Source organism: Streptomyces sp. NPDC031274 (assembly GCF_055570235.1).
This window is the reverse complement of the sequence record NZ_JBVIHP010000020.1, coordinates 111,950-168,559: the sequence shown is the minus strand read 5'-3', so window position 1 is coordinate 168,559 and position 56,610 is coordinate 111,950. Positions and strand designations below refer to the sequence as shown.

The following is a 56,610-nucleotide window of genomic DNA, read 5'->3' as shown; positions in this document are numbered from 1 at the left end:
GGAAGATCAGCTGTCCGGAGGCGGAGGCCGCCGTCAGGACGCCGGTGACGAGCCCGCGCCGCGTGGTGAACCACCGGTTGGTGACGGTGGCGGCGAAGGCCAGCGCCATGGAGCCCGAGCCGAGGCCGACGAGCAGCCCCCAGCACAGCAGCAGCTGCCAGGCGGACTGCATCCAGACGGTAAGCCCCGAACCGAGCGCGATCACGACGAGGGCGACCGCCACCACTTTCCGGATGCCGAAGCGGTCCATCAGGGCGGCGGCGAACGGCGCGGTGAGCCCGTACAGCGCGAGGTTGATGGAGACCGCGAGGCCGATCGTGCCGCGCGACCAGTGGAACTCGTCGTGCAGCGGGTCGATGAGCAGGCCCGGCAGGGACCGGAAGGCCGCGGCGCCGATGATCGTCACGAAGGTCACGGCGGCGACGAACCACGCCCGGTGGATACGACGACGCCGCCTCGGTGCCTCCATGGGCGGCCCGGGCACCTCCGTGGGCGGGCCCGGCACCTCCGTGGGCGGCCCCGGCATCTCCGTGGGCGGCTCGACCGGCTGATTCACGTCTGTCTGGGTCACGACAACCAGCATCCGGGTACCCCCATCCCCGAACGAGTGGCCCAAAGGACAGCATTAGCTAGAATCGGGCCATGGCCTCATCGACCGGCACTACGACTGGCACTACGACCAGCACCACGACCACCGCCGCCCCCCGTCACCGCGTGGTGGTCCTTGCCATGGACGGCGTCATCCCCTTCGAGTTCGGCATCCCGCAGCGGATCTTCGGCCGCGCGAGGACCGCCGACGGCGAGCACCTGTACGAGGTCGTGACCGCCTCCGTCCGCCCTCCGGGCCCGGTGCGCACGGACGCCGACTTCGCGATCCTCGTGGAGAACGGCCCGGAGTGCCTGGCGACGGCCGACACGGTCGTGATCCCGGCGTCGTACGAACTCGGTCCGGTCTACGAGGAAGGCCGCCTGACCGACGAACTGGCCTCGGCACTCGCCCACATCACACCGGGCACGCGCCTGATCTCCATCTGCACGGGCGGTTACGTCCTGGCTGCCGCGGGCTGTCTCAACGGGCGCACCGCGACGACACACTGGGCGTCGGCGGAGCACTTCCAGCGACTCTTCCCCCGGATCACGGTGGACGCGGAGGTGCTGTTCATCGACGACGGGGACGTCCTCACATCGGCGGGTGTGGCGGCGGGCCTCGACCTCTGCCTCCATGTCGTGCGCAGCGACCACGGGGCGGCGGTCGCGAACGACGTCGCCCGCCGTACGGTGGTGCCTCCGCACCGGGACGGCGGCCAGGCCCAGTACATCCAACGCCCCGTCCCTGAGCCGTCGTTCGCCACCACGACCTCCGCGCGGGCCTGGGCCCTCGCCCGCCTCCACGAGCCGATCCAGCTGCGCGACATGGCGGACCAGGAGTCCATGTCCGTACGCACCTTTACGCGCAGGTTCCGCGAGGAGGTGGGGATCAGTCCCGGCCAGTGGCTGTCGCAGCAGCGGGTCGAACGCGCGCGGCATCTCCTGGAGTCCAGCGACCTGTCCGTCGACCAGGTCGCCCGGGACGCGGGCTTCGGTACGCCCCAGTCCATGCGGCAGCACTTGCAGGCGGCCCTGGGGGTGACCCCCACGGCATACCGCCGCACATTCGCCCAACGGTCCTCGCGCTGACCCCGCGGCCCCCGCCCCGGCCCCCCGCACCCGCACCCGGCAAGACCCCTCAGAACGTCAGCACCCCCCGCGCCACCCGCCCCGCCTCCGCATCCCCCACCGCCTTCGCGAAGTCCTCCACCGGGTACGTCTCCGTCACCAGTTCGTCAAGGAGCAGCCGCCCCTCCCGGTACAGCTCCGCGTACAGCGCGAAGTCCCTCTGCGGGCGCGCCGAGCCGTACCGGCAGCCCAGGATCGACTTGTCCAGGAACATCGAGGACACCAGGAACGACGCCTCCGCCGTCGCCGCCGGAACTCCAAGGAGCACCGCCTGCCCATGCCGGTCCAGAAGGTCGATCGCCTGCCGGATCAGCTCGACCCGGCCCACGCACTCAAACGCGTGGTCGGCCCCCGTCGGCAGGATCTCCCTGACCGCGTCCCCTTCCGCCGACGACAAGAAGTGCGTCGCCCCGAACTGCCGCGCCACGCCCTCCTTCTCGGGGTTCGAGTCGACGGCCACGATCCGCGTCGCCCCGGCGATCCTCGCCCCCTGCAACACATTCAGACCGATGCCCCCGGTCCCGATCACCACCACACTGTCCCCGCGATCCACCTTCGCGCGGTTGAGGACAGCGCCGACCCCCGTCACCACCCCGCACCCGATCAGCGCCGCCGACGTCAGCGGAATGTCCTCCGGGATCTTCACGGCCTGCACGGCCTTCACCACCGTGCGCTCCGCGAACGCGGAGTTCGCCGCGAACTGATAGATCGGCTCACCGCCCCGCGAGAACGGCCGGTCCGGCATCCCGATCGCGCGCCGGCACATCGTCGGCCGCCCCCGATTGCACTCCCCGCAGGCCCCGCAGCTGGCAATGGTCGAGAGCGCCACGTGATCGCCGATCCCCACATGCGTCACCCCTGCACCGACCGCCTCCACCACCCCCGCCCCTTCGTGCCCGAGCACCACCGGCGAAGGGAAGGGAATGGTCCCGTCGATCACGGACAGATCGCTGTGGCAGAGCCCCGCGGCCTTGACGCCGACCAGCACCTCCCCCGGCCCCGGATCCCGTACCTCAAGGTCGTCGACAACCTCGACCCCGCTCCCTGAGCTCCCCCCGCTCCCTGCGCCCCTGCTCCTGTCGAAAACGACACCCCTCATCGCGCCTCCCTCGGCAGGCCGAGCACGCGCTCGGCGATGATGTTCCGCTGAATCTCGTCCGAGCCGCCGTAGACGGTGTCGGCCCGCGTGAAGAGGAAAAGTCGCTGGAGGGCGTCGAGTTCGTACGGAGCGCTCTCGCTCCAGTCCGCGGGCCCGACGGCAGCCGCGGCCCCCCGCACCCCCATGGCCAGCTCCCCCAGCCGCTGATGCCACCCGCCCCACAGCAGCTTGGCCACACTGGGCGCCCCCGCGTCACCACCCGAGCCACCGCCCAAACCCCCACCCGAGCCCCCACCCCCGGAGCCCGAACTGCCCAACGTACGCAGCGCGTTCCACCGCATGACCCGCAACTCCGCCCACTGCCGCACAAGCCGATCCCGCAGTACGGGATCCTCGACGGCCCCGCTCTCGACGGCCTCCCGCACCACGCCCCCCAGCTCCTCCGCGAACCCGATCTGCTGGACGAGCGTGGAGACCCCCCGCTCGAATCCCAGCAGCCCCATGGCCACCCGCCACCCGTTCCCGGCACCGCCCACCACATGCGAGGCACGCGCGATCGCCCCGTCGAAGAAGACCTCGTTGAACTCGCTCGTCCCCGTCAACTGCCGTATGGGCCGCACCTCGATACGCCCGGGCTGATCCATCGGCACCAACAGGAACGAAATCCCCCGGTGCCCACGGGACCCCTCCTCCGTCCGCGCGAGCACGAAGCACCAGTCCGCCTCATGGGCGAGCGAAGTCCAGATCTTCTGCCCGGTGACGCGGTACACGTCACCGTCCCGCACCGCCACCGTCCGCAGCCCCGCCAGGTCCGACCCGGCGCCCGGCTCGCTGTACCCCTGGCACCACAGCGTCTCCCCGCGCGCGATGGGCGGCAGGAACTCGTCCTGCTGCTCCCGCGTCCCGTGGGCGATGAGCGTCGGCGCAAGCAGGTTCTCGCCGATATGGCCATGGCGCCCCGGAGCCCGCGCCCGCGCATACTCCTCGGCCCAGACAACCTGCTGGGTCAACGACGCCCGACGATTCCCGTACGCCCCCGAGCCCGAGCCCACACCCGCACCTGGGCCCGCACCCGAGCCCGCCTCCGCCTCATCCTCCGCCTCCCACCCGAGCCCGATCCACCCGCCCCGCCCCAACTCCCGCTCCCAGGCCCGCCGTTCCGCCACCCCCTCGTGCTCGCTCCCCGGCCCGCCCCGCCCGACCGCGCCCGCGAACACCCCCGTCAGATGCTCACCGAGCCAGGCCCGTGCCTCCGCGCGGAACTCCTCGTCCTCGGGCCCGAATCCGAACTCCACCGCCCGGCCCCCGGCCTACGCGTTCGGCCGGTCTTTGGCGGCGGCGGCCTTCGCCATCGCCTCCAGCTGGGCCAGCATCGGCATCGGATCGACCCCCACCGTCCCCGGCAGGAAGTCGGCGATCTTCTCCGGGGTCCAGCCACCCTCGACATACCCGGCCCGCAGCTCACGCGGCTGCGCCCACACGGCGATCTTCGGTCCGGCGACCGTATAGACCTGCCCGGTGATCTCCTCCTCCCGGGCCCGGTCGCTCAGCAGATACGTGACCAGCGCGGCCACGTCCTCAGGCTCCCCGATCTCCTTCAGCTCCATGGGAACGTTGGCGGACATCCGGGTCCTGGCGACCGGCGCGACCGCGTTGGCGGTCACCCCGTACTTGTTCAGGCCGAGCGCCGCGCTGCGCACAAGCGAGATGATCCCGCCCTTGGCCGCGCTGTAGTTGGCCTGTGCGACCGACCCCTGGTGGTTGCCGCTGGTGAAGCCGATCAGCGTGCCCGTGCCCTGCTTGCGCATGACCGCCGAGGCGGCCCGGAAGACGGTGAACGTGCCCTTCAGGTGCGTGGCGACCACCGGGTCCCACTCCTGCTCGGACATGTTGAAGAGCATCCGCTCGCGCAGGATCCCGGCGACGCACACCACGCCGTCGATGCGCCCGTACTCGGCGAGCGCGGTGTCCACGATCCGCTGACCGCCCGCCATGGTCGAGATGTCGTCGGCGACGGCGACGGCCTCGCCGCCCGCCGCCTGGATCTCCTTGACCACGCCGTCGGCTATCTCACTGGCCGGTTCGGCGCCCTCCATGGAGACGCCGTAGTCGTTCACGACGACCTTCGCGCCCTCGGCTGCGGCGGCGAGCGCGACCGCCCTGCCGATGCCCCGCCCGGCACCGGTCACGGCCACCACCTTGCCTGCCAAGAAGTTCCCCACGTCCGGCCCCTTCCCGCGGTTTCTGACGGACCGTTAGATTCTATGACCCGTCAGACACCAGAAGACAAGCCCCGGGGAGGACCCATGTCAGACTCGGCACCCTCAGACTCGGCATCCACAGGCGCCACGAACTCATCCCTGCCACCCGAGTTCCACGACATCGCCAAACGCGTCAACAACTGGGGCCGTTGGGGATCCGACGACGAGATCGGCACCCTCAACCTCATCACCGACGCGGTCGTACGCGAGGCCGCCGCCACCATTCGCGCCGGTAGGCGCATTCCGCTCGCGCTCGCCCTCAAGGAGGACGGAGTCCAGACCGGCCTGATACCCGGCCGGATCAACCCCCTCCACACGATGGTGCAGATCAACCAGGAGCTCTTCGGCCCCGGCACGGTCGCCACCAGCGACGACGCGGTCACGATGGGACTACAGACGGCCACCCACTGGGACGCCCTCACCCACGCGTCACACTCGGGAAAGATCTACAACGGCCGCCCCGCGGACACCATCACCGCCCACACCGGCGCCCGGTTCAGCGGCATCGACAAGGTGCCGCACCTCGTCTCACGCGGTGTCCTGCTCGACGTCGCCCGCGCCAAAGGCGTCGACCGGCTGCCCGGCGACCACGCGGTCACCCCCGAAGACCTCGCCGAGGCCGAGGAGTTCGCGGGGCTCACCGTCCGCGCCGGCGACATCGTCCTCGTACGCACGGGTCAGATCCAGACCTATCTGGCGGGCGACAAGCACGCGTACGGATATCCGTCCCCCGGCCTCTCGGTCCACACCCCGGAGTGGTTCCACGCACGGGATGTCGCGGCGGTCGCCAACGACACCCTCACCTTCGAGATCTTCCCGCCCGAGATCGAGAACCTCTGGCTGCCCGTGCACGCGCTCGACCTGGTCGAGATGGGGATGTTGCAGGGCCAGAACTGGAATCTCGAAAAGTTGTCCACAGCCTGTGCAGAAGTTTCCCGCTACAGCTTCCTGCTCTCCGCGATGCCCGAGCCGTTCATCGGCGGGACGGGAACGCCCGTGGCGCCGGTCGCGGTGCTGTGAGCCCTGCCGCACAAGGCCGCGATCGCGTCGCCCGCGATCCCGCCGCCCGCAGTCCCGCCACCCGTGAGCCCGCCGCTCGCGAGCCAGCCCTGTGAGCCTTCGGATGGCGGCGCCCCGGCTCCCGCCCGAGCGCGTTGCCGCACGCGCCGCCATCCGGCTCCGGCGCACAGGTCCTGCCTTCTCCGGCCACGAAGGGACCGGCGCCGACGGCGACCCACATCTCGTCAAGGGCCGGGCCACAGACCACCGTCCCTCGACGTCCCCTCGCGGCGAATCGCTGCACACAAGCGTGACCAAGCGGACACGGTACGTCAACGCCCGCCCGGCGATTAGTGAATTATGCCGTTTTTGTACCGGCCGCGCACGGCCGCGCATCGTGGCACCCGGAGGCGCATGCGGGCGCCCGGCCCCGGCATGCGAGCGCCCGGCACCGACATGCAGACGTCCGGCACCGACATACGGACATGCGGGGCTCAGACCGCCTCGTACGCGACGTCCTCGTAGTCCTCATAGGTCGTCCCGTCGAACGCGGCCGCCTCGACGCCCGGCTCGCACCGGTCCACCTCGCACCAGATGCTCTTGCCCGCGCCTTCGGCCTGCCAGCCCCAGCGGTCGGCGAGGCCTTCGACGAGTTCGAGGCCGCGGCCGTTGGTCGCGTCGCCGTCCGCGTGCCGCGGTGTCGGCGGGCGCGCGCTGGCGTCGGCGACCTCGACCCGGACCGTCCCGGGGCCCGCCGGTGCGGACCCCGGGGCCCCCACGGCTCCCGTGCTCCCTGCGGCCCCCGCGGCTTCCTCGGCGGCATCAGGGGCGTCCGGGAGCCGCATGCGCAGTACGGCAGGACAGCCCGTATGCACGACCGCGTTGGTGACCAACTCCGAGATCAGCAGGATCAGCGTCTCGGCAAGTGGCTCGTCGAGCCCTATTCCGGAACAGGCGAGCCGCGAACGCGCCCACCTGCGGGCTCGCCCCACCTCCGCGGGGTCGGGCCTGACCTCCAGCTGAACATGAAGCACCTGCACCGCTCACACCATCCGAACCGGCGGACACATCGCCTCGCGACTCCAAAGGGTCACGGAACGTGATTCCCTTGAGAGACAGCATGGTTGACGTTCAGTCACCCCAACAAGCGCTTCAGGCATATACCAGCGCGAAGGAGTACGCGTGCGGCATACTGTGCGACGCGCGCTGCGGGGGGTCGAACAGGCGGGCATATATCCCTTTCCTGCACTGCGAGCGGTGCGCATTGCCAGGTCCGGCGCCGCCTCGGGGGCAGCACCGGCATGGCTCGACCTCAGAACCACTCGCATCTCACACAAGGTACCGGAGCGGAAGCCCGACTCCATGCCGTGACGAGTCACGCGTAGGACACAACCCGATATCGACGCTCAGTAGCGTCCCCCCACTTGGCGGACTCCACAAGTCGATCACTCTGCGCACAGAGGCCCCACGGGCCTCACAGCGCCGCCGCCAGCTCCTCCTCCGCCCGGGCCGCCGCCTGCCCGAGGCCGGCCCGCACCCAGGCCCGCTTGAGGTGCAGATGCACATCGGCTTCCCAGGTGAACCCCATCCCGCCGTGCACCTGAAGACAGTCCCGCGCGCCCCGCACCGCCGCCTCGTCGGCGAGCAGCTTGGCCGCCGCGATCTCCAGTACGTCTCCGGTGACGGCAGCGGCGTACACGGCGGCACGGGCGACCTCGACGCGGACCAGCATCTGCGCGCAGAGGTGCTTGACGGCCTGGAATGCCCCGATGGCCTGCCCGAATTGCGTACGTTCTCGGGCATACCGGACGGCCATCTCACAGGTCTTCCCCGCACTGCCCAACTGCTCGGCGGCGATCAGCAGATCCGCCTCGGCCTCCGGGTTCCCCGCCCCTCCGCCACCAGGCACCCGGTGCAGCGGCGTCAGCGGGTCGACGGACCGCAGCGGAACGGCGCCGGAGACATCCCCGCGCACCACGTCCGCCTCATCCAGCCACGGCACGAGCCCGCCGCCAAGCCCACCGCCGAGCCCCCCGCCGAGCCCCCCGGACACGGCCGTCACCACGGTCGCCCCCTGCGCCGCCCCCGCGACATCCCGCGCCGCGAGGAACGTGGCCACCAGCGGCCCGGGAAGCAGCGCCCGCCCCGCCTCCTCGAAGGCCAACACGGCCTCCGGAAGCCCGAGTCCGACCCCGCCCTCCCCCTCCGGCACCCGCAGCGAGAAGAACCCGGCGTCCCCGAGCTCCCGCCAGAGGGCCCGGTCGAGCGAGGGAGCCCCGGAGGGGTCCGCGGCGGCCCGCAGGGCACCCGCGTCGAACCGCCCCTCCAGGATCTGCCGCATCCCGCCCCGCAACGCCACCTGATCTTCCGAGAGTTGGAAGTCCATACGGCTCCTCACCGCCCCTTGGGGAGGCCGAGTATCCGCTCGGCCACGATGTTCTGCTGGATCTGCGAGGTGCCGGCGGCGATCGTGTACGAGAGGGAGGAGAGCCGGTCCAGGGTCCACTCGTGGCCCAGGTCGAGCGCGCCGGGGCCCAGGACCTCGCCCGCGGCCTCGTACAGCTCCTGCCGTGCGTGCGAGTACCGCAGCTTGAAGACGGACCCGCCCACCCCCGGCACACCGCCCCCCGCCCGCTGCGACTCGCTGACGTTCCACTGCGTGAGCCGCCACAGCGCCCCGAACTCCGCGCTCAGCCTGCCGAGCCTGCGCCGCAGGACCGCGTCGTCCCAGCGCCCGTTCTTGCGGGCCTCGCGGGCAAGGTCGCCCAGGACGCGGCGGCAGGCGACGACCTCCCCCACGAAGGCCGTCCCGCGCTCGTACGACAGCGTCACCATCGTCACGCGCCAGCCGTCGTTCTCCGCGCCGACCCTGTTCGCGACGGGCACCCGCACCTCGTCGAGGAACACCTCGGCGAACTCGGTCGAGCCCGCGAGCGTGCGCAGCGGCCGGACCGTGATCCCGGGGGCGTCCATCGGCATCGCGAGCCAGGAGATGCCGCGGTGCTTGGGCACGTCCTCGCTCACCGGTGTCGTACGCACGAGGAGCTCGCACCAGTCGGCGACCTCCGCGTGCGAGGTCCAGATCTTGGAACCGCTCACCACGTAGTCGTCGCCGTCCCGCCACGCGCGCGTGCGCAGTGACGCGAGGTCCGAGCCCGCGTCCGGCTCGCTGAATCCCTGGCACCACACCTCGTCGCCGCGCAGGACGGGCGGCAGCCACCGGGCCCGCTGCTCCGGCGTCCCTTCGGACGCGATGGTCGGGCCCGCGTGCAGCAGCCCCACGAAGCCCGCCCCCACGTAGGGCGCGCCCGCCTTCTCCGTCTCCTCCAGGAAGATGAGGTGCTGGGTGGGGGTGGCCCCACGGCCGCCCGCGTCGACGGGCCAGTGCAGGCCCGCGTACCCGGCGTCGTACAGCCTGCGCTGCCACCCCATGTCGTACGCGCGCCGCCCCGGCCAGTCCAACGGGTCGGGCCGGGTGGGCAGTTGAGGGAGCGTCCTGGCCAGCCATTCGCGCAGTCCGGCCCGGAAGGACTCCTCCTCCTCGGTGTACGTGAGGTCCACGTCAGGCCCGCCCGTCCGTCATGGTGTCTCCTCCGGCCGCCCATCCAGTCCCACCGGGCTATCTGATGCCCCGTCAGACGGCAGGCTAGCTCCGCACCCCTGGACCGACAAGGCGGTGAGCCTTACGCTCTCGGCACGATCTGACTGACCGTCAGCTATCCGTATCTCAGCTACCTGTTCCACCTGTCTCTCATCCCGCTGGACTCCGGCCGCGAGGGGATCACATGAAGGCCTCAGGGAACGCAGTCGACGAGACCGCGCACGCACTCGGCGCCTCCCGCACCCTCTGGGAGCTCATCGAACGCCGCGCCGCGCTCACGCCCGACGCCCCCGTCCTGATCCAGGCGTCCGCAGGCCGGGCCGACCCCGCGGACGACCGGCGTCTGACCTTCGGCGAACTGCGCGACCGGTGCGAACGCGTGGCGGCCGGGCTCCACGAGATGGGCGTACGCCCCGGCACCGTCGTGGCCTGGCAGCTGCCCACCCGCATCGAGACCGCCCTGCTCTCCTTCGCGCTCGCCCGTATCGGCGCGGTGCAGTCGCCGGTCATCCCCTTCTACCGCGACCGCGAAGTCGGCTTCGCACTCCGGGAGTCGAAGGCCGAGTTCTTCGCCGTGCCGGGGATGTGGCGCGGCTTCGACCACACGGAGATGGCGCGGCGGCTCGGCGCGCGGGGCGTCTTCGAGGCGTACGCGTACGAGGACCTGCCGGACGCCGACCCCTCCGTACTGCCCCCGCCGCCCTCCGACGGCACGTCGGTGCGCTGGATCTACTGGACCTCGGGCACGACGTCCGACCCCAAGGGCGTGCTGCACACGGACCGTTCACTGATAGCGGGCGGCTCGTGTCTCGCGCACGCGCTGCATCTGTCGGCGGACGACGTCGGCTCGATGGCGTTCCCCTTCGCGCACATCGCGGGCCCCGACTACACGGTGATGCTGCTCCTGTACGGCTTCCCTGCGGTCATGTTCGAGTACTTCGCGCTGCCGGACGCGCTCGACGGCTACCGGCGGCACGGCGTGACGGTGGCGGGCGGGTCGACCGCGTTCTACTCCATGTTCCTCACCGAGCAGCGCAAGCTCGTGGAGCGGCGGGGGGTCGCGCCGGGCGAGAAGATCATCCCGACCTTGCGTCTCCTCGCGGGCGGCGGGGCGCCGAAGCCGCCGGAGATCTATCACGCGGTCGTACGGGAGATGGGCTGCCAGCTCACCCACGGCTACGGCATGACCGAGGTGCCGATGATCACCATGGGTGCGCCTGACGACACCGCCGAGAACCTGGCGACGACGGAGGGGCTGCCGCCACAGGGGATGGAGATCCGGGTCACGGACGCCGAGGGCAAGGAGGTGGCCGCCGGTGTCGACGGCGAGGTGCGGCTGCGCGGGGAGGCCGTCTGCCAGGGGTATGTGGACCCCGAGCAGAGTGCGGGGGTCTTCGACGCGGACGGCTTCCTGATCACGGGTGACCTGGGGCACGTACGGGCGACGGGGCACCTCGTCCTGACCGGCCGGGCCAAGGACATCATCATCCGCAAGGGCGAGAACATCTCGGCGAAGGAGATCGAGGACCTGCTCCACCAGCATCCGGCTGTGCAGGACGCGGCGGTCATCGGCCTCCCGGACCCCGAACGGGGGGAACGGGTCTGCGCGGTGATCGAGCAGCGTCCTGCGGGCGGCCTGCGATCGGTGGGCGACGACGCCCCCGCCCTGACCCTGGAGTCGATGACGGCGTATCTGCGCGGGGAGGGGCTCTCCACGTACAAGCTGCCGGAGCAACTGGAGCTGGTGGAGGCCCTTCCCCGTAACGAGACGTTGCGCAAGGTGCTCAAGTACAAGCTGCGGGAGCGGTTCGCGCGGAGCTAGCAGAGCTGGCCGGTCCGGTGCGCCCGGTCGGCCCGGCTCACTCAGGAACGGTGAAGTACGCCGCGAACGCCGCGACGATCTCCTCCTCCGTCACACGCCCGTCCCCGTCCGTGTCGAGCGAGGCGCCCGCCCCGCCCGCGATGTCCGCCGGGACACCGAGGGCCTTCAGGACGCGCTCGACCTCGCCGGGGCTGACCGAACCGTCCCCGTCGCCGTCCGCGACCGCGATCACGGCGTCCAGGAAGGGCCGCGCGATCTCGGCGAACCGGGCCGGGTTGTCCCGCAGGCGCTTCACGGCGCCGCCCACGAACTCGGGCTTGGTGATCCGCTGGTCGCCGTCACGGTCGGCGATCCCGGCCATGCCCTGCCAGAAGGCCTCGGCCCCGATGTAGAGGGCCTGGCCCTTCTCGGAGCGTGCCGTCGCGCCGAACTCGGTGAGCAGGGCGGCGGCCGCCGTGCTGAAGTCCTCACGGGAGATGTAGCCATTGCCATCTTGATCGAAGGTGGCGAAACGGGCCGCGATCTTACGCTCGTACTCGGCACTGTCCATGGTGTTCGGGCCGCCTCACTTCTGCGGTTGAGTGCGTGTGCACAGGGGGTTCCCTGGGTGTCTCCAGCAGCGAGCGTACGTCTTCGGCGACCGCCCGGAGGCGGGAAGTCGACGCTTGTGCCAAGACCGGAACAAGAGAGGTTGTACCAGGGATCGATCCTTGGTGATCTTTTGGGTCCTCCTTGACCTCACCTCACATCTTGCCGATGTGTGCGCTTTCATGCGGCCACGATCAGTGATCCAAACCTCGTTGATGTCATGAACGGGTCAAGGATCATTCACGTATGCGCAAAGCGAACGCACAGCGAACCGCCCCCCACTGTCCGTGCTCACGGAATCTCAACTGCCGCTGTCGCACCAGGGTGTTAATAGTCACCACAGGCATGAAGCGGCAGCCCTGACCAGCTGCCACGCACGCACACCGGGCCCGGGCCCCCGCCCCGGGCCCTTCGCCTTCTTGGGGGAAGCGATCAGTACGTCGAGCAGCACGTCAGGCAGCACGTCAGAAGTCCTCAGCGCCACGGGAGTCGACCTCTCCTACGGCTCCACCCCCGCCGTCCGTGACGCCCATCTGACCCTGGCGCGTGGCGAGATCGCGGCGATCACCGGGGCGAGCGGCTCCGGCAAGTCCTCGCTCCTGTACTGCCTGGCGGGCGTGCTGCCGCCCGTGCGCGGCGAGGTGCGGTTCGAGGGCCGGGCGTACGGCGAGCTCGACGACGAGGGCATCAGCGCGCTGCGCCGCGAGCGCTTCGGCTTCGTCTTCCAGTACGGCGAGCTGCTCCCCGAATTGACCATCGAGGAGAACACCGCCCTGCCCCTGCGCCTCGCGGGACAGCGCAAGCGCCCCGCGCTCAAGGCCGCCGCCGAGGTGCTCGACCGCCTCGGGATCGCCGACCTGCGCGAGCGGCGGCCCTCGCAGGTGTCGGGAGGGCAGGGCCAGCGCGTCGCCGTGGCGCGGGCGTTGGTGCACAAGCCCGCCGTGGTCTTCGCCGACGAGCCGACCGGCTCCCTGGACAGCGCGAACGCGGCCACCGTCCTCAAGGAGTTCCTCGGCCTCGCCCGCTCGCAGGGCACCGCCGTCCTCCTGGTCACGCACGACGCGAACGTCGCGGCCCAGGCCGATCACCACTACACGATGGCCGACGGAGTCCTCGCCACGAAGGGCGCACCGGCATGAGCGAGTTCCTGCTCGGCCTGCGGCTCCTCTTCGGCTCCGGGCGCGGCTCCCGCGTACGTTTCCTGCTCATGACCCTCGGCGGCTCCCTCGGGGTGTGCTGCCTCGCGCTCGTCCTGACGATCCCCTCGATCCTGGGCGCCCACGACGGACGGTCCGCCGACCGCGACCCGCAGGTCTTCGCCGGCGAGAAGTCCGGGCGGCCCACCCTCGTCCTCCAGCGCTCCGACCCGCACGGCTCGAAGCCGTTCAGCCGCGTCTTCCTGGCCCGCGGCAAGGACGGCGCCGACGTGAAGCCGCCACCCGGCCTGAGCGAACTCCCCGCCCCCGGAGAGGTGTTCGTCTCCCCCGCCCTGCACGACCAGCTCCGCCGTGAGCCCGGCCTCAAGGGGCTGCTCCCCGGCGATGAGAAGGGCCTGATCGGTCCCGCGGGCCTGACCGACCCGAACGAGCTGTACGCCTACGTCGGCACCACCGAGGACCGACTCGGCGACGACGCGCGCGCGTTGAAGAGCTTCGGCTCCGAGCACCCGCCCACCACCGCCGTCGAGAAGTCCACCCTCGACATCCTGCGCTTCACCCTCGCCGCCCTCGTGCTGCTGCCCCTCGGCGTCTTCCTCTCGGTCTGCGCCAAGCTCTCCGCCGCAAGCCGCAACCGGCGCCTCGCCGCCCTGCGCCTCCTCGGTCTGAGCACCAAGGGCACCCAGCGCGTGAACGCCGCCGAGACCGTCGTGGCCGCCTTCCTGGGGGCGCTCCTCGGTCTCGCCGAGTTCTGGCTCCTGAACCAGATCATGGCCAGGACCGGTCTCCCCGGCCTCAAGTGGTACCCCGCCGACGGCGCGCTCTCCGCGTCCACCATCGCCGTCTGCCTGATCGGCTGCACCGCGCTCTCCTGGTTCGTGGGACGTGGCAGCGCTCGCGCCGCCGCCACCAACCCGCTGAGCACCCGGCGCACCGCTGCCCCGCGCGCGCCCCGCGTCTGGGGCGGCCTGCTGCTCGTCACCGGGCTCGGCATCGTCGTCGGCTACGGCGCGACCGGCCTCACCGACAACCCCGCGCAGTCCACCGGCGTCAACTCCCTTCTGGTGCCCGGCGGGGTGCTGCTCACCGGGCTCGGCCTGGTGACGGTCATGCCGCTGCTCTCGTACGGCATCGCCACGCGCCTCGCCCGCTCCGGCAACCTCGCCCTGAGCCTTGCCATGCGGCGCAACGAGGTCGAGCCGGGCAGTGCGATGCGGGTCGTCACGGGGCTCGTCCTGCTCGTGTTCTCGGCGTCGCTCGCGCAGGGCGTGCTGGTGGAGGAGCAGCAGATCACCCGCTCCGACTCGCCCGTGCAGGAGTACGGCCTGCGGCTCTCGCAGCTCGACGGGGAGCAGCAGGACAAGCTGCGGGACATTCCGGCGGTGCGGGCGGACGCGATCGTGATGGATCCGCGCACCGACCCCACTAAGGACGGCGGCGACTGGCAGGCCCCGGCCCTGGTCGCCACCTGCGCGCAGCTCGCGAAGCTGGTGGAGCACGCGGCGGGCTGCGAGGAGGGCAAGGTGCTCAGGCTCCAGGACCCGAACGTGTCCGAATCGCCGATCAAGACCTCCACGTACGCGATGAAGCAGCGGGGCGGGAGCGGCGAGCGCACCTCGCTGAAGGTGAAGGTGCCCGACGCCACCGTCCTGTTCGACGGGTACGACGTCACCAACATGCCGAGTCCGGGCCTCCTGGTACCGCCCTCCGCGCTCCCGGCGCACGCCCTGCCCGCCGCGGCCCTGCTCGTCCTCACGAGCAGCTCGGACCCCGGCACCGTACGGGACGTGCTCGACCGCATCGGCGCCATCGCGCCCACGGCGGACGTCGATCCGGCGGGCATCAACATCGACGGCCTCCAGCAGATCACCGTCATCGAGACGCTGCTCGCGCTCGGCATGGTGATGGGCCTGATCATCGGCGTCGCGGCGTTCCTCGTCTCCGTCACCGACCGGGCCGTGGAGCGCCGACCGCAGGTCACGGCGCTGTCCTTGATCGGCGCGCGGGCCCGCACCCTGCGCCTGGTGCAGTGCACGCAGGTCGTGCTGCCGCTTGCCGTGGGTCTGCTGCTCGCGCTCGTCGCGGGGAAGCTCGCCGAGTCCGCCTATCTGGTCACCGGCGGCGGCGAGACCTTCTGGGACGGGGCCGGGGTTCCGCTCCTGGTCGCGGCCATGGCGGGCGTGCTCGTCCTGGCGGTCGTGGGGACGCTGCCGCTGGTGGGGCGGCGCATCGATCCGGAACTCATCCGGCGGGACTGACGCGCCGGGGAGGGGCGGGCGGCGGCGGCACGCGGGGAACGGGCGTCACGCGGAGAGCGGGATCGCCTCGTCGTCGACTGCCGCCGCCACGTCCGGGAAGACCTCGAAGAGGCGGCGTACACCGAGGGCCGCGAAGACGCGGTTCACGTGGGAGCCGTCCTCGGCGCCCTTCGCGGGCAGGATCAGGCGCAGGCGGCCCTGACAGGAGCGGAACAGGCGGCGCGTGGCTATCAGCACGCCGACACCACTGGAGTCGCAGAACAGGACGTCGGAGAGGTCGAGGACAAGACTGTGGCGGCCGTCGGCCACCGCGTCGTGCACACGCTGACGCACGATGGGCGAGGTCACCAGGTCCATTTCGCCGGACACCCGCAGAACGGCCCAGCCGTCCTGCTCGTCCACCGCCACCTGCAGCGTCACTCGCACGCCTCTCGCTCGCTGATACCGCTCGCTCGTAGCCTGACTCACGCCTATGCGGAAGCCTTTCCTACGCTTCCTGCGTACGTCGCGGCTGCCCCGGCTCCTCTCCATGAAACACCAGGAACGTCTTTCCCTATCATCCGAAGCGGGGCGGCGGCGTACTTTGCCGCAAAGGGAGTGCGTTGTCGGTGGTGGCGGCTACATTCGATGGAGAGTTTCGATTCGAACGTCGTCGGCACGGGCAAGCGCTGTCGACACGGGCAGGGAACGGCACGCGAGGGGGCCGCATGGCGAAGGACGCGCCGCGTCGCTGGGACCGTCGTATGCAGCAGCGGCTCGCGCACGGGGAAGCAGCCGCGCTCGGCGAGCTGTACGACCGCTTCGCCTCGCTCGTGCACGGCCTCGCCCACCGCGTGCTCGGCGACGAGGACGCCGCCGACCGGCTCACCCGCGAGGTCTTCGCCCACGTCTGGGAGAACCCCGACGCGTACGACCCCAGGCAGGGCCCCCTGCGCTCCTGGGTCGCCACGCTCACCCACGACCGGGCCGTCCGGCGGCTGCGCCAGACCGAGTCCGCCGCCCTGGCCCGCGGCGGCGAGGGCACCACGGAGGACCTGGAGCGCAAGGTGCGCCGCGCATCGGTGGCCGCCCGCGCGGACTACATCGTCACGGCCATGCCCGCACCGCTGCGCGCCGCCCTGGAGCTCGCCTACTTCCAGCGGCGCGACTACCGCCAGACGGCGGCCGATCTCGGCGTGACGGAGGACGAGGCGCGACGCCGCCTCCGCCTCGGCCTGCAGCTGCTCTCCACCGCGAACGACGTGGCGGGTCCCGCGGAACCGCACCCCGCACCGGGCTCACCTCCCGGTTACGGGAGAGCGCTGTGAACGGCCCCGACCGGCAGGACCCGTTCGAGGACCCGGACCGCCCCGAGAGCGGCGCCGGCGCGGAGCACCGGGCCGATCGGGGCGAGCAGAGCGACGCCCGCAGGCCGCCCCGTATACCGCTGCCCCGCACCTCCATAGAGGACACCGGCGCCCCCTTGCCCGACCCTCCCGTCGCCCTCGCCCTCGACCACCGCGTCCTGAAATCCCTCCTCGGGGCCTGGGCGCTCGCCGCCTGCTCGGTCGACGAGGCCATAGCCGTCGAGGAGCACCTGGGGCACTGCGGGCCCTGCGCGGAAGAGGCCCTGCGGCTGCGCGACGCGGTGGGCCTGCTGCACCAGGAGGAGAGCCTCGACCTCGACCCGAGTCTGCGCACCCGCGTCATCGAGAGCTGCCTCGGCCGACGCCCGCCACGCATCCCGGTGCCCGAGTGGGCCATGCCGTACGACGCCGAGACCGCGCGGCTCGACGCGCTGCTGCGCGACATCGGCGAATCGGAGTGGCACGCCCCGGTGGACCTCCGGTGGTTCGACGAGGACCAGCCGGTCAGCCGCCGGACGACGGTGGCCGGGGTGATCGCGCATCTCCTCGCCGTCGACGGCCTGGTCGCGCTCGCTCTCGGCCTCGACGACCCGCTCGGCAGCGAGAAGACACCGCCCTCCGACCCGAGCCGCCGCACCGAGGCTTACTGGAGCGCTTCGTACTTCCCGCCCACGCGCGCGGTGCGCGGCCCCTGGCGCGAGCAGACCCACGAGCTGATCCGCACGGTGTCCTTCACCGCAGGCGGCGCGCACGGCTCCGGCTCCGGCCGCCTCGCCGTTCCCTACAGCGCCCCGGACGACGAGGGCCGCCGCGTCCAACTGCCGCTGCGGGACTCGATGCTGGAGCGCGCCTTCGAGTGCTGGATCCACGCGGGCGACATCGCCGACGCCGTGGACTATCCCTACGAGCCGCCGTCCCCGCGCCATCTGCACCGCATGATCGACCTCGCCGCCCGGCTGCTCCCCGGCACCCTCGCCGAACGCCGCCGCTCGGGGCTCGCCGACCCGGCGCACGGCCTGGTGGCGGCGGGCGCTCCCGGCCGGAGCCTGCGCCTGGAGATCGAGGGCATGGGCGGCGGCGAGTGGTTCATCCCGCTCGACTCCCCCGGCGCCGACGCGTCGGCCGACCGTGAGGTGGCCCATGTCGCACTGGACGGCGTCGAGTTCTGCCGCCTCGCCGCGGGCCACGTGTCTCCGCAGGAGGCGGCGGCGGGACAGGACGGAGACCGCGGGGCGATCAAGGACGTACTGTTCGCGGCGGCATCATTGAGCCGTATGTAGCTGTATGTGGCTGTATGTGGCTGTAGCTGTATGTGGCCCTTTCTGCACCTAAAGGGCCGGGCGAAGAGCCGTCGCTAGGCGAAGACGACCGTGCGGTGGCCGTTCAGCAGGATCCTGCGCTCCGCATGCCACTTCACGGCCCGCGCGAGCGCCTGGCACTCCACGTCGCGGCCGATCGCGACCAGCTGGTTCGGCGTGACGTCGTGGCCGACCCGCTCGACCTCCTGCTCGATGATCGGGCCCTCGTCGAGGTCCGCCGTCACATAGTGCGCGGTCGCGCCGATCAGCTTCACGCCGCGCGCGTGCGCCTGGTGGTAGGGCTTCGCGCCCTTGAAGCTCGGCAGGAAGGAGTGGTGGATGTTGATGATCCGGCCGCTGAGCTGCTTGCAGAAGTCGTCCGAGAGCACCTGCATGTAGCGGGCGAGGACGACGAGCTCCACGTTCTCGCCGCGCACGACCTCCAGGATCTGCGCCTCGGCCTGCGGCTTGTTCTCCTTGGTCACCGGGATGTGGTGGAAGGGGATGCCGTACGACGCGACCAGCTCGGCGAAGTCCGTGTGGTTGGAGACGACCGCCGCGATCTCGACCGGCAGCGCGCCGATCCGCGAACGGAACAGCAGGTCGTTCAGGCAGTGCCCGAACTTCGACACGAGGAGCACGATGCGCATCTTGTCGTCGGCGCGGCCCAGCTGCCAGTCCATGTGGAAGGAGTCACCGATCGCCGCGAAGCTCGCCCGCAGCTTCTCCACCGTCACCGGCGGCTCGGCCGAGAAGTGGACGCGCATGAAGAAGAGACCGGTGTCGTGGTCGCCGAACTGCTGACTGTCCTCGATGTTGCACCCGGTCATGAAGAGATAACTCGACACGGCGTGCACGATGCCCTGCTTGTCCGGGCAGGAGAGGGTGAGGACGTACTGCTCAGCGGGGTCGGCGGACGCGGCGACGGACGGTTCGTTCATGCGCCCAAGGTTCCCACAACCGGGCACCCGTCCGGTCCGCCCTTCCAGAGGCCGGGACAGGCCGGGACCGGGCCGGGACCGGGCCGCCGCACGTGAGGCCCTAGCTCGCGGTCCGCGTCATGATCCGAAGGACCTCCAGTGTCCGAGGCGGCACATCCGGCTCTTCCCCGTCACTCACGGAGAGCCGTACATGAGCCTCCCTAGCCGCCCGGACCGCCTCGGGCCAGCCCGGGTGGTCCAGATAGGCGGACACCAACGCGTCGGGCCCGACCTCGTGCATGATCCGCAGCACCCGCAGCACCGCCGCGTCGACGAGAGCCGCCTCCTCGGCGTCGCGGAAGATCGTCCCTACGTACTTCTCGGCGGACCAGTTGTCGAGCCACGTGTCCTCGACCAGGCGGTATACGGCGTCGGTCACGTCCCCGTACTCGTCGCGCCCGGCGAGCCAGCACTCACGCTGGAACCCCGGGTCGGAGAGCATGTGCAGCGCCGAGCGCACGTTGCTGCGCCAGCGCCACCATGGCATGTCGTTCGTTGGCATGCCGCCCATGGTGCTTGAGCGACTGCCGCGACGGGAAGAGTTCTCCGAACCTTGCACGGTCATCGATCGTACGTTCCCCTTTCGGGCAGCCGAACCGGCCCCTGCCCTTCACCTTCTTGTCACCTTGCGTTGAGAGCGCGTCACTCCATGGTTGGCGCTGCGGCGGAATCGTGCATGACCATGCCCGCCTCGCGACGCACCTTGCTCCCCCACCCCTCCACAACCGCGTCCCTCACCGCCCTGGTGGCGGTGTGTGCGTCCCTGACCACCGCGTGCGGGGTCATCCCCGGTTCCACGGGGGGATCGAGTAAAGACCCCGTGACCGTCATGACCTGGGCCCCCGAGAAGACCAGGGCGACCAACAAACCCGGCATCCCCGCGATGGCGCAGGCATACGCGCGCTGGGTCAACGCGAACGGCGGGCTCGACGGCCACCAGCTCAAGGTCATCACCTGCAACGACCACAACGACCCGGTGGGCGCCGCCGACTGCGCCCGCAAGGCGGTCGACGAGGAGGTCGCGGCCGTCGTCGGCTCCTACAGCCAGCACGGCCAGTCCTTCCTCTCCCCCCTCCAGGTCGCGGGCATCCCCTACATCGGCGGATACGGCGTCACCGACGAGGAGTTCAGCAGCCCCCTGTCGTACCCCGTCAACGGCGGCGAACCGGCGCTCATGGCGGGCAACGGCAAGCAGCTCGCGGGGCGCTGCGAGCGCGTCTCCCTCGTCCGCCCCGACACCATCGCCGGCGACGATCTCCACAAGCTCCTGGACGCGGGCCTCACCGAGAGTCACCGGAGGCCCTCGTCCGACATCCGGGCGCCCGAGGACGGCACCGACTTCACGGCCCAGGCCGAGCAGGCGCTGGACCGCGCGGGCACCGGCGGCTGTGTGACGGCGGCGCTCGGCGCCCGCACGGACACGTTCTACGACTCCTACCGGCGCACCCGGGACGCGTACCCGACCACCAAGATCTCCTCCGTGCTCGGCAGCGTCGACCAGTCCCTCATCGACCGCACGGGCGGCGGCGAAGGACCGTACGAAGGCGCCTACGTCACCAGCTGGTACCCGGCGGCGAGTGATCCCCGCTGGGACGAGATGCGCGAGGCCATCCGTGAGCAGGCGTTCGGCGACAACCGGGTCGACCCGACGGACGCGGGCGTGCAGACGACGTGGATCGCGTACACCGTCCTGAAGAAGGCCGTCGAGTCGCTCGACGGCGGCGAGGTCTCGTCACGGACGCTGCGGCGGGCCCTCGACCGGGGGCTGAAGGTCGAGACGGGCGGTCTCACGCCCACCTTGAGCTGGCGCTTCAAGGACATGCTCGCGGCCAGCGACTTCCCGCGCCTGATCAACGCCGACGTCACGTTCCAGGAAGTACGGGACGGCCGCCTGGTGCCCGCGCGCAAGGGCTTCGTGAACGTCTCGAAGACCCTGGAGCGGGTGAAGTGACCCGCTCCAGGCGCCCGCACCACCGGTGACCCGCGGCTTGTCCTGGCGTTTGTCCTGACGCTTGTCCTGGCGCTCGGCCTACAGCTGCGACTTGTCGCGCGTGGTGAGCCCGTACTCCTTGGCGATGGCGTTCCACAGCCCGGCCGCTTCCTGCTTGGCCGTGGTCGCCTCGCCGCTCGACTTGTTCCCGGCGACCGCCTGCGCCGTCCCGCGGGCGTGGCCCTTCCGGCAGCCCTTCTTGCCCGCGACCTGGCCCGCCCACGCGGCGTAATGGTTGTCGGCCGCGGCGGACGCCTTCCAGGCCTTGGTGAGGGACGCGGTCAGCTGCGCGTTGGCCGGGAGCTTGTCCACGGAGAGCTGCGAGAGGCGCGTGACCAGGCCGTTGCGCTGCTTTGCCGCGTTGCGCAGATCGGTGGCCGACTGACCGAGGTTGTCGCACTTTCCTACGTTGCGTACGGCGGCGATCACCGAGTCGCGGCTGTTGTTGCTGTCGGCGAGGAGCTTGTCGAGGGCGACGGCCTGCTCCTTGGCCGGGTCGACGGAGGGCGAGGGCTTCTCGTCGGACGGCGCGGAATCGGAGACGGTCTTGGGGCTGTCCTTCTCCTCGTCACCGCCGCCGCTGAGGAGGGCGCCCGCTCCGACGCCGATCAGCGCGATGGCGACACCGATGGCTGCGAAGAGCGGCACCTTCGAGCCAGTGCGGCCCCCGCCGCGCGACGCGGGAGCGGCGGCAGCGGCTCGGCGTGCGGCACGGCCTCCGCCGTCGCCGTGCGCCTGAGCCTGGAACTGGCCCGGGGCCTGGGCGGCGGGCTGCGGCGGCTCGAAGCGGGGCATCTGCTGGGTCGACGCGGGGCCTTCGGGCTCCGGCTGCTCGGTACGGAAGAGGCTGTCGAACTCGGCGGGCGGCTGCCGGTCGCCCGGGGCGCCCGGCCGTATCCCGAAGGGTGCCTTGCCCGGCTCGGCGGGCACGGGGGGTATGTACTGCGTGGGCTCGCTGTCGGAACCGGCCGCCGGGGGCAGGGGCGCGCCCGGCATGGGTCCGTGTCCCAGGAACTGCGTGGCGTCCGGGGTGGGTGCCTCGGGCGGCAGGGCGCCGGGGGCCACGGGAGGTATGTACTGCGTGGCGCCTTCGTCGGCCCCGGCGCCGTTGCCGGGCATCGCGGGTATGTACTGCGTGGCGTCCGCGTCACCCGGGGCGGCGGGCGGAAGCGGCGCGATGCCTCCCGCGACGGGCGGAAGCGGTGCGCCCGCGCCGCCGGAGCCGGAGCCGCCGGGGGGAAGCTGCCCGGCCTGGACCGCGGGCGGAAGCTGACCGGCCTGACCGGCCGGGGGAATCGGATGTCCCGGCTGTCCGGGGTACGCGGCGTCGGCGGGCTGCCCCGCATGGGCCCCGCCCACCGGCTGTCTCGCGTGCGCGCCGCCCGCCGGCTGCCCCGCGTGGGCCCCGCCCGCACCCGGCCCCGCGTAGGGCCCGTCGGCGGCGCGCTGGCCCGCATGCTGACCCGCGTGCTGGCCCGCGTGCTGGCCGCCCTGAGCGTGGCCCGCGTACGGCCCGCCCTGGGGCTGTCCGCCGTATCCGGCGCCCTGCGCCTGGCCGCCGTACGAGGCGCCTGCGGGCTGGCCTCCGTACGAAGCGCCCGAAGAGCCCGAAGCGTCCGAGGGGTGGCCCCCATAAGACTGCTGGCCCCCGTAGGAAGGGCCCTGCGGGTAGCCCTGGTGCTGTGTGCCCTCGGCGGGCAGCGGGGTGCCCGCGCCGTACGACTGCTGCTGGCCGGCCGGGGAGTCCCACGCCTGGCCGGAGCCGGGCGGCGGGTCCGCAGGGGCCGGGCCCCACGGCTGGCCCCAGGGGCTGCCGCCGGGCGGGGCCACCTGGTCGCCGGTGGTGCCGGGCAACAACGGCTCGCTTCCGTCGGCAGGCAGCACGATGCCTTCGTGCGCGTGCCGGTCCGCGGGGTGCGGATCGGAGGAAGCGGCGCCATGCCCGCTCTGCTGCGTCACCGGGACTCCTACGTATGGGGGAACCTACGGAACCGTCGGCTCACGCTACCGGGTCCCCACAGCCGTCTGCCACGCAGCTCAAACCTCCGCCACCGCTTTAATCGCAGAAGTAACAAAAGCTCTCCGCGAAACGCTGGTTACGTCGCCAACAAGGGGCGATCGCGTACGGGAGTTGGACATTCACGTCGCGGAAAGGGCTGGGACGGGCCACGTTCACCGGTGCGCGACACACATCACAAATTCGTCACGCACCCGGTCCCGCGCCCGATCCCGCGTTCCGCCCCGCGCCCGCCTCCGCGCCCCTTCACGCCGCCTGGATGTCCGCGCGCGCCCCGAACTCCCTTACCACCGGCTCCTCCCGGTACGGCGCGAGCCGGTCCTGGAGGTCCTCCAAGTACTCCGCGCCCCGGTTCGACCGCAGCGTGCCGAGGAGTTCGACCGCCTTCAGGCCCGTGTGGCAGGCCTGCTCGATGTCACGGCGCTGCACCTGCGCGGTGGCGAGCAGGACGAGGCCGATCGCCCGCCGCCGCGCCCGCGTCTCGGGGTGCCCCGCGAGGGACTCCTCCGCGCTGCGCGCCGCCGCGTCCGCCTGCCCCAGGTCACGGTGACAATGAGCCAGTTCATCGGCCAGATACGCATGGTCGAAGTGCCGGATCCACACGGGGTCGTCGCCCGAATCCGCCTCCCCCGACGCCCGGTCCATCGCCTCGACCGCGTGGCCCGCGACGATCTGCGTCGACCGCCCGTCCCCGAGCAGCGCGTGCCCCCTGGCCTCGGCGGCGTAGAACATGGCCTCCGCGCGCGGGGTGACCCGCCCGCGCGTCCCCTCCTGGGCCGCCCGCGCCAGCTGCGCGATCTCCCGCGGGTTGCCCAGCTGGGCCGCGAGATGGCTCATGGACGCGGCGAGCACGTACCCGCCGTACCCCCGGTCGCCCGCCGCCTGGGCGAGCCGCAGCGCCTGGATGTAGTAGCGCTGGGCCAGACCCGGCTGGCCCGTGTCCACCGCCATGTACCCGGCGAGTTCCGTCAACCGCGCGACGGCGGCGAACAGTTCGCGCCCCACGGACTCGCGGTACGAACCGGCGAGCAGCCCCGACACCACGCTGTTCAGATAGTGCACGACGACCGGCCGCACATGCCCGCTGCCGTACTGGTGGTCGAGCTTCGTCAGCGCCTCGGTCATGGCCCGCACCGCCGCCACGTCGGAGAGCCCGACCCGCGGCCCCGCCATCCGCCCGACCTGCGCGTCCGGGGACGAGATCAGCCAGTCGCGGCTCGGCTCGACGAGCGCGGACGAGGCGACGGACGAACCGGACAGGAAGTCCCGCCGCCCCACGTCGCTGCGCCACAGCTCGCAGACCTGCTCGATGGCGCCGAGCACGGTGGGCGAGAACTGCAGACCGACGCCGGACGCCAGATTCTTGCCGTTCGCCATGCCGATCTCGTCGATCGTGACGGTCCGGCCCAGCTTGCGGCCGAGCGCCTCCGCGATGATGCCGGGCGCCCTGCCGCGCGGCTGCTGGCCCCGCAGCCACCGGGCGACCGATGTCTTGTCGTAGCGCAGATCGAGACCGTGCTCCGCGCCGCACATGTTGACCCGACGGGCCAGACCCGCGTTCGAGCAACCCGCTTCCTGAATGAGTGCCTGCAGCCTTTCATTGGGCTGCCGCGCGACGAGCGGCCTTGCGGCCATGGCGTACCCCCTGATGTGCACCGTGGTTCATCTGGACGGACTGGACGGAGGGGCCGGGATCAGCCACCCCAGATGATCAATGCCCTTGGAACAAACGGAAGATGCACCACAAACGGACCATAAGTCGGTAACTGGGCTGCTTCTTCGGAGTGCCCCAGTCTTGGCTACCCGCACATGGAACCCATTCCCCATGCGCGCCCCCGCCCGTGCACCCATGCGCCCCACATGCAGGATCGATGCTCCGCCCCCGCGCACGCGACGGCCGTAACCGTAGGTGTCGGGCGGAGTTGAGAAGTCCGTGGAAGAGACCATGGGAGTCACGTCAGCCGCGCACATCCCGAAGCAGCGCGGAGAATCCTTGCTGGACACGGCCGTGCGCTACGCGGAAGAGCGCCACTGGGACGTGTTCCCCGGGACATGGCTCGAGTCCGTCGAAGGGGCCGAAATCTGCTCGTGCGGTGACGCCGCGTGCACGGCGCCCGGTTCGCACCCGGCGCGCGAGGACTGGGCGACACAGGCGACGGGGAGCGCGACCGCGGCCAGGCGGCTGTGGACCAAGCAGCCGAAGTCCTCGATCCTGCTGCCGACAGGCCGCACGTTCGACGCGATCGACGTGCCCGAGACGGCCGGGTTCCTCGCCCTTGCCCGCATGGAGCGCATGGAGCTGACGCTCGGCCCCGTGACCTGCACACCGGACCGCCGGATGCAGTTCTTCGTCCTCCCCGGAGCCGCCGCGAAGGTGCCCGACCTCGTACGCAAGCTCGGGTGGCCGCCGGCCGCGATCGACTGCGTCGCCCTTGGCGAGGGGTCGTACGTGGCCGCGCCCCCGACCCGCTTCGGCGCGACGGGAGCGGTGCAGTGGGCGTGCCGCCCCACCGCGGCGAACCGCTGGCTGCCCGACGCGGAGGAGATCATCTCGCCGTTGGCGTACGCGTGCGGGCGGGAGGCGCGGAGGTAGGGGCGGAGGCAGGCGCGGCCCTGCGGGGGCTGGATCTCAGCCCGTCGAGGGGCCCCTGCTCTGTGAGAGCTTGGGGGGAGTCCGAGGAAGCTCGGCGGAGCCGGTGATCGGCGGTGCGCAGGACGTATCGTGCGAATCCAGCGGCGACGAAGGGCGGACACGGTGAGCGAGCCAGCATCGGCAGCACCATCGGCGGTACGGGTACAAGGACTGTGGAAGGCCTTCGGCCAGCAAATCGCCGTCGCCGGGATCGACCTCACCCTCCCCGCGGGCAAGTTCATCGGCCTCGTCGGCCCGAACGGCGCCGGGAAGACCACCACCCTCTCCATGGTGACCGGGCTCCTCCGCCCGGATCGGGGCACCGTGGAGGTCGTGGGCCACGACGTGTGGGCCGACCCGGTTCAGGTCAAGGCCCGCATCGGCGTCCTCCCCGAAGGGCTGCGTCTCTTCGAGCGCCTCTCGGGGCGTGAACTCCTCGCGTACACCGGGCGGCTGCGCGGGCTCCCCGGCGGCGAGGTCGACAAGAGGGCGACCCAGCTCCTCGACGTACTCGACCTCGCGGGCGCCCAGCACAAACTGGTCGTCGACTACTCGACGGGCATGCGGAAGAAGATCGGCCTCGCCGCGGCCCTGCTCCACAACCCCGAAGTCCTCTTCCTCGACGAGCCCTTCGAGGGCGTCGACCCGGTGTCCGCGCAGATCATCCGCGGTGTCCTGGAGCGCTACACCGCGTCCGGCGCCACCGTCGTCTTCTCCTCGCACGTCATGGAACTCGTCGAATCGCTCTGCGACTGGGTCGCCGTGATGGCGGCGGGGCGCATCCGCGCCCAGGGCACCCTCGCCGAGGTGCGCGGCGCGGCCCCCTCGCTCCAGGAGGCGTTCCTGGAACTGGTGGGCGCCCACGGCCGCGACAACGGCTCGCACCTCGACTGGCTGGGCGGCGGCACCCGATGAGCGCGCCGACGGCGGCGTCCGCGCCCTCCATCATCCCCGTCTTCGTACGTCTCAAGCTCTCGCTCCTGCGCAACGGCCTGCACCAGTCGTCAGGACGCAGCGCCGCCTACATCGCGTCCGTCGTCGCGGCGCTCCTCGTCGCCGCACTCCAGCTCATCGGCCTGATCGCCCTGCGCGGCAACGAACACGCCGCCACCGTCTCCGTCCTGCTCACCGCGGTACTCGCGCTCGGCTGGGCGGTGATGCCGCTGTTCTTCCCCAGCGGCGACGAGACCCTCGACCCCACCCGCCTGGTGATGCTGCCGCTGCGCCCGCGGCCACTGGTGCGCGCGCTCCTCGTGGCGTCCCTGGTGGGCATCGGCCCGCTCTTCACGCTCTGCCTCGCTCTCGGGGCGGTCATCTCCCTCGCGCACGGTGCGGCGGCGGCCGTCACCGCGGTCCTGGCCATCGCCCTTACGCTGCTCGTCTGCGTGGCCCTCGCGCGCACCGTCGCCGCCGCCAACATCCGCCTCCTGACCAGCCGCAAGGGGCGTGATCTGGCCGTTCTGAGCGGCCTGGTCATCGCGATCGGCGCGCAGCTCGTCAACTTCGGGGCGCAGCGGCTCGGTTCGTCGGGGCTCTCGCAGCTCGACCCGACGGCGGACGTCGTCCGCTGGATCCCGCCCGCGTCGGCGATCGGCGCCGTCGACTCGGTGAGCGAGGGCTCGTACGCGACGGGGATCGCACAACTGGCCGCGAGCGCCGCCGCTCTCGCCGCCCTCCTGGCCCTCTGGCAGCGCAGCCTCACCCACCTCATGACCACCCCCGACGGCTCGACGCTCGCGGCGGCGGAACCCACCAAGGCCCGCGCGGCACGCGGCCCGGGCGGGCTGCTGCCCGGGGGACGCACCGGCACGGTCATGGAGCGCAGCCTGCGCTATGTGTGGCGCGACCCGAAGACGAAGGCGGCCTGGGTGACGTCCCTGGCCATCGGGCTCATCGTGCCGCTCTTCAACGCCCTGCAGGGCACGGGATCGATCTACTTGGCGTGCTTCGCGGCCGGGATGCTCGGCGTCCTGATGTACAACCAGTTCGGCCAGGACACCTCGGCGTTCTGGATGGTCGCGACGGCGATCTCGTCGACGTACGACGCGTACATCGAACTGCGCGCCCGCGCACTGGCCCTGATGGTGATCACCGTTCCGTACGCGACCCTGGTGACGGTCGTCACGGCAGCCGTGCTCGGCGACTGGACCGGCCTGCCGGAGGCGCTCGGCCTCTCCTTCGCCCTGCTCGGCGCGATGCTGGCGACGGGCGCGTGGACGTCGGCCCGCTTCCCCTACTCGATCCCGCAGGAGGGCTACAAGAACGTGGCCCCCGGACAGGCGGGCCTGGCCTGGATCTCGATCTTCGGCGGAATGGTCGCCGCGGCCCTGCTCTGCGCCCCGGTCATCGCCTTCACCATCTGGCTGCACGTATCGGGCGCGGACTCCTGGACCTGGCTGCTGCTCCCGCTGGGCGGGGGCTACGGAGCGGTGATCACGCACTTCGGCGTGCGGCTCGCGGCGCCGAGTGTGGCGCGGCGGCTGCCGGAGATCCTGACGGCGGTCAGCAGGGGCTGAGAGCCCCTGAGCCCGCAGGGAACGCAGACGACCCGCGAGCCGTGGTCCCCGCCGTACGAGACGGCGGGAAGCCGGCCGGACTCACCGGCGGCTCGCGGGTCGGGTGACTGCTTGGGATTGGGCCGGTCGCACGCACATCACACGTGCTGGTCCGGCGCCGAAATCGAGTTGCGACGACGGGCCACTAGCCCGCAGTCACCTCACGCGTCCGGTTTCCATACATCTGCCGAACCACCTCCTCTCCGTGATGACTACAGCCTAGGAACCTGACCGGCTCGGCTCAACCGCTTTTTGAGCAGGGCTCACGAGGAACATCGAGCCGTCCCGGGACGTTCACGCGGGGCAACGATTTCGTCGAACTTCTGGGAAGTACCTGTGGGCTGCGTCACGTTCGAGTTCAATGATCTGACGTGCGGTACATGCGGAAGTCGCAGAACATGCAGCTCATGAGGACACGGCCTGCAGGGGGTGCCAGGTGAGTGCTTCCCGGCGTAGGGGGACCACCGACGAGCTGGGGCCTGAAGACCCCGGCCCCGGTGGGGCCGAACTGCTCGCGGCACTGCTCGACGGGATGGACGCCGCGTTGTGCGCGTTCGATGCCGACGGGGTGGTGACGCACTGGAATCGTGAGGCCGAGCGGATCCTCGGGTGGTCGGCGGCGGAGGCCGTCGGGCGGCAGGGGTTCGCGGGGTGGGCGGTGCGGACCGCCGACGCCGAGGAGGTCGAGGGGCGGCTCCTGTCGGCGATGGACGCGCACGGGCGGCAGGTGCACGAGTTCGCGCTCCTGACGAAGGACGGCGGGCGGGTGCTCGTGCGGACCCAGTCCGCGGCCGTGCGGGGCGGGGACGGCAAGCCCGCCGGGGTGTACTGCGCCTTCAGCGAGGTCCATGCGCAGATCGACCTGGAGCGGTCCATCGCGCTGAGCGAGGCCCTGTTGGAGAACGCGTCCTGGGGCGTCGTGCTCGTCGACGCCGATCTCCGTCCCGCCGTGGCGAACGAACACGCCGCCCGGGCCCTGGGGATGGGGCGTACGGCCCTGCTGGGGCGGCCCCTCGGGGAGTTGCTCGGGCAGGGCGTGGAGGAGCTGGAGAGCGCGCTGAGCCATGTGCTCGCCGAGGGGGCGCCGCCCGCGCCCGCCGAGATGTGGGTCTCGGTGCGGGCCACGGAGAGCGGTGAGCCGGAGCGGCGCTGCTGGCGCAGCGGCTTTCTGCGGCTCGCGTCGCCGCTCGCGGAGGAGCCGGTGCCGCTGGGGGTCGGCTGGCTCTTCCTGGACGTCACGGAGGCCAAGCAGACGGAGCAGGATGCGGCGCAGCTGCGCTTCCGTTCGCAGCAGTTGCACCGGGCCTCGCGCGCCGCGGGTGAGTGCGAGGATCCGACGGAGGCGGCGACGGTCCAGCTGGACTTCGCCCTTGCCGGGTTCGCCGACCACGCACTGATCGACCTGGTGGCCTCCCGGACGGCGGACGAGGAGCCTGTGCGTCTTGTTCGCGTCGCCGCCACGCCCGCGGGCGCTCCGGGGCCGTGTCTGCCGGTGGCCAAGGCGGGCCTGCCCGTCCGCTATCTGGAGGGTCATCCGGCCCCGCAGTGCGTGGACCGGATGGGTTCGGTACGGGCCAGCGCCGGTACCGCGCCGCCCGAGCGCGCCCGGGAGTGGGCGGCGGCCAGGCAGTGGCCGGAGGACTCCGTCCACGCCCTGTGCACGGTGCTGCGCAGCCGGGGGCGGACGCTGGGCGTGGTGACGTTCCTCCGGGGCGCGAGCCGCACCCAGTTCGAACGGGCGGACGCGACGTACGCGGAGAGCGTCTCGGCGAGGGTGGCGGCTTCGCTCGATCTGGCGGGTGTGCTGGGCACGGGGTGAGCCCGTGCGGGGGGGCGGGGGTTCAAGGCCACCGCTTCGCGGTGATTTTTCCCTCCCACCCGCCCGATTGCCCGGGGTGACAGGTGAGTGGGCAGGTGAGTGGGCAGGTGAGTGGGTGGATGGATGGGAGACATCCGTCGTGAAGCGGCGGTCCAGGGTCCAGGCACGCCACCCACCGGGCCCCGCGGGCCCGATGAGCCGGGATCCGGGCGGCCCCCGCCCGAACCCCCAGGCCTCCCTAGGCCTCCCCCAGGCCTCCCCTAAGCCGCGTGCAACGCCAGCGTCGGTGAGAGCCGCGCCGCCCGAACCGCCGGGTACAGCCCGGCCACCGTCCCGATGACCAGCGTCGCCCCGAACCCCCCGCTCACCGCCCACAGGGGGACCACCCAGGGAAGTCCGCCCGACACCGCGTACGCGCCGGTCGCCGCCGCGCCCAGTGCGATGCCCGCAAGGCCGCCGAGGCCGGACAGCATCAGGGACTCCGTCACGAACTGGATCCGGATCTGCCCCTTCGTCGCGCCCATCGAGCGGCGCAGGCCGATCTCGTACCGTCTCTCCAGGACCGAGATGATCATGGTGTTGGCCACCCCTACGCCGCCCACCAGCAACGCGATCCCGCCGAGCCCGAGCAGCAGCGTGGAGAACGCCCCCTCCGTCGCCGCCTTCGCCTTGAGTGCCGAAGACGGGTCCGTCACCTGGACGTTGCGCGGGTTCTCCGGGTCGATCGAGGCGGCGAGCAGGCCGCGGACGTCGTGCACGGAGTCGTCGGTGGACCGCTCGTACACCGATGTCGGGCGGCCGTCGAAGCCGAGCTCGCTCTTCGCCGCCTCCCAGCCCACCAGGGCCGAGCGCTCGACGTCGGGCGAGAGGGGCAGCGGGTCGAGGATGCCGACGACCGTGAAGTAGCGGTCGTCCACCCAGACCTGCTGGCCCGGCTCAGTGATGCCGAGGCGGTCGGCCGCGACATGGCCGAGGACGATCGACGGATAGCGGCTGTTGGCCGCGTTGAACCACGTGCCGTGCGCCGTCCCGCCGCGCAGCACCTTCAGCAGGCCCTCGGTCGCCGCCTTGACGGAGATGCCGCCGGTCTCGTCCTCGGGGATCTTCTCGCTGCGCCGCACGCTGCGTTCGAGGTCGCCGGTCGCGCCCACGTCCCGTACGCCCTCCACACGCGAGACCCGGCCCGCCGCGTCACGCGGGAGCACCACCTTCTCCCCGGAGAACAGGGGCTCCCCGGGAGAGGCCACCAGCATGTTCGTGCCCAATTCGTCCAGCTCACGCATGAGTTGCGCCTTGCTGGAGGAGGAAATGCCCACCACCGCGATCATCGTGGCGATCCCGATGGCGATCCCGAGGGCGGAAAGCACGACCCGCACCGGTCGGCTGCGCAGTCCCGCCGAGCCGACGTGCAGGACGTCCCGCGGCCCGAGCCGCGCCGCCTTCAGCCGCGCACTCCTGACCTTCTTCGTACGGGTCACCCTCTTCGTACGGATCATCCGGCGAGCACCCCCTCGGAGGGCGCTGTGCGCACATCCGCCACCACCTGCCCGTCCCGGATCCGCACCTGCCGCGGCAGCCTCTGGGCGATCTCCGCATCGTGCGTGATGACGGCGATCGTCGCGCCCTCCGCGTTCAGATCGTGCAGGAGCTCCATCACCGCCTCGCCGGACGCCGAGTCGAGCGCGCCGGTCGGCTCGTCGGCGAGGAGCAGGTCCGGTGAACCGACCACCGCGCGCGCGATGGCGACGCGCTGCTTCTGGCCGCCGGAGAGTTCGTGCGGGCGGTGCTTCATGCGGTCCGCGAGGCCGACCCGGTCGAGCGCGTCCGCGGCCCGCGCCCGGCGTTCCGCGCGCGAGAGTCCGGAGTACAGGAGCCCCTCCGCCACGTTGTCGCGCGCGCTGATCCCCGGCACCAGGTGGAACGCCTGGAACACGAAGCCGATGTGCCGTGCGCGCAGCGCCGAGAGGCTGCGGTCGGCGAGCGTGGCGACATCGTGTCCCGCGATCGCCACCGAGCCCTCCGAGGGGCGGTCCAGGGTGCCGATGATGTGCAGCAGCGTCGACTTGCCGGACCCGGAGGGCCCGACGATGGCGAGGAGTTCGCCCTCCTCCACCCGCAGGTCCACGCCACGCAGGGCGGCGACCCCGCCCGGATACTCCTTGGTGACCCCGCCCAACTCCACGACGGCGCTCATATCTTGGGCACCCCGACCTTCATGCCGTCCTTCAGGCCGCCCCCGGTGACCTCCACACGCCCCTGGCCGAACATGCCGAGTCCGACCTTCACCTGGCGGGCGCGGCCGTGCTCGACGACCTGGACGCCGTAGCCGCCGCCGGGCAGGGCGAGAAGGGCGTTGACGGGGACGGAGAGTACGTCCTCGCGGGTCTCCCCGGTGAGGTTGACCGTGACCGGGGACTGGTCGAAGCCGCCGACCTTGCCGGGGTCGTCGAAGGAGACCGTCACCGGGACCTTGGGGGTCTTGTCGGCCGGGTCGTCGCCCGGCTTGGCCGTCTTGCCGACGGACGCGACCTCGCCCTTGACGGTCGAGCCGTCCGGCAGGTCCACGGTGACCTTGGTGCCCACCTTGGCGAGCTTCCCCTCGGCGACGTCGAGCTGGAAACGTACGACCCGCTCGGCGCCCGTCGTGGCGAGCACCGGCTTGCCCGGCGCGATCTGGTCGCCGACGGCCGAATCGGTGGACTTCACGCGGACGCCGCCCGGTGAGAAGGCGATCTGGTCGGGGCCGACGCGCCCCGTCTGCTTCTGGTCGTGCGCCTTCTGCCACTGCTTGACGGCGGCCGCTGTACCGGCCGTGTACTCGTCGTCGACGGCGAGCCCCGCCCCGTGTCCGAGCGCCCGGAGATTCTCTTCCAGCTGCCGTACGTCGTTGCCCTCGTCGCCGGTCTTCAGCGTGCGGTACATGGGCTCGGTGCCGTACATGAGGCGTACCGGGACGCCGTTGACCTCGTAGAGGCGCCCGTCGCGTCCGATCGTCGAGCCGCTGCCCGTGGACCAGGTGAGGGTGCCGGTGGTGCCCGCGTTGATCTTGCGTTCCTTGGCATAGCCGAGGGTGCCGTCGGTCTGGGTGCCGCTGCTGAGGTCGCCGCGTTCGACGGGGGCGGTGGCGGGCGGGAGTCCGGCGTCCTGGCGCACGGATCCGTCCTTGCCGTTGTCGGCGAGCGCGGTGACGGCGACGCCGCCGCCGGTGATCGCGAGCAGGGCCACGACGGTGGCGACGACGGCGGTGCGGCGCCTCACGCGACGATGTCCTTGCACGCCTTGGCGGCCTTCTCCATCTTCTTCGCCTCGGCGCCCTCGGGTATCTTCTGGGCTGCCATGCCGCCGCCCTCGAACTTCGGGTCGGGCATGTTGAAGCCGTTCTCGCGCATGCACCGGGCGTACTTGAGCATCTTGTCCTTGTCGGCCTGCGAGACCGATCCGCCGCCCGAACCGCCGTCCCTGCCGGTGCACTCCTTCATGGCGGCCTCCATCTTCTCCTTGCCCAGGTCGCCGCCGATGGTGATCCCGCGGGTGTCCTCGCCGGACTTGGGCTCGGACACCTTGAGGCCGTGCTTGCGCAGGCACTCGCGCTCCTTGAAGGCAGCGTCGGCCTGCTTCCCCTTGCCGCCGTCGGCCTTGTCCTGGCTGCTGCTTCCGCCGCCGCCGGAGGAACAGGCTCCGGCGAACAGGGCGAGTGCGGCGAACCCCGTCGCGATGGCTCCTGAGCGCGTACGAGTCCTCATGGCGTCCCCTTCACTGATCACGTCACTGGTCGCGTTGTGGCGCTCAGGCTCGCGGGAAGCGAGGTTTCGTTTCTCTCAACGGAGACGCTTACACCGACGAAAGGTGCACTTCAGGTACACAGGGCCGCATGCGCGTACTGCTGGTGGAGGACGAGGAATTCCTGGCCGAGATGATCGCCGACGGGCTGCGCCGCGACGCGCTCGCGGTCGATGTCGCGGCCGACGGCCTGACGGCGCTGCGCAAGCTGCGGCTCGGCGAGTACGACGTCGTCATCCTGGACCGGGACCTGCCGGGCCTGCACGGCGACGAGGTGTGCCGCACCGTGGTGCGGCAGCGGCTGCTCACCAGGGTCCTGATGCTGACGGCGTCGGCCACGGTCCGGGAGCGGGTCGCGGGCCTGGGCATCGGCGCCGACGACTATCTGACCAAGCCCTTCGCGTACGACGAACTCCTCGCCCGTGTCCTGGCCCTCGGCCGCCGCACGCGCCCCGCGCTGCCGCCCGTCATCGAACGCGCGGGTCTCGTCCTGGACACGGCACGGCGCCAGGCCAGCCGTGAAGGGCGCCATCTCGCGCTCTCCCGCAAGGAGTTCGCGGTCCTTGAGGCGCTGCTCCGGGCGGACGGCGCGGTGGTCAGCGGCGATGACCTGATCGAACAGGTCTGGGAGGAGGACACCAGCTACCGCACGAACGCGGTCCGCGTCACCCTCTCCAAACTCCGCGCCAAGCTGGGCGAACCACCGGTGGTGGAGACGGTCCCGGGCGCGGGCTACCGGATCGCGGGAGGGGCGGCGTGAGGCGCGGGCGCACCGGGGTGCGGCGCTTCGGCGTGCGGCGCACCGGCATGCGGCGCACCGGCGGGGGCAGCACCGGCGGGGGCGGATTCCGCGTCGGCGGCCTCGGACTCAGCCTCGGGCTCAGCAGCGAACGTGCCCGTCTCACCGCCCTCTACGGCGGCATGCTCCTCCTCGCGGGGGCGCTGCTCACCGGGCTCGTCTACTTTCTGGTGCGGCAGGGGCTCTACTCCTCCATCAGCACCGCCGTCACCACCGCGGTCCCCGCCCGCAGAATGCATCCGCCCTGGGTGTTGCCGCCGTCGTCCGCGTCCCGGTCGGCGGCGACCGCCGAGCCGATGCCCGCCGACGGCGTCACGGCCCCCGACGACATCACTCAGGGCCTCGCCGTCACGAAGATCAGTGACGTCGCCGAGCAGGCCGCCCTGAGCAGGCTGCTCACCGTGTCCGTCATCGTGCTGTTCGTGTACGCGGTGCTCTCCATCCTGCTCGCCTGGTGGATGGCGGGCCGCGTCCTGCACCCCGTGGCCGTGATCACCGGCACCGCGCGGCGCCTGTCCGGCGAGAACCTGCACGAGCGGATCGCGCTCGACGCGCCGCCCGGCGAGCTGAAGCAGCTGGCCGACACGTTCGACGAGATGCTCGGGCGGATAGAGCAACTGGTCGGCGCGCAGCAGCGGTTCGCCGCCAATGCCGCGCACGAGCTGCGCACCCCGCTCGCCGTCCAGCGGGCCGCCGCCGAGATCGGCCTCGCCGGGGAGCCCGACGCGCAACAGGTGGCCCGCATCCGTACGAAGCTGATCTCCGTCGCCGACGACAGCGAGCATCTGATCGAGGGGCTGCTGCTCCTCGCCACCACGGAGCGGGGTCTTGAAAGGTGTGAGCCCGTCGCGCTCGACGTCATCGCCGACGCGGTGGCGGAAGGGCTCGCGGGGCGGGCCGCCGAGCGGGACGTCACCCTCTCCCTGCACGCGGAGCCGCTCACCGTGCGGGGCGACGGGGTTCTCCTCGACCGCCTCGTGCACAACCTGGTGGCGAACGCCGTGGACTACAACGTCAAGGGCGGCCGGGTCGAGGTGCGCACCAGCGCCGAGGGCGTCGAGGTCGTCAACACCGGGCCCGTCGTCCCGCCGGAAACCGTCCCGCACCTCTTCGAGCCGTTCCGGCGCCTGCGGGAACGTACGCACGCGCGCGGGGAGGGCGCGGGCCTCGGCCTGTCCATCGTCGCCGCGATCGCCCGCGCGCACGGCACACGGGCGATCGCGCGGGCGAACGAGGAGGGGGGAGGGCTCAGCGTGCGGGTGCCCTTCCCGACGGGACCTGACGGGTCGCAGGGGCCTCAGCGGCGGTAGAAGATCCGGTCGCCGTACTCGGCGAAGACGCGTCCGTTCCACTCGTGGCCGCCGTCCACGTTCCCCGACCGCAGCAACGGCGGCTCGACGCCCCGCGCGGCGAGCTGCTCGACGGCCGTCGCCACCACCGCCTGCATGATCGCGTTGGTGACCACGCTGGAGGCGGGTCCGAAGGGCGCGTCGACCGCGTCGAGGCTGAGCTCCGCGTCACCGAGGGCGATCTTGGAGTCGATCACGACGTCGCAGTGGTCCTTGAGGAAGGTGCCGGACACGTGCCGCGACTTCGTCTCCGTCGCGTACACCACCGACGTCACCCCGATGACCTTCAGGCCGAGCGCGCGGGCGTTCATCGCCATCTCCACGGGCAGCGAGTTCCGGCCGGAGAGCGAGATGATCACGAGTACGTCACCGGGGCGGGCCGGCGAGGAGTCCAGGACGGCGCCCGCGAGCCCGTCCACCCGCTCCAGGGCGGAGCCGAGCGTGGCGGGCATGACGTCGATCCCGACGACGCCGGGGACGGCGAGGAGGTTCATCAGGGCGAGGCCGCCCGCGCGGTAGACGACGTCCTGGGCGGCGAGCGAGGAGTGCCCGGCTCCGAAGGCGAAGAGCCTGTTGCCCCCCTCGACCGCGTCGGCGAGCAGCGCGGCCGCCGCGTCGATGTTGCCGCCGGCCCCGCCCTCCTCGTCGCGCACCCGCCCGAGCAGGCCGATCGCGGCGTCGATGTACTGACCGGCCAGCTTGCTCTCGCTCTTCGAGCCCATGCGCCGAGGAACCTTTCGGGGTACGTAGTACGTATGTTTTGTACGTATGTTCTGCACGTGTTTCCCGTGTGCCGCGGCTCACGTTGCGGTCTGGACCAGTGCCCTGTCAATACGGCCCGAGCACCCCGTCGAGGCCGCCAGGACCGGGTTTTCCCCTGGCGCGACCCGGTTGTCAGCGGTATGCGTCAGAATTGGTAGCAGGGCCGGCCGCACGAGCGAGATCTGAGGGGCACCCATGTCGGGGCTGATTGACACCACTGAGATGTATTTGCGCACCATCCTCGAGCTGGAGGAGGAAGGTGTGGTCCCCATGCGCGCCCGGATCGCCGAGCGTCTCGACCAGAGCGGGCCGACGGTGAGCCAGACGGTCGCGCGCATGGAGCGCGATGGTCTGGTGGCGGTCGCGAGCGACCGCCACCTGGAGCTGACGGAGGAGGGCCGCAGGCTCGCCACCCGCGTGATGCGCAAGCACCGCCTCGCGGAGTGCCTGCTCGTCGACGTGATCGGTCTGGAGTGGGAGCAGGTCCACGCGGAGGCGTGTCGCTGGGAACACGTGATGAGCGAGGCGGTGGAGCGCCGCGTCCTGGAGCTCCTGCGCCACCCCACCGAGTCTCCGTACGGCAACCCGATCCCGGGTCTGGAAGAGCTGGGCGAGAAGGACGGGGCCGACCCGTTCCTCGACGAGGGCATGGTGTCCCTGGCCGATCTCGACCCGGGCGCGGAGGGCAAGACCGTCGTGGTGCGCCGCATCGGCGAGCCCATCCAGACGGACGCGCAGCTGATGTACACGCTGCGGCGCGCGGGTGTGCAGCCCGGCTCCGTGGTGAGCGTGACGGAGTCCGCGGGCGGGGTGCTCGTGGGCAGCAGCGGCGAGGCCGCGGAGCTGGACAACGACGTCGCGTCGCACGTCTTCGTCGCCAAGCGCTGAGGTCACGCCGAGGTCACGGCAAGACCCGCTCCGGGACCCTCGGGGCGGGGCGACGGCGTCCGCGACGTGGGGTTCTGGCGGGATCCGCCTCCCGACACCTGCCGTTACCGGGGGTTAGCGTCAACTAGTGGTAACGGTTGGGCAGTTGTGAGGACTCCAGGATTGTATGGGGTCCAAGATTCAGTGTGCGGAATCGCAGCGCCCGGACGTTTTGCGTGCCAGGCTGTCGCGTGAGGCATATGACCAAAGGGCTCTTGCCGTGTCGGTGCGCAACCGGCCGCCGCGGCTGTGGGAGGGGGCAGGAGGATGTGCCCATCTGGTGAGCGGGAGCGCGTACGCGAGCCGTGCGCCTCGACGCGCCCTGAGCACGCGGAGGGCCCCGGCGCCCTTGAGCGCCGGGGCCTGTCCTCCCCTGCAGTGACCCGGAGCCCCGAGCTCCCAGGGTCGTCCCCCTCGGACCGTTTTCCCCGAGCGGCCCGCCTCCCGATGAAGATCTCCCCTCGGCAGCGGCGGCCAATCCTTGAGGGTGGTCACTCGAACGAGGGGTGTTGCCGGCGATCTGGCCGGTTTCGAAAAAGAGTTCGATAGCGTGCGGGGGTGCGTGACAGAACCAGGCGTTCAGCCAGGCGTTCAGCCCGAGAGGATTCAAGGGGGGTGCCAGGAACCATGGTGCGGCGCATTGACGTGACAGGCGCGGGTGGCGTTCGCCTCGCCGCCTGGGAGTTCGCTGATCCTCCCAAGTCCAGGGAGACCGACGGTCCACCCGGCGGCGTGCTCTTACTGCACGGCCTGATGGGCCGCGCTTCCCACTGGGCGGGCACCGCCCGCTGGCTCTCCGAGCGGCATCGCGCGGTCGCACTCGACCAGCGTGGGCACGGGCAGAGCGACAAGCCCCCCGAGGGCCCCTTCACTCGCGAGGCCTACGTGGCCGACGCCGAGGCCGCGCTCGTCCAGCTCGGCCTCGCCCCCGCCGTCCTCATCGGCCACTCCATGGGCGCGCTCACCGCCTGGCAGCTCGCCGCGAAGCGCCCCGATCTCGTCCGCGCCCTGATCATCACCGACATGCGGGCCTCCGCCCTCGGCGCCGCCTCGCAGCGCGAGTGGGAGGACTGGTTCAGGGCCTGGCCCGTCCCCTTCGCGACACTCGCCGACGTGCGGAAGTGGTTCGGCGAGGACGATCCGTGGGTGGAGCGGCCGAACCCCTCACGCGGCGAGTTCTTCGCCGAGGTGATGAGCGAGGGCCCGGACGGCTGGCGCCCCGTCTTCGACCGCGACCAGATGCTCAAGTCCCGCGAGACCTGGGTGTACGACGCCCACTGGGAGTATCTGACCCAGGTCCAGTGCCCCGCCCTGGTCGTCCGCGGCCTGGACGGCGAGCTGGGCCGCGCCGAGGCGCAGGAGATGGTCCGCGTGCTGCCCCGTGGGGCGTACGCGGAAGTGGCCGACGCCGGTCACCTGGTGCACTACGACCAGCCGGAGGCCTGGCGCGAGGCGATCCAGCCGTTCCTGGACGGGGTTCTGACGGGGTAGGGCCCGGTGCCGCTCACGGGCTGAGGCGCTCGACCGTCCAGCTCGCGGCTGCCGCGGTGGCGCCCTGCTCCGTGTTGGTGGCGCCCTGCTCCGCGCGTTCGTAGCGCAGGCGGTCGTGCAGGCGGTTCGCCCTGCCCTGCCAGAACTCCACGCTCAGCGGCTCGACGCGGAAGCCGCCCCAGTGCGAAGGCGCGGGCACCTGCTCGCCCTCCGGGTAGCGCTGCGCCAAATCGGCGTACGCGCGGTCGAGTTCGTCGCGTGTGGCGATGACCGACGACTGGGCGCTGGCCCAGGCGCCGAGCTGGGAGCCGTGCGGGCGGGTGCGGAAGTACGCCACCGTCTCCTCGCGCGGGACGCGCTCCGCCGTGCCCGTGACGATGACCTGGCGTGCCATCGGATGCCACGGGAAGAGCAGCGCGATGTTCGGGTTCGCGGCCAGTTCACGGGCCTTGCGGGACTCGTAGTTGGTGAAGAAGACGAAGCCGCGCTCGTCGTAGCCCTTCAGGAGGACCGTGCGCGAGCTGGGGCGTCCCGCGGTGTCCACCGTCGAGACGACCATGGCGTTCGGCTCGTGGAGCACGCCCGCGTCGGCCGCGGCGAGTGCCTGCGTGAACCAGAGCGCGAACAGTTCGACGGGCGTGGCGGGCAACTCCGCCTCGATGAGTCCGTCGACGCCGTAGTGGGCCCGTATGGCGGCGAGGTCGGACACGGGAGGGGCCCCGGCGGACGATGATGAGGCTGATGCGGAAGCGGCGGCTCGATCGGTCACGCGGTCATCTTGCCGTATACGAAGGGTCACTCGGCGGGCTGTCGCGCACCACGGGGAGGTGACGTGTGGCACTGAGTGCCGCGCACCATCGCCAAGGGTGGCACCAAGGGATATCGTGCGGCTTCCGTATCGGTTGGGTGACCACCAGCCGCACGGGGCATGACCGGGGTGACCGACCCGGATCGCGAGTCGAAAGCCGGAAGCCACCGACGCACCGGCAGACCGCGGAACCGGACCGGAGATACCCACTTCTGACACATGGTCATGAGCTGTCTGTCACCACCATCTGTCGCACACATCACGAGGAGCCGCCTGATGTCCGACTTCGTACCCGGACTTGAGGGAGTCATCGCGTTCGAGACGGAGATCGCCGAACCGGACAAGGAAGGCGGCGCGCTTCGCTATCGCGGCGTCGACATCGAGGATCTGGTCGGCCACGTCTCCTTCGGCAACGTCTGGGGCCTGCTCGTCGACGGCGCCTTCAACCCCGGTCTGCCGCCCGCCGAGCCGTTCCCGATCCCGGTGCACTCCGGTGACATCCGCGTCGACGTCCAGTCCGCGCTCGCGATGCTCGCCCCCGTATGGGGTCTGAAGCCGCTCCTGGACATCAGCGAGCGGGAGGCCCGCGACGACCTCGCACGGGCCGCCGTCATGGCCCTCTCGTACGTCGCCCAGTCCGCCCGCGGCCAGGGCCTGCCGATGGTGCCGCAGCGCGAGATCGACAAGGCCGACACGGTCGTCGAACGCTTCATGAAGCGCTGGCGCGGCGAGCCCGACCCCAAGCACGTCAAGGCCGTCGACGCGTACTGGACGTCAGCCGCCGAGCACGGCATGAACGCCTCCACGTTCACGGCCCGCGTCATCGCGTCGACGGGCGCGGACGTGGCCGCGGCGCTCTCGGGCGCGGTGGGCGCCATGTCCGGGCCCCTGCACGGCGGGGCGCCGTCCCGTGTCCTCGGCATGATCGAGGAGATCGAGCGGACCGGGGACGCGGTCGCGTACGTGAAGCGGGCCCTGGACAAGGGCGAGCGCCTGATGGGCTTCGGCCACCGGGTGTACCGGGCCGAGGACCCTCGCGCGCGGGTCCTGCGCCGTACGGCACGTGAGCTGAGCGCTCCCCGCTTCGAGGTGGCGGAGGCGCTGGAGAAGGCCGCCCTTGACGAGCTGCACGCCCGCCGCCCCGACCGGATCCTGGCGACGAACGTCGAGTTCTGGGCCGCGATCGTCCTGGACTTCGCCGAGGTGCCGGCGCACATGTTCACGTCCATGTTCACGTGCGCGCGGACCGCAGGCTGGTCGGCGCACATCCTCGAACAGAAGCGGACGGGGCGCCTGGTCCGTCCGTCGGCCCGGTACATGGGCCCTGCGGCGCGGGACCCCCGGGAGGTCGAGGGGTTCGGGGACATCGCGCGGTAGGCAGCCGTGAACGCCGGTGAACAGCGGTAGGCGTACGAACGAGGCGGCGTACTCCGACATGGTGTCGGTGTACGCCGCCTTGGTGTGGGGCGAGTTGCGGGAGGGCCGGGTGTGGGGCGGGTCGCGGGAGGGCCGCCCGCGCGGTCACGGCGACTACTTCGCGTCGCCGTTGAACTTCGAGGCCGACCAGAAGTAGCCGAGCACCGCGAGTCCGACGCACCAGGCGATGGCGATCCAGCCGTTGTCGCCGATCTCGCTGCCGAGGAGCAGGCCGCGCAGGGTCTCGATGGCCGGGGTGAAGGGCTGGTACTCGGCGATCGGCTGGAACCAGCCCGGCATCGCGTCGATGGGGACGAAGGCGCTGGAGATGAGCGGGAGGAAGATCAGCGGCATCGCGTTGTTGCCCGCGGCCTCGGCGTTGGGGCTGACCATGCCCATCCCGACGGCGATCCAGGTGAGCGCCAGGGCGAAGAGCGTGAGCAGTCCGAAGGCCGCGAGCCACTCCAGGGCGGTGGCGTCGGTGGAGCGGAAGCCGATCGCCACGGCGACGGCCCCCATGAGGATCACGCTGGCGATGCACTGCAGGACGCTTCCGACGACGTGTCCGATGAGTACGGAACCGCGGTGGATGGCCATGGTGCGGAAGCGGGCGATGATGCCCTCGGTCATGTCGGTGGAGACGGACACCGCGGTGCCGATCGTGGTGCTGCCGATGGTCATCAGGAGGAGACCCGGCACGAGGTAGGCGATGTAGTCGGAGCGGTCGCCGCCACTGATGCCCGCGCTCATCACGTCGCCGAAGATGTAGACGAAGAGCAGCAGCAGCATGACGGGTGTCAGCAGCAGGTTCAGGGTGAGGGACGGGTAGCGCCGGGCGTGCAGGAGGTTGCGGCGCAGCATCGTGGACGAGTCACGGACGGCGAGGGAGAGGGTGCTCATCGGACGTTCTCCTTGGGCTGGTTCGGCTGTGCGGCCTGGGCGGGGACGTGGGTGCTGTCGGTGAGGGCGAAGAACACGTCGTCGAGGTCGGGGGTGTGCACGGTGAGCTCGTCGGCCTCGATGCCCGCGGAGTCCAGCCAGTCGAGGATGGAGCGCAGCTCGCGCTGGGTGCCGTCGCTGGGGAGTTGGAGAGCGAGCGCCTCGTCGTCGCGGGTGACCTCGGACAGGGCGGCGGCGGCCGACTGGTAGGCGTCCGGGTCGGTGAAGCGGAGGCGGACGTGCCCGCCGGGGACGAGCCGCTTCAGTTCTTCCGCGGTGCCCTCGGCGGCGATCTTGCCGTTGTTCAACACCGCGATGCGGTCGGCGAGTTCGTCGGCCTCCTCCAGGTACTGGGTGGTGAGGAAGACGGTCACCCCGCCGGAGACGAGGCCGCGGATGATGCCCCACATGTTGTGCCGGGAGCGGGGGTCGAGGCCGGTGGTCGGTTCGTCGAGGAAGATGATCCGGGGGTCGCCGACCAGGGTCATGGCGATGTCGAGGCGGCGTTTCATGCCGCCGGAGTAGGTGGATGCGGGCTTCTTGGCCGCCTCGGTGAGGTCGAAACGCTCAAGGAGTTCGGCGGCCACCCGTCGGCCCTCCTGCTTGGACAGGTGGTGCAGGTCGGCCATCAGGAGCATGTTCTCCTCGCCGGTGATCAGGCCGTCGACGGCGGAGAACTGCCCGGTGACGCCGATCCCGGCGCGGACCGCCTGCGGGGCGACGGCCAGGTCGTGGCCGCCGACCCGCAGCTCGCCGGCGTCGGCGCCGACGAGGGTGGAGAGAATCTTGACGGCGGTGGTCTTGCCCGCCCCGTTCGGGCCGAGCAGGGAGAAGATCGTGCCTTCCGGGACGGCCAGGTCGATGCCGTCAAGGACCGTCTTGTCGCCGTAAGCCTTGCGCAGCCCGTGCGCCGCGATGGCCAGGTTCGTCATGAGGAGTGCTCCTTCAAAGCTGCGAGGTCGAGAGGCGTTGGAGGTGACAGAGGTGTCAGAGGTGTCAGAGGCTGCGGGCGGTGATGTCGCCCTGGGAGACGGTCGCCTTGATGACGAGGCCGGGCGTGCCGTCGCTGTTCTTCAGCGAGTTGTCGATCCGGCCGTAGCTGGTACCGGCGTCCAGGGAGGCGGAGACTCCGCGAGCCGCGCCGGCCGTGATGTTGCCCTGCTGGGTGTTGAGCGTGAGCGTGCCGCCGGTGGCCTCGGTGACGTTCACGTCGCCCCGCTGGGTGCTGATGTCGCCGTCACCCGTGAGGCGGCCGACCGTGATGGTGGCGTCGTGGCCGGTGAGGCGGGCGCTCGCGGCCTCGTCCAGCTTGACCGAGCCGTAGCCGCCGTCGAAGACGACGTCACCGAGCCGTCCCACGCCCCGGAACTCCGCGGCGGCGGACTTCGCCTCGACACGGGACCCGGCGGGCAGCTGGACCGTGACCTCGACGGCACCGGAGTTGCCGAAGACCCGGTTCTTGCCCTCGGGGACCCGGATCCGCAGGACGCCGTCGGCGTAGGTGACCTCGGCCTGCTCGGCGGCCTTCACGTCGCCGCTCTTCGAGGCGTTGGCGGGCAGGACCTCGACCGTGGTGTCGGCGCGGTCGGCGGCGATGAACTGGATCCGCCCGGCGGGGATGTCGAGGACGGTGGTGACCGGGGCGGAGGTGTCGAACTTCTGCATGGTGTGCTCCTTGTGTCTGTGGTGTTCGTGTTCGTGGTCGTGGTGTTCGTGTTCGTGGTGTTCGTCGTGCCCGTTGCTCTTTCTGATGTCGTGAACGCTACGTTGCATTCGCGGTTCCCTCAATTGCTTCATTGCGAGGAATCTGCATTCCAGCAGGTCACAGCTAGTATTTCGTTGCAATGCTCCTGTGTGTAATGCAACGAGAGGCCTCTGATCGTTGCAATGCAATGAGAGTGAACGCTATGCTGGCGGCTCTCAGAGAGAGCTGAAGAGGCCTGAAGAGAGCCGAAGAGGGCCAGAGAGCCAGAAAGCCGAGGAGACCGCGATGCCGGGAGGCAGACTCACCCAGCAGGAACGTCAGCAGATCGCGCTTGGCCTGGCCGACGGCCTCGCCTACGCGGAGATCGCCAGACGTCTCGACCGCCCCACCTCGACGGTCACGCGCGAGGTCATGCGCAACGGCGGCCCCACCGGCTACCGCGCGGACCTGGCCCACCGCGCGACCGAACGCCGCGCCCACCAGCGCAGGCAGGCCGCGCCCCGGGACGCGGAGGCGCCGCCGCAGGTCCACGGACGCGACCCCGAGGCCGTACGTGAGTACGAGGAGACGCTCACCACCGTCTTCATGCAGTCGGGCCTGGCCAAGATGATGTCCCGGGTCCTTGCCTGCCTCTACACAACGGACACGGGCAGCGTCACCGCGGCCGAACTCGCCCGGCATCTCCAGGTCAGCCCGGCGTCCGTCTCCAAGGCGATCGCGTTCCTGGAGGGTCAGGACCTGGTCCGTCGAGAGCGCGACGAACGCCGCCGGGAGCGCTACGTCGTCGACGACGACGTCTGGTACCAGTCGATGAAGGCCAGCGCCCGGGCCCTCACCCAGATCGTCGAGACCACACAGCAGGGCGTCGCCATCCTCGGGCCCGACACCCCGGCCGCCATCCGCCTGGAGAACATCGCCCGCTACCTCGACTTCGTCAGCGAGAGCACCGCCCGCGCCGCGGAACAGGCCCGCGAGATCCTCCACACGAAGCCCGAGGCGAGCCGCACATCGGACGAGTGATCAGGCGCTCCAGGCGCTCCAGGCACTGGGGCGAGTTCACCCCAGCGCGCCCTCCACCAGCCTCGCCCACTCCCCCACCACTCGCTCCCTGCGCGCCCCGTCATCCGTCAGCAGGTTGGCGAGGCCGAGGCCGCGCGCCATGTCCAGGAGCCCCTGGACCGTCTCCCGCACCCCCGGCCGCGACTCGTCGGCATCGAGCAGCCGCACCGCGATCCGGTGGGTCTCACGGCCCACCCGCGCCTCCAGCTCCGTCACCCGCGCCCCCAGTTGAGGCTCGTTGGACGCCGCGACCCACAGGTGCAGCGCCGCCCGGAAGAGCGGCCCGGTGTAGAGATCGACCAGGGCGGCGACCACCGACGCCCTGTCCTGCGCCGGGAGCGCCCGCAGCGCGGTGGACCGCTGCTCGGCGACGTACTCCACCGCCGCCGTGAAAAGGTCCTCCCGCGTGGGGAAGTGGTGCTGGGCCGCTCCCCGTGAGACCCCCGCCCGCTCGGCGACCACGGAGACCGTGGACCCCGCCCAGCCGCTCTCGGCGAGGCACGCCACCGCGGCCTCCAGGAGCCGCTGGCGCGTCGCGCGGCTGCGGTCCTGCTTGGGCGAGCGATGCGTGGATGAGCGATGCGTGGGCGAGCGATCACGATCGGCACGATCAGCCGCGGTCACAGCACCCATGGGCACTCCCGTCGTTCGAGGAAAGCCCCCATTCCTTCCCGCGCCTCCGCCGATGCGAAGAGCCGCGCGGACAGGGCGATGAGGGAGTCCGTGTGGTGGTCGAATGCGTCGAGCACCCTAGCCGTGAGCAGCTTCTTCGTCTCGGCCAGGGCCTGCGGCGCCGCCTTCCGCAGCCCGTCGATGAGGGGCCCGAGCTCCGCGTCCACGTCGTCACCGGCCACCGTCACCAGACCGATCCGCGCCGCCTCCGCCCCGCCGAAGCGCTCCCCGGTGAGGAAGTAGCGGGACGCCGCGCCCGGGTCGAGCCGGGCGAGCAGCGGCATGGAGATGACCGCGGGCGCCACCCCGATCCGTACCTCCGTCAGCGCGAACGACGCCCCCGTCCCCGCGCCCGCCATGTCGCAGGCGCCGAGCAGGCCGAGCCCGCCCGCCCGTACATGCCCGTCCACCCGCGCCACCACCGGCTTCGGCAGCTCCACGATCTGCCGGAGCAGCGCCACGAAGACGGCCGGGTCCGGCGGCTCCCGCAGATCGGCGCCGGAGCAGAACGTCGAGCCGGTGTGCGTGAGGACGACCGCCCGCACGTCGGGGTCTTTTCCGCAGTCGTCGAGCGCCTCCGCGAACCCGTCGAGGAGCCCCGCCGAGAGCGCGTTGCGGTTGGCGGGGTTGTCCAGGGTGAGCGTGACGATGCCGCGCTCCGGGGGCGCGTACACAAGACCCATGGAATCTCCAGCAGTTGAGAGCGTTGGGAGAGGTGGACGAAGAAGTGGACGAGGGGGAAGTTCGCGAGACGGCAATGGGGGGGCGGCTCAGTACGACTTGGGCAGCCCCAGTGTCTGGTGGGACACGTAGTTGAGGATCATTTCCCGGCTCACGGGGGCGATCCGCGCCACCCGCGACGCCACGATCAGCGAGGCGAGGCCGAACTCCTTCGTCAGGCCGTTGCCGCCCAGGGTGTGCACCGACTGGTCGACGGTCTTCACGCACGCGTCGGCGGCGGCGAGCTTGGCCATGTTGGCGGCCTCACCGGCGCCCATGTCGTCGCCCTCGTCGTAGAGCCGGGCGGCTTTCTGCATCATCAGGCGGGCCAGTTCGATGTCGATGTGCGCCTGTGCGAGGGGGTGCGCGATCGCCTGGTGGGCGCCGATCGGGCTCTTCCACACGCTGCGTTCCTTGGCGTATCCGACGGCCCGGGAGAGGGCGTAGCGCGCCATGCCCAGCGAGAACGCCGCCGTCATGATCCGCTCGGGGTTGAGCCCGGCGAAGAGCTGGAGCAGCCCCGCGTCCTCGTCGCCCACCAGCGCGTCGGCGGGCAGCCGTACGTCGTCGAGGGTCAGCTCGAACTGCTTCTCCGGCGCCTGGAGTTCCATCTCGATCCGCCGCCGCTGGAAGCCCTCCGTCTCGCGCGGCACGATGAAGAGGCAGGGCTTGAGGCTGCCGGTCCTTGCGTCCTCCGTACGGCCCACGATGAGCGTCGCGTCGGCGATGTCGACGCCCGATATGAACACCTTGCGGCCGGTCAGGAGCCAGTCGCCGCTCGCGCCGTCCCTGCGCGCGGTCGTCGTGATGCGGTGGGAGTTGGAGCCCGCGTCGGGCTCGGTGATGCCGAACGCCATGGTGCGGCTGCCGTCGGCGAGACCGGGCAGCCAGGCCCGCTTCTGCTCCTCGGTGCCGAAGCGGGCGATGACGGTCCCGCAGATGGCGGGCGAGACGACCATCATCAGGAGCGGACAGCCTGCCGCCCCCAACTCCTCCAGGACAATGGAGAGTTCGGCTATGCCGCCGCCTCCGCCGCCGTACTCCTCGGGCAGGTTCACGCCCAGGTAGCCGAGCTTGGCGGCGTCGGCCCACAGCTCGTCGGGGTGGCCCTCGTCGCGCACGACGCGGGTCATGTAGTCGCGGCCGTAGCGCTTGCCGAGTGCGGCGACGGCCGCGCGCAGGGCCTGGTGCTCTTCGGTTTCGAGGACGGTGCTCATACGGATTGCTCCTCCTGTACGACGGCTCAGGCGACTTCAGGGGCTTCTACGACGTCTACGACGTCTACGACCGCCAGCAGCGTGCCGACCTCGACCTGGCGGCCGGGCTCGGCGTGCAGGGCGGTGAGCGTGCCGGAGGCGGGAGCGGAGATGCGGTGCTCCATCTTCATGGCCTCCAGCCAGATGAGGGGCTGCCCGGCGGTGACCCGCGCCCCCTCCGCGAGCCCCTCGGCCAGGCGCACGACGGTGCCGGGCATCGGGGCGAGCAGGGATCCCGGCTCCTGCCGAGTGGTGGGTTCGGGGAGTTGCGGGAGCGCGGTGAGTGCGGTGTTGCCGACGTACACGCGCCCCTCGTCGCCGTACCGACCGCATCCGCCGTACCGGCTGACCACGAACTTCCTTCGCACACCGTCGACTTCGAGTACGACGAGCTCCCCGGACACGGAGAGCACCCGCACCCCTTCCGCGCTCAGGCCCTCGCGTGTGTGCCGGTAGCGGACCTCGTGCTCGGTGCCGTCCGGCTCGCTCCGGAAGAGCTTGACCTGCGGCTGCGACGCGAGGTTGCGCCAGCCGCCGAACCGCGAGCGCCCGTGCGCGTCGGCAAGCGCGGCGGCCAGCGGGGCGTGCGGGTCCGGCGCGGGGGCCGCGAGTTCGGCGAGGTGCCGGTCGTAGAAGCCCGTGTCCATACGGGCCTCGACGAACTCCGGGTGCCGCAGGGAACGTACGAGCAACTCCCTGTTGGTGACGGGCCCGTGCACGACCGCACGCTCCAGCGCTCCCGCGAGGGCGCGCAGGGCCTGCGCACGCGTGGGGGCGTACGCGATGGCCTTGGCCAGCATCGGGTCGTAGTGCACGCCGATCGTGTCGCCGTCCACGTACCCCGTGTCGAGCCGCACGCCCGGCACGGAGAGCCGGTGGAGGATGCCGGTCTGCGGGGCCCACTGCGCCGCCGGGTCCTCGGCGTAGAGGCGGGCCTCGACGGCGTGCCCGCGCGCGAGGGGCGGCTCTTCCGCGAGCCGCGCGCCCTCCGCGACCTGGATCTGCGACGCCACGAGGTCGACCCCGAACACCGCCTCGGTCACCGGGTGTTCGACTTGAAGCCGCGTGTTCATCTCCAGGAAGTGCGCCCGGTCCCCCGCGACCAGGAACTCCACCGTGCCCGCCCCGCGATACCCGGTCACGCGCGCCGCGCGCACGGCCTGCGCGTGCAGCTCCTCGACGAGACCGGCGGCGAGACCCGGCGCCGGGGACTCCTCGATGACCTTCTGATGCCTGCGCTGGAGCGTGCAGTCCCGCGTCCCGAGCGCCCAGACGGTGTCGTACGCGTCGGCCATGATCTGCACCTCGACATGCCGACCGCCCTCCAGATAGGGCTCGACGAAGACCTCGCCGTCCCCGAAGGCACTGGCCGCCTCCGCGCGGGCAGCCTCCAACTCGCCCTTCAGGGAACTCAGTTCCCGTACGACGCGCATGCCGCGCCCGCCGCCACCGGCCGCCGCCTTCACCAGAACTGGCAGATCGCCCTCGGTGACGTCGTCAAGGCCCATCGGCGCGATGCCCATGAGTTCCTTGGCGCGCGTCTTGGAGGCCATGGACTCGATCGCCTCGGGCGGCGGCCCGATCCACACGAGCCCGGCGTCGATGACGGCACGCGCGAAGTCCGCGTTCTCGGAGAGGAAGCCGTAGCCGGGGTGGACGGCGTCCGCGCCGGCGGCCTGGGCTGCCTTCACGATGAGTTCGCCGCGCAGGTACGTGTCGGCGGGCGCCGCGCCCGGCAGCCGCACGGCGGAGTCGGCCTCACGGACGTGCAGGGCGTCCGCGTCGGCGTCGGAGTACACGGCGACGGTGGCGATGCCCAGGTCGCGGCAGGTGCGGAAGACGCGGACGGCGATCTCGCCACGGTTGGCGACGAGCAGAGTGCTGATGGAACTGGTCATGGGAGGGGTCGCGGAATGGGACACGGGAGGGGTCGCGGAATGGGTCATGGGAGGGGTCCTCACATCCGAAAGACGCCGAAGCCACCGCGCGCGCCCTCGTAGGGGGCGGTGTGGATCGCGGACAGGCACAGGCCGAGGACCGTGCGGGTGTCGCGGGGGTCGATGACCCCGTCGTCGTAGAGGCGGCCGGACAGGAACATCGGCAGCGACTCCGACTCGATCTGCTGCTCCACCATGGCGCGCAGAGCGGCGTCGGCATCGTCGTCGTAGGGCTGCCCCTTGGCGGTGGCGGAGGCGCGGGCCACGATCGACAGGACCCCCGCCAGCTGCTGCGGTCCCATGACGGCGGACTTGGAGCTCGGCCAGGCGAAGAGGAAGCGCGGGTCGAAGGCGCGCCCGCACATGCCGTAGTGCCCGGCGCCGTACGAGGCCCCCATCAGCACGCTGAGATGCGGGACGCGCGAGTTCGAGACGGCGTTGATCATCATCGCGCCGTGCTTGATGATGCCGCCCTGCTCGTACTCCTTGCCGACCATGTAGCCGGTGGTGTTGTGCAGGAAGAGCAGCGGGATGTCCCGCTGGTTGGCCAGCTGGATGAACTGGGCGGCCTTCTGCGACTCCTCGCTGAAGAGCACGCCCTGCGCGTTGGCCAGGATGCCGACGGGATAGCCGTGGAGCGAGGCCCACCCCGTCGTGAGGCTCGACCCGTACAGCGGCTTGAACTCGTCGAAGTCGGAGCCGTCGACGATGCGGGCGATGACCTCGCGCGGGTCGAAGGGCACCTTGAGATCGCCGGGCACGATGCCGAGCAGCTCGTCCCCGTCGTACTTGGGAGGCTCGACGACACCCGCCGGATCGGCGTACGCCTTGCGCCAGTTGAGCCGCTTCACGACCCGCCTGGCCTGCCTCAGCGCGTCCCGCTCGTCCTCGGCGAGATAGTCCGCGAGGCCGGAGGTACGGGCGTGCATCTCGGCGCCGCCGAGCGACTCGTCGTCGCTCTCCTCGCCGGTGGCCATCTTCACCAGCGGCGGACCACCGAGAAAGACCTTGGCGCGCTCCTTGACCATGATCACGTGGTCGCTCATGCCGGGGACGTACGCGCCGCCCGCCGTCGAGTTGCCGAAGACGACGGCGACGGTCGGTATCCCGGCGGCCGACGACTGGGTGAGGTGCTTGAAGAGCGCACCGCCCGGAATGAAGATCTCCTTCTGGGACGGGAGATCGGCGCCTCCCGACTCCACGAGATGGAGGGACGGCAGCCGGTTGGCGTGCCCGATCTCGTGCGCCCGGAAGGCCTTCTTCAGGGTCCACGGGTTACTGGCCCCGCCGCGCACGGTGGGGTCGTTGGCGGTGATCAGACACTCCACGCCCTCGACGACACCGATGCCGGTGACCATCGACGCGCCGACGGGGTAGTCGCTCCCCCAGGCGGCGAGCGGCGAGAGCTCCAGGAACGGCGTGTCGGGGTCGAGGAGCAGCTCGATCCGCTCCCGGGCGAGCAGCTTGCCGCGCCCCCGGTGCCGGGCGACGTACTTCTCGCCGCCGCCCTCAAGCGCCTTGGCCTGCTCGGCGTCGAGCTCGGTGAGCCCCGCGAGCATGGCCTCGCGGTGCTCGGCGTACTCGGCGCTCGCGGGGTCGAGCGCGGACGCGAGGACGGTCACGGGTGTACCTCCGTCGGGTCGATGGGGGCGGTCGCTTCGAGCGGCGCGACCGGAATGTCGAGCGGCTTGACCGGGATGTCGAGCAGCGCGACCGGGATGTCGAGATGGCGGGCGCGCAGCCACTCGCCGAGGCCCTTGGCCTGCGGATCGAAACGGGCCTGGGACGCGACCCCCGCGCCGAGGATGCCCACGACGACGAAGTTCAGCGCCCGCAGATTCGGCAGGACATGCCGTACGACGGTCAACTCGGCTGCCTCCGGGATGAGTTCACGGAACCGCTCGACGGTCAGCTCATGGACGAGCCACCGCCAGGCGTCGTCCGTACGCACCCACACGCCGACGTTCGCATCGCCGCCCTTGTCACCGCTGCGGGCTCCGGCGACGAGGCCGAGGGGCGCGCGGCGGGTGGGGCTGCCGGGGAGGCGTGGAGGCAGCGGCGGCTGATCGAGATCTTCGAGTACGAGGCTGCCGCCGCCGTCCTCTATGCGCCGCCGCTCACCTCCCGGCAGGACGGCCACGTGATCGACGGTCCCGCGCTCGACGTACGCGGCCTCGAAGACTCCGTAGGGCGCGCCTTTGCCCGGGGGCGCCGTGACGTGGAATCCGGGGTAGCTGCCGAGGGCCAGTTCGATCGCGGCGCCGCTGAGGGCGCGGCCGACGGGCTCCTGCTGCGGGTCGCGCACGACGAGCCGCAGCAGGGCGGATGCGGTCTCCTCGCTCGGAGCGTCCGGCCGGTCGGTGCGGGCAAGCTCCCAACGGACGTCCGCAGGGCGGGCCTTGCTCCGCTCGAAGGCGTCATCGACCTGGGCACGCACGAGATCGGCCTTGGCCTCGACATCAAGCCCGGTGAGGACGAAGACGACTTCGTTGCGGAAGCCGCCGAGCCGATTGAGTCCGACCTTCAGATCCGGTGGCGGGGCCTCTCCGCGCACCCCGGAGACCCGTACCCGGTCGGGCCCCTCCTGGGCGAGGGTGACCGTGTCGAGCCGGGCGGTGACGTCGGGCCCGGCGTACCGGGCGCCGGAGGTCTCGTACAACAGCTGGGCGGTGACCGTGCCGACGTCGACGAACCCACCCGTGCCGTCGTGCTTGGTGATGACGCTGGAACCGTCCTCATGGATCTCGGCGACCGGAAAGCCGAGCCGACGCCCATAGTCGGCCGGGCGCGCGCCGAAGAAAGCGTAGTTGCCCCCGGTGGCCTGCGTCCCGCATTCGAGGATGTGCCCGGCGACGACGGCACCGGCGAGCCGGTCGAGATCGCCGTCCGCCTCACCCCATCCGAAGTCCTTCTCGCCCCACCCGAAGCCCGCCTCACCCCACCCGAAGTGCGCGGCGGCGGGCCCGGTGACGAGGGCGGCGTCGGTCACGCGCCCCGTGACCACGATGTCGGCCCCGCCCCTCAGGCAGGCGGCGATTCCGGCGCCGCCGAGATAGGCGTTGGCGGTGAGGGCGCCCGGAAAGCGGGACCCCAGATCATCGCCCTCCACATGAGCGACCCGCACCTCACCCATCCCGAGGCGGTCCGCCAACTCCCGTACGGCATCGGCAAGTCCACCGGGATTCAGCCCACCGGCATTGGCGACGATCTTGACGCCCCGCTCCTGGGCGAGCCCCAGGCACTCCTCCAGCTGCCGCAGGAAGGTCTTCGCGTACCCGCGCGTGGGGTCCCCCAGCCGGTCGCGCCCGAGGATCAGCATGGTCAGCTCGGCGAGATAGTCGCCGGTGAGGACGTCGAGGGGGCCGCCGGTGAGCATGTCGCGCATGGCGTCGAAGCGGTCGCCGTAGAACCCGGACGCGTTGCCGACCCGCAGCGGGCCGGTCACAGGCTGCGCTCCTTGGCGGGCCGCCCGGGCCCCGGCGGCCCCGCGAAGGCCTGAGCGATGTCCAGCCACCGCTCGGCATCGGCGCCTTCCGCGCGCACGGCGAGATCGTCCCGGTGCGCGCGCTGGGTGACGAGGAGACAGAAGTCGAGCGCGGGCCCGGTCACGCGCTGACCGGCGTCTTCGGGCCCACTGACCCACACCTCACCGGAGGGCAGCCGGAGTTCGACGCGAAAGGCGTCACCCGGCGCGCTCAGCCCCCGCGCCCCGAAGGCGAAGTCCCGGGCCCGCACCCCGATATGGGCCACGTGCCGCAGCCGGTCCGTCGGCACCCGTACGTGACCCAGCGCGTCGGCGACGTCCTGGCCGTGGGCCCAGGTCTCCATCAGGCGGGCGGTCGCCATGGAGGTGGCGGACATGGGCGGCCCGTACCAGGGAAAGCGGGTGCCGCGCGGGGCTGCCGTCAGGGCCTTCAGGAGGTCGTCACGCCCGGCGCGCCACTGCGAGAGCAACGCGGCGGGCGGCAGCCCGGCCCCCGCCTCGGCCCCGTCGTCGACAAACGAATCGGGAGCCGCGAGGGCTTCTTCGACGAGCCGCCCGAAGGCGTCACCATCGGTGACGGCGGTCAGCGCGGCGCGGTCGGTCCAGGCGAGATGGGCGATCTGATGAGCGACGGTCCAGCCTTCGGCGGGGGTGGGCAGCGCCCAGCGCTCACCACTCAATCCCCCTACCAGCTGGTCGAGTTCCTCGCTCTCACGGCGCAGATCGTCGAGTACGGGCACAGCTTCGGACACGGAGCGCTCCCCTCGGGGCACGAATGGGGTCCCCCCTGCTCGAACGAAGTTGAGAGCTTGGGGAAGTGCCCCGGAGCATGGCAGCGCCCGGAGAAACAAGCAAGCGTGCTTGCATTACTTTCCGGACGCCTCCGGCACCGACTCCTCGACGGTCTCCGCCGGAGCCAGCACGGCATCCGGGGTGGCCCCCGACGCGACGACATCCCCGGACCTACGGGCCGGACCGCGCCCGATCTGGGTCCGGACGGCGCCCATGCTGGCGGCGATGACCAGCGAAATGGCCAGAGCCTCATTCACCGAGAGGGCCTGGTTCAGCACGAGGAACCCGGCGACGGCGGCGATGGCCGGTTCCAGACTCATCATGATCGCGAAGGTGGAGGCGGGCAGCCTGCGCAGGGCGATCAGTTCGAGCGTGTACGGCAGCACGGAGGACATCACGGCGACCGCCGCACCGAGCCCGAGCACCTCGGGCCTGACGAGCTTGTCCCCCGACTCGATGAGGCCGAGCGGCAGGAAGAGGAGCGCCGCGACGACCATCGCGAGGGCGAGCCCGTCGGCCTGCGGGAAGCGGCGCCCCGTACGGGCGCTGAAGACGATGTACGTGGCCCACATGGCACCGGCGCCAAGCGCGTACGCGACACCGACAGGATCGAGCCCGCTGAATCCACCCCCGCCCCCCAGCAGGAAGACGCCACAGAGGGCGAGCCCGGCCCAGACGAGATTCAGGGCGCGACGCGAGGCGAAGACGGAGAGGGCGAGCGGCCCGAGCACCTCCAGCGTCACGGCGGGCCCCATGGGAATCCGGGCGACGGACTGATAGAAGAGCCCGTTCATCCCGGCCATGGCCACACCGAAGGCGACGACCGTCCCCCAGTCGGCGCGCGAGTGCCCCCGCACCTTCGGCCTACAGACGATCATCAGCACCAGAGCGGCGAAGGCGAGCCGCAGGGTCACGATGCCGAGGGCTCCCGCCTTGGGCATCACGCTCACGGCGATGGCTCCGCCGAACTGGACGGAGATCCCGCCCGCGAGCACGAGCCCGACGGGCCCGAGGGCCCCCCACCGCCCACCGCCCCCTGCCCCCTGACCACTCCTCGACGCGTCCACAGCGACCTCTCCACTCCTCGACCCTCAACCGGGCCCCTCAGCCAAAACCTTCACCCAGTCCACTCACCTGGACTGCCCCGTCCAAGGTAGTAGACCACGTCAGCATTGTGGAGCCCTTTCACTCCTGTACGCAAACCACATCCCCACCCCGAGTCCAGCCGGAGGGGGGTGAGAGTGGGCGTGAATGCAAGAAAGTCCCACCCCACACACCCTCCCCTCGGCGTGTCGTGGGACTTTCCTGCAATCCCCCACCCCTCAGAGGACCTCAGCCAGGATCTCGGCCAGATGGCGCCCGCGCGCGCCTCCCGCCAGGTGCTCCAGCTGCGTCCGGCAGGAGAACCCGTCCGCGAGGATCACCGGTCCGCCCTCCGCCTCCGGCACCGTGGCCGCCCCCCGCACCGCCGGGAGCAACTGCTCCTCAGCGCACGCCACCGACACCTCGTAGTGCCCCGCCTCGAAGCCGAAGTTCCCCGCGAGTCCGCAGCACCCCCCGCTCAGCTCGCCCTTCAGGCCCGCCTTCTCCCGCAGCCGGCGCTCGGCCCCGTCGCCCAGGACCGCGTGCTGATGGCAGTGGGTCTGGCCCACCACCGCCCGGTCGACCCGCGGCGGGGTCCAGTCCGGGGCCAGTTCCTCCAGGGCCTGCGCGAACGTCCGTACTCGTCCCGCCAGTTCAGCCGCCCGCGGGTCCTCCCCGAGCAGCTCCACCAGGTCCGTCTTCAGCGCCGCCGCGCAGCTCGGTTCGAGGACCACCAGGAGCGCCCCCGCGTCGAGCAGCGGCCCCATCCGCTCCAGCGTGCGCCGCATCACCGCGCGCGCCCTGTCCAGCTGGCCGGTGGAGACGTACGTGAGGCCGCAGCACACGTCCCCCGGCGGCACCACGGGACGCAGCCCTGCGGCCTCCAGGACCCGCACCGCGGCCTGCCCCACCGCCGGTGAGAGGTGATCCGTGAACGTGTCGGGCCACAGCACGACCGTCGGCCCCGCCAGACCCTCCGGAGCACTCCGCCCCCGCCCCCGGAACCACCGCCGGAAGGACTCCCCCGCCAACCGCGGAATCTCCCTCTCCTGCGCGATCCCGCCCGCCCGTTTCGCCAGCGACGCGAGGCCCCCCACCCGCGCGAGCGCGTTGGCCACCCCCGCCGTACGCGTCCGGTCCGCGAGGCGCAGCCACAGCGGCAGCCAGCCCATCGCGTAGTGCGCCGCGGGCCGCCTGCGTCCCTCGTAGTGGTGATGCAGGAACTCCGCCTTGTACGTGGCCATGTCCACGCCCACCGGGCAGTCCGACCGGCATCCCTTGCAGGACAGGCACAGGTCGAGCGCGTCCCGCACCTCCTCCGAGCGCCACCCGTCCGTCACCACTTCCCCCGCGAGCATCTCGTGCAGCATCCGGGCCCGGCCCCGCGTGGAGTGCTCCTCCTCGCCCGTCGCCCGGAAGGAGGGGCACATCACCCCGCCGCCCGAACCAGCCGACGCGGTACGGCACTTGGCGACGCCCACACACCGCCGTAC

50 protein-coding genes (2 of these 50 only partly in view) are annotated in these 56,610 nt (G+C 71.4%); 19 read left to right on the top strand and 31 right to left on the bottom strand.

The genetic code is table 11. The annotated features are described in order from the left end of the window. Positions 1-469 carry the beginning of an MFS transporter gene (locus tag ACZ5CR_RS29485; protein ID WP_468862889.1) on the bottom strand. 821 nt of this gene lie to the left of the window's left edge, so 469 of the gene's 1,290 nt are visible here — the first part of the coding sequence; its start codon is at positions 467-469; the stop codon falls past the left edge of the window. Positions 470-642: 173 nt separating this feature from the next. Between ACZ5CR_RS29485 and ACZ5CR_RS29480 the strand changes: the two genes are divergently transcribed. Next, complete coding sequence (locus ACZ5CR_RS29480; protein WP_468862825.1) at positions 643-1,677, top strand: GlxA family transcriptional regulator; 1,035 nt, start codon at positions 643-645, stop codon at positions 1,675-1,677. Positions 1,678-1,726: 49 nt separating this feature from the next. Here the strand turns inward: ACZ5CR_RS29480 and ACZ5CR_RS29475 are convergent, their stop codons facing one another. The 3 genes from ACZ5CR_RS29475 to ACZ5CR_RS29465 are packed head-to-tail and all read right to left on the bottom strand — an operon-like array spanning position 1,727 to position 5,037. Next, positions 1,727-2,815, bottom strand: coding sequence for a Zn-dependent alcohol dehydrogenase (locus ACZ5CR_RS29475; protein WP_468862823.1), 1,089 nt, complete (start codon positions 2,813-2,815; stop codon positions 1,727-1,729). Next, complete coding sequence (locus ACZ5CR_RS29470; RefSeq protein ID WP_468862821.1) at positions 2,812-4,110, bottom strand: acyl-CoA dehydrogenase family protein; 1,299 nt, start codon at positions 4,108-4,110, stop codon at positions 2,812-2,814. Before ACZ5CR_RS29470 ends, ACZ5CR_RS29475 begins: the two co-directional genes overlap by 4 nt. A gap of 15 nt (positions 4,111-4,125) precedes the next feature. Continuing rightward, complete coding sequence (locus ACZ5CR_RS29465; RefSeq protein WP_468862819.1) at positions 4,126-5,037, bottom strand: SDR family NAD(P)-dependent oxidoreductase; 912 nt, start codon at positions 5,035-5,037, stop codon at positions 4,126-4,128. 84 nt (positions 5,038-5,121) lie between these two features. Between ACZ5CR_RS29465 and ACZ5CR_RS29460 the strand changes: the two genes are divergently transcribed. Beyond that, a complete protein-coding gene (locus ACZ5CR_RS29460; protein ID WP_468862817.1) occupies positions 5,122-6,096 on the top strand; it encodes a cyclase family protein in 975 nt (324 codons plus the stop codon). A gap of 473 nt (positions 6,097-6,569) precedes the next feature. Here the strand turns inward: ACZ5CR_RS29460 and ACZ5CR_RS29455 are convergent, their stop codons facing one another. From ACZ5CR_RS29455 to ACZ5CR_RS29445, 3 genes are all read right to left on the bottom strand, one after another. Further along, complete coding sequence (locus ACZ5CR_RS29455) at positions 6,570-7,115, bottom strand: ATP-binding protein (RefSeq protein WP_468862814.1); 546 nt, start codon at positions 7,113-7,115, stop codon at positions 6,570-6,572. A gap of 434 nt (positions 7,116-7,549) precedes the next feature. Beyond that, complete coding sequence (locus tag ACZ5CR_RS29450; RefSeq protein ID WP_468862812.1) at positions 7,550-8,461, bottom strand: acyl-CoA dehydrogenase family protein; 912 nt, start codon at positions 8,459-8,461, stop codon at positions 7,550-7,552. Positions 8,462-8,469: 8 nt separating this feature from the next. After that, positions 8,470-9,636 (bottom strand): acyl-CoA dehydrogenase family protein, encoded by a 1,167-nt coding sequence (locus tag ACZ5CR_RS29445; protein ID WP_468862810.1) that lies wholly within the window; start codon positions 9,634-9,636, stop codon positions 8,470-8,472. Between the two features lie 224 nt (positions 9,637-9,860). On the opposite strand from ACZ5CR_RS29445, the gene ACZ5CR_RS29440 reads away from it, so the two are divergent. After that, on the top strand, positions 9,861-11,498 hold the full coding sequence (locus tag ACZ5CR_RS29440; protein ID WP_468862808.1) for an AMP-binding protein: 1,638 nt from the start codon (positions 9,861-9,863) through the stop codon (positions 11,496-11,498). A gap of 37 nt (positions 11,499-11,535) precedes the next feature. On the opposite strand, the gene ACZ5CR_RS29435 is transcribed toward ACZ5CR_RS29440, so the two are convergent. Further along, positions 11,536-12,048: an EF-hand domain-containing protein gene (locus ACZ5CR_RS29435; RefSeq protein ID WP_468862806.1), complete on the bottom strand. Its 513-nt coding sequence runs from the start codon at positions 12,046-12,048 to the stop codon at positions 11,536-11,538. A 457-nt stretch (positions 12,049-12,505) separates the two neighbouring features. Between ACZ5CR_RS29435 and ACZ5CR_RS29430 the strand changes: the two genes are divergently transcribed. Together ACZ5CR_RS29430 and ACZ5CR_RS29425 are read left to right on the top strand one after the other, a co-directional pair. Continuing rightward, positions 12,506-13,225 (top strand): ABC transporter ATP-binding protein, encoded by a 720-nt coding sequence (locus ACZ5CR_RS29430; RefSeq protein ID WP_468862804.1) that lies wholly within the window; start codon positions 12,506-12,508, stop codon positions 13,223-13,225. Then, positions 13,222-15,501, top strand: coding sequence for an ABC transporter permease (locus ACZ5CR_RS29425; RefSeq protein ID WP_468862801.1), 2,280 nt, complete (start codon positions 13,222-13,224; stop codon positions 15,499-15,501). The genes ACZ5CR_RS29430 and ACZ5CR_RS29425 overlap by 4 nt, the downstream gene beginning before the upstream one ends. 45 nt (positions 15,502-15,546) lie before the next feature. On the opposite strand, the gene ACZ5CR_RS29420 is transcribed toward ACZ5CR_RS29425, so the two are convergent. Further along, positions 15,547-15,921 carry an STAS domain-containing protein gene (locus ACZ5CR_RS29420; RefSeq protein WP_468862799.1) on the bottom strand — a complete coding sequence of 125 codons (375 nt, stop codon included), beginning with the start codon at positions 15,919-15,921 and terminating at the stop codon, positions 15,547-15,549. 287 nt (positions 15,922-16,208) lie between these two features. Here ACZ5CR_RS29420 and ACZ5CR_RS29415 point away from each other — a divergent pair, with 287 nt between their 5' ends. Both ACZ5CR_RS29415 and ACZ5CR_RS29410 read left to right on the top strand, forming a co-directional pair. Continuing rightward, positions 16,209-16,808: a sigma-70 family RNA polymerase sigma factor gene (locus ACZ5CR_RS29415; RefSeq protein ID WP_468862797.1), complete on the top strand. Its 600-nt coding sequence runs from the start codon at positions 16,209-16,211 to the stop codon at positions 16,806-16,808. Then, positions 16,805-18,127, top strand: coding sequence for a maleylpyruvate isomerase mycothiol-dependent enzyme family protein (locus ACZ5CR_RS29410; RefSeq protein WP_468862796.1), 1,323 nt, complete (start codon positions 16,805-16,807; stop codon positions 18,125-18,127). The genes ACZ5CR_RS29415 and ACZ5CR_RS29410 overlap by 4 nt, the downstream gene beginning before the upstream one ends. A gap of 74 nt (positions 18,128-18,201) precedes the next feature. On the opposite strand, the gene purU is transcribed toward ACZ5CR_RS29410, so the two are convergent. After that, positions 18,202-19,086, bottom strand: coding sequence for a formyltetrahydrofolate deformylase (gene purU / locus ACZ5CR_RS29405; protein WP_468862794.1), 885 nt, complete (start codon positions 19,084-19,086; stop codon positions 18,202-18,204). A gap of 100 nt (positions 19,087-19,186) precedes the next feature. Further along, a complete protein-coding gene (locus tag ACZ5CR_RS29400; protein ID WP_468862791.1) occupies positions 19,187-19,690 on the bottom strand; it encodes an SCO4402 family protein in 504 nt (167 codons plus the stop codon). A 117-nt stretch (positions 19,691-19,807) separates the two neighbouring features. Between ACZ5CR_RS29400 and ACZ5CR_RS29395 the strand changes: the two genes are divergently transcribed. After that, positions 19,808-21,076 carry an ABC transporter substrate-binding protein gene (locus ACZ5CR_RS29395; protein WP_468862887.1) on the top strand — a complete coding sequence of 423 codons (1,269 nt, stop codon included), beginning with the start codon at positions 19,808-19,810 and terminating at the stop codon, positions 21,074-21,076. A 78-nt stretch (positions 21,077-21,154) separates the two neighbouring features. On the opposite strand, the gene ACZ5CR_RS29390 is transcribed toward ACZ5CR_RS29395, so the two are convergent. Both ACZ5CR_RS29390 and ACZ5CR_RS29385 read right to left on the bottom strand, forming a co-directional pair. After that, on the bottom strand, positions 21,155-23,074 hold the full coding sequence (locus tag ACZ5CR_RS29390) for a mediator complex subunit 15 domain-containing protein (RefSeq protein WP_468862789.1): 1,920 nt from the start codon (positions 23,072-23,074) through the stop codon (positions 21,155-21,157). A 304-nt stretch (positions 23,075-23,378) separates the two neighbouring features. Then, positions 23,379-24,767, bottom strand: a complete 1,389-nt coding sequence (locus tag ACZ5CR_RS29385; protein ID WP_468862787.1) for a transcriptional regulator — start codon at positions 24,765-24,767, stop codon at positions 23,379-23,381. Between the two features lie 310 nt (positions 24,768-25,077). On the opposite strand from ACZ5CR_RS29385, the gene ACZ5CR_RS29380 reads away from it, so the two are divergent. The 4 genes from ACZ5CR_RS29380 (at position 25,078) to ACZ5CR_RS29365 (ending at position 30,138) form a co-directional block, all read left to right on the top strand. Next, positions 25,078-25,725, top strand: a complete 648-nt coding sequence (locus ACZ5CR_RS29380) for a bifunctional DNA primase/polymerase (RefSeq protein WP_468862784.1) — start codon at positions 25,078-25,080, stop codon at positions 25,723-25,725. A gap of 162 nt (positions 25,726-25,887) precedes the next feature. Then, positions 25,888-26,679: an ABC transporter ATP-binding protein gene (locus tag ACZ5CR_RS29375; protein WP_468862783.1), complete on the top strand. Its 792-nt coding sequence runs from the start codon at positions 25,888-25,890 to the stop codon at positions 26,677-26,679. Next, positions 26,676-28,280, top strand: a complete 1,605-nt coding sequence (locus ACZ5CR_RS29370; RefSeq protein ID WP_468862781.1) for a transporter — start codon at positions 26,676-26,678, stop codon at positions 28,278-28,280. Before ACZ5CR_RS29375 ends, ACZ5CR_RS29370 begins: the two co-directional genes overlap by 4 nt. A gap of 475 nt (positions 28,281-28,755) precedes the next feature. Next, entirely contained in the window at positions 28,756-30,138 is a 1,383-nt protein-coding gene (locus ACZ5CR_RS29365; protein ID WP_468862780.1) for a PAS domain-containing protein, read from the top strand. A gap of 260 nt (positions 30,139-30,398) precedes the next feature. Here ACZ5CR_RS29365 and ACZ5CR_RS29360 read toward each other — a convergent pair whose 3' ends face one another. From ACZ5CR_RS29360 to ACZ5CR_RS29345, 4 genes are read right to left on the bottom strand one after another with little or no spacing between them, the layout of a single operon-like run. Further along, positions 30,399-31,634 (bottom strand): ABC transporter permease, encoded by a 1,236-nt coding sequence (locus ACZ5CR_RS29360; protein WP_468862777.1) that lies wholly within the window; start codon positions 31,632-31,634, stop codon positions 30,399-30,401. Continuing rightward, a complete protein-coding gene (locus ACZ5CR_RS29355) occupies positions 31,631-32,332 on the bottom strand; it encodes an ABC transporter ATP-binding protein (protein ID WP_468862775.1) in 702 nt (233 codons plus the stop codon). The genes ACZ5CR_RS29360 and ACZ5CR_RS29355 overlap by 4 nt, the downstream gene beginning before the upstream one ends. Next, a complete protein-coding gene (locus tag ACZ5CR_RS29350) occupies positions 32,329-33,396 on the bottom strand; it encodes a peptidoglycan-binding protein (protein WP_468862773.1) in 1,068 nt (355 codons plus the stop codon). The genes ACZ5CR_RS29355 and ACZ5CR_RS29350 overlap by 4 nt, the downstream gene beginning before the upstream one ends. Continuing rightward, positions 33,393-33,881 carry a hypothetical protein gene (locus ACZ5CR_RS29345; RefSeq protein ID WP_468862771.1) on the bottom strand — a complete coding sequence of 163 codons (489 nt, stop codon included), beginning with the start codon at positions 33,879-33,881 and terminating at the stop codon, positions 33,393-33,395. Before ACZ5CR_RS29345 ends, ACZ5CR_RS29350 begins: the two co-directional genes overlap by 4 nt. 128 nt (positions 33,882-34,009) lie before the next feature. On the opposite strand from ACZ5CR_RS29345, the gene ACZ5CR_RS29340 reads away from it, so the two are divergent. Both ACZ5CR_RS29340 and ACZ5CR_RS29335 read left to right on the top strand, forming a co-directional pair. Further along, entirely contained in the window at positions 34,010-34,678 is a 669-nt protein-coding gene (locus tag ACZ5CR_RS29340) for a response regulator transcription factor (protein ID WP_468862768.1), read from the top strand. A 161-nt stretch (positions 34,679-34,839) separates the two neighbouring features. Next, a complete protein-coding gene (locus ACZ5CR_RS29335) occupies positions 34,840-36,027 on the top strand; it encodes a sensor histidine kinase (RefSeq protein ID WP_468862886.1) in 1,188 nt (395 codons plus the stop codon). Here the strand turns inward: ACZ5CR_RS29335 and ACZ5CR_RS29330 are convergent. After that, complete coding sequence (locus ACZ5CR_RS29330; RefSeq protein WP_468862766.1) at positions 36,015-36,788, bottom strand: SIS domain-containing protein; 774 nt, start codon at positions 36,786-36,788, stop codon at positions 36,015-36,017. The genes ACZ5CR_RS29335 and ACZ5CR_RS29330 overlap by 13 nt on opposite strands. 235 nt (positions 36,789-37,023) lie before the next feature. Here ACZ5CR_RS29330 and ACZ5CR_RS29325 point away from each other — a divergent pair, with 235 nt between their 5' ends. Then, positions 37,024-37,716 carry a metal-dependent transcriptional regulator gene (locus tag ACZ5CR_RS29325; RefSeq protein ID WP_389905039.1) on the top strand — a complete coding sequence of 231 codons (693 nt, stop codon included), beginning with the start codon at positions 37,024-37,026 and terminating at the stop codon, positions 37,714-37,716. Between the two features lie 666 nt (positions 37,717-38,382). After that, positions 38,383-39,246: an alpha/beta fold hydrolase gene (locus tag ACZ5CR_RS29320; protein ID WP_468862763.1), complete on the top strand. Its 864-nt coding sequence runs from the start codon at positions 38,383-38,385 to the stop codon at positions 39,244-39,246. Between the two features lie 13 nt (positions 39,247-39,259). Here ACZ5CR_RS29320 and pdxH read toward each other — a convergent pair whose 3' ends face one another. After that, complete coding sequence (gene pdxH / locus ACZ5CR_RS29315; RefSeq protein ID WP_468862761.1) at positions 39,260-39,955, bottom strand: pyridoxamine 5'-phosphate oxidase; 696 nt, start codon at positions 39,953-39,955, stop codon at positions 39,260-39,262. A gap of 375 nt (positions 39,956-40,330) precedes the next feature. Between pdxH and ACZ5CR_RS29310 the strand changes: the two genes are divergently transcribed. Further along, a complete protein-coding gene (locus ACZ5CR_RS29310; protein ID WP_468862755.1) occupies positions 40,331-41,431 on the top strand; it encodes a citrate synthase 2 in 1,101 nt (366 codons plus the stop codon). 16 nt (positions 41,432-41,447) lie between these two features. Next, the gene (locus ACZ5CR_RS29305) at positions 41,448-41,627 is read left to right on the top strand and encodes a hypothetical protein (RefSeq protein WP_468862750.1); all 180 of its coding nucleotides are present in this window, start codon (positions 41,448-41,450) and stop codon (positions 41,625-41,627) included. Here ACZ5CR_RS29305 and ACZ5CR_RS29300 read toward each other — a convergent pair. The 3 genes from ACZ5CR_RS29300 to ACZ5CR_RS29290 form a co-directional block, all read right to left on the bottom strand. Then, complete coding sequence (locus ACZ5CR_RS29300; RefSeq protein ID WP_468862747.1) at positions 41,585-42,370, bottom strand: ABC transporter permease; 786 nt, start codon at positions 42,368-42,370, stop codon at positions 41,585-41,587. The two genes, ACZ5CR_RS29305 and ACZ5CR_RS29300, sit on opposite strands and share 43 nt — an antisense overlap. Further along, complete coding sequence (locus tag ACZ5CR_RS29295) at positions 42,367-43,341, bottom strand: ATP-binding cassette domain-containing protein (protein ID WP_468862746.1); 975 nt, start codon at positions 43,339-43,341, stop codon at positions 42,367-42,369. The genes ACZ5CR_RS29300 and ACZ5CR_RS29295 overlap by 4 nt, the downstream gene beginning before the upstream one ends. Positions 43,342-43,405: 64 nt before the next feature. Further along, positions 43,406-44,074 carry a DUF4097 family beta strand repeat-containing protein gene (locus tag ACZ5CR_RS29290; protein WP_468862884.1) on the bottom strand — a complete coding sequence of 223 codons (669 nt, stop codon included), beginning with the start codon at positions 44,072-44,074 and terminating at the stop codon, positions 43,406-43,408. 325 nt (positions 44,075-44,399) lie between these two features. Here ACZ5CR_RS29290 and ACZ5CR_RS29285 point away from each other — a divergent pair, with 325 nt between their 5' ends. Further along, a complete protein-coding gene (locus ACZ5CR_RS29285; protein WP_468862744.1) occupies positions 44,400-45,134 on the top strand; it encodes a helix-turn-helix domain-containing protein in 735 nt (244 codons plus the stop codon). Between the two features lie 36 nt (positions 45,135-45,170). Here the strand turns inward: ACZ5CR_RS29285 and ACZ5CR_RS29280 are convergent, their stop codons facing one another. From ACZ5CR_RS29280 to ACZ5CR_RS29240, 9 genes are all read right to left on the bottom strand, one after another. After that, positions 45,171-45,806, bottom strand: a complete 636-nt coding sequence (locus ACZ5CR_RS29280; RefSeq protein WP_468862742.1) for a TetR/AcrR family transcriptional regulator — start codon at positions 45,804-45,806, stop codon at positions 45,171-45,173. Then, positions 45,794-46,528 carry an enoyl-CoA hydratase family protein gene (locus ACZ5CR_RS29275; RefSeq protein WP_468862739.1) on the bottom strand — a complete coding sequence of 245 codons (735 nt, stop codon included), beginning with the start codon at positions 46,526-46,528 and terminating at the stop codon, positions 45,794-45,796. The genes ACZ5CR_RS29280 and ACZ5CR_RS29275 overlap by 13 nt, the downstream gene beginning before the upstream one ends. 87 nt (positions 46,529-46,615) lie before the next feature. Continuing rightward, a complete protein-coding gene (locus ACZ5CR_RS29270) occupies positions 46,616-47,782 on the bottom strand; it encodes an acyl-CoA dehydrogenase family protein (RefSeq protein WP_468862737.1) in 1,167 nt (388 codons plus the stop codon). 26 nt (positions 47,783-47,808) lie between these two features. Then, a complete protein-coding gene (locus ACZ5CR_RS29265) occupies positions 47,809-49,719 on the bottom strand; it encodes an acetyl/propionyl/methylcrotonyl-CoA carboxylase subunit alpha (protein WP_468862735.1) in 1,911 nt (636 codons plus the stop codon). A gap of 59 nt (positions 49,720-49,778) precedes the next feature. Beyond that, a complete protein-coding gene (locus ACZ5CR_RS29260; protein ID WP_468862733.1) occupies positions 49,779-51,380 on the bottom strand; it encodes an acyl-CoA carboxylase subunit beta in 1,602 nt (533 codons plus the stop codon). After that, positions 51,377-53,203 carry an acyclic terpene utilization AtuA family protein gene (locus tag ACZ5CR_RS29255; protein ID WP_468862731.1) on the bottom strand — a complete coding sequence of 609 codons (1,827 nt, stop codon included), beginning with the start codon at positions 53,201-53,203 and terminating at the stop codon, positions 51,377-51,379. Before ACZ5CR_RS29255 ends, ACZ5CR_RS29260 begins: the two co-directional genes overlap by 4 nt. Continuing rightward, positions 53,200-53,994, bottom strand: a complete 795-nt coding sequence (locus tag ACZ5CR_RS29250) for a TIGR03084 family metal-binding protein (RefSeq protein WP_468862728.1) — start codon at positions 53,992-53,994, stop codon at positions 53,200-53,202. Before ACZ5CR_RS29250 ends, ACZ5CR_RS29255 begins: the two co-directional genes overlap by 4 nt. 114 nt (positions 53,995-54,108) lie before the next feature. Continuing rightward, positions 54,109-55,101 (bottom strand): EamA family transporter, encoded by a 993-nt coding sequence (locus ACZ5CR_RS29245; protein WP_468862726.1) that lies wholly within the window; start codon positions 55,099-55,101, stop codon positions 54,109-54,111. A 255-nt stretch (positions 55,102-55,356) separates the two neighbouring features. Beyond that, positions 55,357-56,610, bottom strand: the 3' end of a protein-coding gene (locus ACZ5CR_RS29240; RefSeq protein ID WP_468862724.1) for an FAD-binding and (Fe-S)-binding domain-containing protein. 1,602 nt of this gene lie beyond the right edge of the window; the window shows 1,254 of its 2,856 coding nt (coding positions 1,603-2,856); its start codon lies off the right edge, out of view; its stop codon occupies positions 55,357-55,359.

Coding starts and splice junctions, on each gene's coding strand:
- ACZ5CR_RS29285 (WP_468862744.1), top strand. CDS start 44,400: ATGCCGGGAGGCAGACTCACCCAGCAGGAACGTCAGCAGATCGCGCTT.
- ACZ5CR_RS29435 (WP_468862806.1), bottom strand. CDS start 12,048: ATGGACAGTGCCGAGTACGAGCGTAAGATCGCGGCCCGTTTCGCCACC.
- ACZ5CR_RS29460 (WP_468862817.1), top strand. CDS start 5,122: ATGTCAGACTCGGCACCCTCAGACTCGGCATCCACAGGCGCCACGAAC.
- ACZ5CR_RS29415 (WP_468862797.1), top strand. CDS start 16,209: ATGGCGAAGGACGCGCCGCGTCGCTGGGACCGTCGTATGCAGCAGCGG.
- ACZ5CR_RS29360 (WP_468862777.1), bottom strand. CDS start 31,634: ATGATCCGTACGAAGAGGGTGACCCGTACGAAGAAGGTCAGGAGTGCG.
- ACZ5CR_RS29330 (WP_468862766.1), bottom strand. CDS start 36,788: ATGGGCTCGAAGAGCGAGAGCAAGCTGGCCGGTCAGTACATCGACGCC.
- ACZ5CR_RS29370 (WP_468862781.1), top strand. CDS start 26,676: ATGAGCGCGCCGACGGCGGCGTCCGCGCCCTCCATCATCCCCGTCTTC.
- ACZ5CR_RS29355 (WP_468862775.1), bottom strand. CDS start 32,332: ATGAGCGCCGTCGTGGAGTTGGGCGGGGTCACCAAGGAGTATCCGGGC.
- ACZ5CR_RS29385 (WP_468862787.1), bottom strand. CDS start 24,767: ATGGCCGCAAGGCCGCTCGTCGCGCGGCAGCCCAATGAAAGGCTGCAG.
- purU (WP_468862794.1), bottom strand. CDS start 19,086: ATGAACGAACCGTCCGTCGCCGCGTCCGCCGACCCCGCTGAGCAGTAC.
- ACZ5CR_RS29480 (WP_468862825.1), top strand. CDS start 643: ATGGCCTCATCGACCGGCACTACGACTGGCACTACGACCAGCACCACG.
- ACZ5CR_RS29440 (WP_468862808.1), top strand. CDS start 9,861: ATGAAGGCCTCAGGGAACGCAGTCGACGAGACCGCGCACGCACTCGGC.
- ACZ5CR_RS29275 (WP_468862739.1), bottom strand. CDS start 46,528: ATGGGTCTTGTGTACGCGCCCCCGGAGCGCGGCATCGTCACGCTCACC.
- ACZ5CR_RS29290 (WP_468862884.1), bottom strand. CDS start 44,074: ATGCAGAAGTTCGACACCTCCGCCCCGGTCACCACCGTCCTCGACATC.
- ACZ5CR_RS29400 (WP_468862791.1), bottom strand. CDS start 19,690: ATGACCGTGCAAGGTTCGGAGAACTCTTCCCGTCGCGGCAGTCGCTCA.
- ACZ5CR_RS29335 (WP_468862886.1), top strand. CDS start 34,840: ATGCTCCTCCTCGCGGGGGCGCTGCTCACCGGGCTCGTCTACTTTCTG.
- ACZ5CR_RS29325 (WP_389905039.1), top strand. CDS start 37,024: ATGTCGGGGCTGATTGACACCACTGAGATGTATTTGCGCACCATCCTC.
- ACZ5CR_RS29345 (WP_468862771.1), bottom strand. CDS start 33,881: ATGAGGACTCGTACGCGCTCAGGAGCCATCGCGACGGGGTTCGCCGCA.
- ACZ5CR_RS29300 (WP_468862747.1), bottom strand. CDS start 42,370: ATGAGCACCCTCTCCCTCGCCGTCCGTGACTCGTCCACGATGCTGCGC.
- ACZ5CR_RS29450 (WP_468862812.1), bottom strand. CDS start 8,461: ATGGACTTCCAACTCTCGGAAGATCAGGTGGCGTTGCGGGGCGGGATG.
- ACZ5CR_RS29395 (WP_468862887.1), top strand. CDS start 19,808: ATGCCCGCCTCGCGACGCACCTTGCTCCCCCACCCCTCCACAACCGCG.
- ACZ5CR_RS29320 (WP_468862763.1), top strand. CDS start 38,383: ATGGTGCGGCGCATTGACGTGACAGGCGCGGGTGGCGTTCGCCTCGCC.
- ACZ5CR_RS29475 (WP_468862823.1), bottom strand. CDS start 2,815: ATGAGGGGTGTCGTTTTCGACAGGAGCAGGGGCGCAGGGAGCGGGGGG.
- ACZ5CR_RS29380 (WP_468862784.1), top strand. CDS start 25,078: ATGGGAGTCACGTCAGCCGCGCACATCCCGAAGCAGCGCGGAGAATCC.
- ACZ5CR_RS29340 (WP_468862768.1), top strand. CDS start 34,010: ATGCGCGTACTGCTGGTGGAGGACGAGGAATTCCTGGCCGAGATGATC.
- ACZ5CR_RS29310 (WP_468862755.1), top strand. CDS start 40,331: ATGTCCGACTTCGTACCCGGACTTGAGGGAGTCATCGCGTTCGAGACG.
- ACZ5CR_RS29295 (WP_468862746.1), bottom strand. CDS start 43,341: ATGACGAACCTGGCCATCGCGGCGCACGGGCTGCGCAAGGCTTACGGC.
- ACZ5CR_RS29280 (WP_468862742.1), bottom strand. CDS start 45,806: ATGGGTGCTGTGACCGCGGCTGATCGTGCCGATCGTGATCGCTCGCCC.
- ACZ5CR_RS29425 (WP_468862801.1), top strand. CDS start 13,222: ATGAGCGAGTTCCTGCTCGGCCTGCGGCTCCTCTTCGGCTCCGGGCGC.
- ACZ5CR_RS29265 (WP_468862735.1), bottom strand. CDS start 49,719: ATGACCAGTTCCATCAGCACTCTGCTCGTCGCCAACCGTGGCGAGATC.
- ACZ5CR_RS29270 (WP_468862737.1), bottom strand. CDS start 47,782: ATGAGCACCGTCCTCGAAACCGAAGAGCACCAGGCCCTGCGCGCGGCC.